This window comes from Leptospira gomenensis, from assembly GCF_004770155.1.
GTDB classification, from domain to species: Bacteria; Spirochaetota; Leptospiria; order Leptospirales; family Leptospiraceae; genus Leptospira; species Leptospira gomenensis.
In genome coordinates this window covers 1-57,671 of the sequence record NZ_RQFA01000007.1, presented here as the reverse complement: position 1 = coordinate 57,671, position 57,671 = coordinate 1, and the positions used below count along the sequence as shown (strand labels likewise).

General features: G+C 46.2%; 48 protein-coding genes and 1 pseudogene (1 of these 49 running past the window's edge). 17 read left to right on the top strand and 32 right to left on the bottom strand.

Going from position 1 to position 57,671, the window contains the following annotated elements:
• Window positions 1-326 carry the 5' end (the start) of a M14 family zinc carboxypeptidase gene (locus EHQ17_RS00675; RefSeq protein ID WP_135591104.1) on the bottom strand. Its footprint begins 1,204 nt before the window's first position, so the window shows 326 of its 1,530 coding nt (coding positions 1-326); the start codon lies at window positions 324-326; its stop codon lies beyond the left edge, outside the window.
• Window positions 327-543: 217 nt separating this feature from the next.
• Here EHQ17_RS00675 and EHQ17_RS00670 point away from each other — a divergent pair, with 217 nt between their 5' ends.
• The 3 genes from EHQ17_RS00670 (at window position 544) to EHQ17_RS00660 (ending at window position 4,324) form a co-directional block, all read left to right on the top strand.
• On the top strand, window positions 544-1,425 hold the full coding sequence (locus tag EHQ17_RS00670) for a formylglycine-generating enzyme family protein (protein ID WP_135591106.1): 882 nt from the start codon (window positions 544-546) through the stop codon (window positions 1,423-1,425).
• A gap of 1 nt (window position 1,426) precedes the next feature.
• A complete protein-coding gene (locus tag EHQ17_RS00665; protein WP_135591108.1) occupies window positions 1,427-2,530 on the top strand; it encodes an LIC_10091 family lipoprotein in 1,104 nt (367 codons plus the stop codon).
• 108 nt (window positions 2,531-2,638) lie between these two features.
• On the top strand, window positions 2,639-4,324 hold the full coding sequence (locus EHQ17_RS00660) for a hypothetical protein (protein ID WP_135591110.1): 1,686 nt from the start codon (window positions 2,639-2,641) through the stop codon (window positions 4,322-4,324).
• 135 nt (window positions 4,325-4,459) lie between these two features.
• Here EHQ17_RS00660 and EHQ17_RS00655 read toward each other — a convergent pair whose 3' ends face one another.
• Both EHQ17_RS00655 and EHQ17_RS00650 read right to left on the bottom strand, forming a co-directional pair.
• Window positions 4,460-5,836 carry a hypothetical protein gene (locus EHQ17_RS00655; RefSeq protein WP_135591112.1) on the bottom strand — a complete coding sequence of 459 codons (1,377 nt, stop codon included), beginning with the start codon at window positions 5,834-5,836 and terminating at the stop codon, window positions 4,460-4,462.
• A gap of 417 nt (window positions 5,837-6,253) precedes the next feature.
• Window positions 6,254-7,609 carry a hypothetical protein gene (locus EHQ17_RS00650; protein WP_135591114.1) on the bottom strand — a complete coding sequence of 452 codons (1,356 nt, stop codon included), beginning with the start codon at window positions 7,607-7,609 and terminating at the stop codon, window positions 6,254-6,256.
• A gap of 676 nt (window positions 7,610-8,285) precedes the next feature.
• Between EHQ17_RS00650 and EHQ17_RS00645 the strand changes: the two genes are divergently transcribed.
• The 9 genes from EHQ17_RS00645 to EHQ17_RS00605 all read left to right on the top strand — a co-directional run bounded on the left by EHQ17_RS00645 (window position 8,286) and on the right by EHQ17_RS00605 (window position 24,608).
• Window positions 8,286-9,209 (top strand): hypothetical protein, encoded by a 924-nt coding sequence (locus EHQ17_RS00645; protein ID WP_135591116.1) that lies wholly within the window; start codon window positions 8,286-8,288, stop codon window positions 9,207-9,209.
• A gap of 63 nt (window positions 9,210-9,272) precedes the next feature.
• Entirely contained in the window at window positions 9,273-11,342 is a 2,070-nt protein-coding gene (locus tag EHQ17_RS00640; protein ID WP_135591118.1) for an NAD(P)-binding protein, read from the top strand.
• Window positions 11,343-11,408: 66 nt separating this feature from the next.
• Window positions 11,409-16,619, top strand: a complete 5,211-nt coding sequence (locus EHQ17_RS00635; RefSeq protein ID WP_135591120.1) for a trifunctional serine/threonine-protein kinase/ATP-binding protein/SpoIIE family protein phosphatase — start codon at window positions 11,409-11,411, stop codon at window positions 16,617-16,619.
• A gap of 207 nt (window positions 16,620-16,826) precedes the next feature.
• Entirely contained in the window at window positions 16,827-16,916 is a 90-nt protein-coding gene (locus EHQ17_RS00630) for a potassium-transporting ATPase subunit F (RefSeq protein WP_135591122.1), read from the top strand.
• Window positions 16,917-16,924: 8 nt separating this feature from the next.
• Window positions 16,925-18,598 carry a potassium-transporting ATPase subunit KdpA gene (gene kdpA, locus EHQ17_RS00625; protein ID WP_135591124.1) on the top strand — a complete coding sequence of 558 codons (1,674 nt, stop codon included), beginning with the start codon at window positions 16,925-16,927 and terminating at the stop codon, window positions 18,596-18,598.
• A 15-nt stretch (window positions 18,599-18,613) separates the two neighbouring features.
• Window positions 18,614-20,698 carry a potassium-transporting ATPase subunit KdpB gene (gene kdpB, locus EHQ17_RS00620; RefSeq protein ID WP_135591126.1) on the top strand — a complete coding sequence of 695 codons (2,085 nt, stop codon included), beginning with the start codon at window positions 18,614-18,616 and terminating at the stop codon, window positions 20,696-20,698.
• Window positions 20,699-20,708: 10 nt separating this feature from the next.
• The gene (gene kdpC / locus EHQ17_RS00615) at window positions 20,709-21,293 is read left to right on the top strand and encodes a potassium-transporting ATPase subunit KdpC (protein ID WP_135591129.1); all 585 of its coding nucleotides are present in this window, start codon (window positions 20,709-20,711) and stop codon (window positions 21,291-21,293) included.
• Window positions 21,290-23,917, top strand: a complete 2,628-nt coding sequence (locus EHQ17_RS00610; RefSeq protein ID WP_135591131.1) for a sensor histidine kinase — start codon at window positions 21,290-21,292, stop codon at window positions 23,915-23,917. Before kdpC ends, EHQ17_RS00610 begins: the two co-directional genes overlap by 4 nt.
• Window positions 23,910-24,608, top strand: a complete 699-nt coding sequence (locus EHQ17_RS00605) for a response regulator (protein WP_135591133.1) — start codon at window positions 23,910-23,912, stop codon at window positions 24,606-24,608. Before EHQ17_RS00610 ends, EHQ17_RS00605 begins: the two co-directional genes overlap by 8 nt.
• Window positions 24,609-24,666: 58 nt before the next feature.
• On the opposite strand, the gene EHQ17_RS00600 is transcribed toward EHQ17_RS00605, so the two are convergent.
• Window positions 24,667-25,452 carry a hypothetical protein gene (locus tag EHQ17_RS00600; RefSeq protein ID WP_135736116.1) on the bottom strand — a complete coding sequence of 262 codons (786 nt, stop codon included), beginning with the start codon at window positions 25,450-25,452 and terminating at the stop codon, window positions 24,667-24,669.
• A gap of 135 nt (window positions 25,453-25,587) precedes the next feature.
• On the opposite strand from EHQ17_RS00600, the gene EHQ17_RS00595 reads away from it, so the two are divergent.
• Complete coding sequence (locus tag EHQ17_RS00595; RefSeq protein ID WP_135591137.1) at window positions 25,588-26,490, top strand: EAL domain-containing protein; 903 nt, start codon at window positions 25,588-25,590, stop codon at window positions 26,488-26,490.
• A gap of 39 nt (window positions 26,491-26,529) precedes the next feature.
• Here the strand turns inward: EHQ17_RS00595 and EHQ17_RS00590 are convergent, their stop codons facing one another.
• The 7 genes from EHQ17_RS00590 to EHQ17_RS00560 form a co-directional block, all read right to left on the bottom strand.
• Window positions 26,530-28,743: an adenylate/guanylate cyclase domain-containing protein gene (locus EHQ17_RS00590; RefSeq protein ID WP_135736115.1), complete on the bottom strand. Its 2,214-nt coding sequence runs from the start codon at window positions 28,741-28,743 to the stop codon at window positions 26,530-26,532.
• Window position 28,744: 1 nt separating this feature from the next.
• On the bottom strand, window positions 28,745-29,740 hold the full coding sequence (locus EHQ17_RS00585; RefSeq protein WP_135591139.1) for a hypothetical protein: 996 nt from the start codon (window positions 29,738-29,740) through the stop codon (window positions 28,745-28,747).
• 281 nt (window positions 29,741-30,021) lie between these two features.
• The gene (locus EHQ17_RS00580; protein ID WP_135591141.1) at window positions 30,022-30,642 is read right to left on the bottom strand and encodes an Lcl C-terminal domain-containing protein; all 621 of its coding nucleotides are present in this window, start codon (window positions 30,640-30,642) and stop codon (window positions 30,022-30,024) included.
• 13 nt (window positions 30,643-30,655) lie between these two features.
• Entirely contained in the window at window positions 30,656-32,908 is a 2,253-nt protein-coding gene (locus EHQ17_RS00575; protein WP_135591143.1) for a DUF1566 domain-containing protein, read from the bottom strand.
• Window positions 32,909-33,045: 137 nt separating this feature from the next.
• Window positions 33,046-34,170: a helix-turn-helix domain-containing protein gene (locus EHQ17_RS00570; RefSeq protein WP_135591145.1), complete on the bottom strand. Its 1,125-nt coding sequence runs from the start codon at window positions 34,168-34,170 to the stop codon at window positions 33,046-33,048.
• A 96-nt stretch (window positions 34,171-34,266) separates the two neighbouring features.
• Entirely contained in the window at window positions 34,267-35,397 is a 1,131-nt protein-coding gene (locus tag EHQ17_RS00565) for an AraC family transcriptional regulator (protein ID WP_135591147.1), read from the bottom strand.
• Window positions 35,398-35,617: 220 nt separating this feature from the next.
• Window positions 35,618-36,616 carry a class I SAM-dependent methyltransferase gene (locus EHQ17_RS00560; RefSeq protein WP_135591149.1) on the bottom strand — a complete coding sequence of 333 codons (999 nt, stop codon included), beginning with the start codon at window positions 36,614-36,616 and terminating at the stop codon, window positions 35,618-35,620.
• A gap of 136 nt (window positions 36,617-36,752) precedes the next feature.
• Between EHQ17_RS00560 and EHQ17_RS00555 the strand changes: the two genes are divergently transcribed.
• A complete protein-coding gene (locus EHQ17_RS00555; RefSeq protein ID WP_135591151.1) occupies window positions 36,753-37,640 on the top strand; it encodes an alpha/beta fold hydrolase in 888 nt (295 codons plus the stop codon).
• A gap of 54 nt (window positions 37,641-37,694) precedes the next feature.
• On the opposite strand, the gene EHQ17_RS00550 is transcribed toward EHQ17_RS00555, so the two are convergent.
• From EHQ17_RS00550 to EHQ17_RS00530, 5 genes are all read right to left on the bottom strand, one after another.
• The gene (locus EHQ17_RS00550) at window positions 37,695-38,204 is read right to left on the bottom strand and encodes a C40 family peptidase (protein ID WP_135591153.1); all 510 of its coding nucleotides are present in this window, start codon (window positions 38,202-38,204) and stop codon (window positions 37,695-37,697) included.
• A 15-nt stretch (window positions 38,205-38,219) separates the two neighbouring features.
• On the bottom strand, window positions 38,220-39,239 hold the full coding sequence (locus tag EHQ17_RS00545; RefSeq protein WP_135591155.1) for a hypothetical protein: 1,020 nt from the start codon (window positions 39,237-39,239) through the stop codon (window positions 38,220-38,222).
• 162 nt (window positions 39,240-39,401) lie between these two features.
• Window positions 39,402-40,316, bottom strand: a complete 915-nt coding sequence (locus EHQ17_RS00540; protein ID WP_135591157.1) for an alpha/beta fold hydrolase — start codon at window positions 40,314-40,316, stop codon at window positions 39,402-39,404.
• A complete protein-coding gene (locus tag EHQ17_RS00535; protein ID WP_135591159.1) occupies window positions 40,313-41,140 on the bottom strand; it encodes an SDR family NAD(P)-dependent oxidoreductase in 828 nt (275 codons plus the stop codon). The genes EHQ17_RS00540 and EHQ17_RS00535 overlap by 4 nt, the downstream gene beginning before the upstream one ends.
• Before the next feature lie 88 nt (window positions 41,141-41,228).
• Complete coding sequence (locus tag EHQ17_RS00530; protein WP_135591161.1) at window positions 41,229-42,326, bottom strand: AraC family transcriptional regulator; 1,098 nt, start codon at window positions 42,324-42,326, stop codon at window positions 41,229-41,231.
• Window positions 42,327-42,442: 116 nt separating this feature from the next.
• Here EHQ17_RS00530 and EHQ17_RS00525 point away from each other — a divergent pair, with 116 nt between their 5' ends.
• Both EHQ17_RS00525 and EHQ17_RS00520 read left to right on the top strand, forming a co-directional pair.
• Entirely contained in the window at window positions 42,443-43,723 is a 1,281-nt protein-coding gene (locus tag EHQ17_RS00525; protein WP_135591163.1) for a citrate/2-methylcitrate synthase, read from the top strand.
• 811 nt (window positions 43,724-44,534) lie between these two features.
• Entirely contained in the window at window positions 44,535-44,939 is a 405-nt protein-coding gene (locus EHQ17_RS00520) for a DUF3703 domain-containing protein (RefSeq protein WP_135591165.1), read from the top strand.
• 285 nt (window positions 44,940-45,224) lie between these two features.
• On the opposite strand, the gene EHQ17_RS00515 is transcribed toward EHQ17_RS00520, so the two are convergent.
• The 6 genes and pseudogenes from EHQ17_RS00515 to EHQ17_RS20030 form a co-directional block, all read right to left on the bottom strand.
• The gene (locus EHQ17_RS00515; protein WP_135591167.1) at window positions 45,225-46,214 is read right to left on the bottom strand and encodes a cytochrome-c peroxidase; all 990 of its coding nucleotides are present in this window, start codon (window positions 46,212-46,214) and stop codon (window positions 45,225-45,227) included.
• 80 nt (window positions 46,215-46,294) lie between these two features.
• Window positions 46,295-47,260, bottom strand: coding sequence for an MBL fold metallo-hydrolase (locus EHQ17_RS00510; RefSeq protein ID WP_135591168.1), 966 nt, complete (start codon window positions 47,258-47,260; stop codon window positions 46,295-46,297).
• A gap of 473 nt (window positions 47,261-47,733) precedes the next feature.
• The gene (locus tag EHQ17_RS00505; protein WP_135591170.1) at window positions 47,734-48,627 is read right to left on the bottom strand and encodes an LIC10906 family membrane protein; all 894 of its coding nucleotides are present in this window, start codon (window positions 48,625-48,627) and stop codon (window positions 47,734-47,736) included.
• Window positions 48,628-48,657: 30 nt separating this feature from the next.
• Window positions 48,658-49,263, bottom strand: coding sequence for an LBL_2463 family protein (locus EHQ17_RS00500; RefSeq protein WP_135591172.1), 606 nt, complete (start codon window positions 49,261-49,263; stop codon window positions 48,658-48,660).
• A 79-nt stretch (window positions 49,264-49,342) separates the two neighbouring features.
• The gene (locus tag EHQ17_RS20035) at window positions 49,343-49,519 is read right to left on the bottom strand and encodes a hypothetical protein (RefSeq protein WP_246057295.1); all 177 of its coding nucleotides are present in this window, start codon (window positions 49,517-49,519) and stop codon (window positions 49,343-49,345) included.
• A 33-nt stretch (window positions 49,520-49,552) separates the two neighbouring features.
• Window positions 49,553-49,741, bottom strand: a pseudogene (locus EHQ17_RS20030) (helix-turn-helix domain-containing protein); the annotation flags it as partial.
• Window positions 49,742-50,090: 349 nt separating this feature from the next.
• Here EHQ17_RS20030 and EHQ17_RS00490 point away from each other — a divergent pair.
• Window positions 50,091-50,306 (top strand): hypothetical protein, encoded by a 216-nt coding sequence (locus EHQ17_RS00490; RefSeq protein WP_135591176.1) that lies wholly within the window; start codon window positions 50,091-50,093, stop codon window positions 50,304-50,306.
• A 551-nt stretch (window positions 50,307-50,857) separates the two neighbouring features.
• Here the strand turns inward: EHQ17_RS00490 and EHQ17_RS00480 are convergent.
• From EHQ17_RS00480 to EHQ17_RS00435, 10 genes are all read right to left on the bottom strand, one after another.
• Complete coding sequence (locus EHQ17_RS00480; protein ID WP_135591180.1) at window positions 50,858-51,766, bottom strand: LIC10906 family membrane protein; 909 nt, start codon at window positions 51,764-51,766, stop codon at window positions 50,858-50,860.
• A gap of 5 nt (window positions 51,767-51,771) precedes the next feature.
• Window positions 51,772-52,401: an LBL_2463 family protein gene (locus EHQ17_RS00475; protein ID WP_135591182.1), complete on the bottom strand. Its 630-nt coding sequence runs from the start codon at window positions 52,399-52,401 to the stop codon at window positions 51,772-51,774.
• 81 nt (window positions 52,402-52,482) lie between these two features.
• Entirely contained in the window at window positions 52,483-52,881 is a 399-nt protein-coding gene (locus EHQ17_RS00470) for a helix-turn-helix domain-containing protein (protein ID WP_135591184.1), read from the bottom strand.
• 237 nt (window positions 52,882-53,118) lie between these two features.
• Entirely contained in the window at window positions 53,119-53,721 is a 603-nt protein-coding gene (locus EHQ17_RS00465) for a hypothetical protein (protein ID WP_135591186.1), read from the bottom strand.
• Entirely contained in the window at window positions 53,718-54,011 is a 294-nt protein-coding gene (locus EHQ17_RS00460; protein ID WP_135591188.1) for a hypothetical protein, read from the bottom strand. The genes EHQ17_RS00465 and EHQ17_RS00460 overlap by 4 nt, the downstream gene beginning before the upstream one ends.
• 1 nt (window position 54,012) lies before the next feature.
• Window positions 54,013-54,417: a hypothetical protein gene (locus tag EHQ17_RS00455; RefSeq protein ID WP_135591190.1), complete on the bottom strand. Its 405-nt coding sequence runs from the start codon at window positions 54,415-54,417 to the stop codon at window positions 54,013-54,015.
• 32 nt (window positions 54,418-54,449) lie between these two features.
• Window positions 54,450-54,803, bottom strand: coding sequence for a hypothetical protein (locus EHQ17_RS00450; RefSeq protein WP_135591192.1), 354 nt, complete (start codon window positions 54,801-54,803; stop codon window positions 54,450-54,452).
• Window positions 54,804-54,815: 12 nt separating this feature from the next.
• Window positions 54,816-56,453: a hypothetical protein gene (locus tag EHQ17_RS20025; RefSeq protein WP_246057294.1), complete on the bottom strand. Its 1,638-nt coding sequence runs from the start codon at window positions 56,451-56,453 to the stop codon at window positions 54,816-54,818.
• Window positions 56,450-56,743 carry a hypothetical protein gene (locus tag EHQ17_RS00440; protein ID WP_135590797.1) on the bottom strand — a complete coding sequence of 98 codons (294 nt, stop codon included), beginning with the start codon at window positions 56,741-56,743 and terminating at the stop codon, window positions 56,450-56,452. The genes EHQ17_RS20025 and EHQ17_RS00440 overlap by 4 nt, the downstream gene beginning before the upstream one ends.
• Before the next feature lies 1 nt (window position 56,744).
• Window positions 56,745-57,671, bottom strand: a 927-nt coding sequence (locus tag EHQ17_RS00435) for a hypothetical protein (protein ID WP_210414530.1), incomplete at its 5' end; no start/stop codon positions are given.

The following is a 57,671-nucleotide window of genomic DNA, read 5'->3' as shown; positions in this document are numbered from 1 at the left end:
TTGCCCGAATAGTATTTAAAAGGAAACGATTGTTTGACGAGAGCGATTCCCGTCGAAGACGAGGCGAGCGCCTCCGCTTCTTCTTTCGGAAGCACGGCATAAAACGCGTCTGCTTCCTGATAACTGACGGAATAACGTCCCTCCGTCTTTTCGCGGAATTCCCCCAGACGACCCGGTTCGATTTTTACGAGGATCATTCTCCTGACGTCGTTCAACGGGGAATTGGGAATTCTTTTACGGAAAAAACCCGCGCAGGAAATCGTCGAAAACGATATGAAACCGAGGATCAGAACGGTTCGTGTAAGAAGGAAGATGCGGGTTTTCATTCTTTCCGGAGGGATAGAACAAATCTTAGCGAATCGCTTTGGGAATCCATATTTTTTTCGGAAAATGCGGAATCGAACGTGGAAGTTTCGTCTCCGTTTTGGATTCCGGAAGGTCGGCGGCTATCCCGGAATTTTCTCTTGCTTTGTCCGTTTCGTTTTCCAGTCTATCCTCATTCCAAAAAACCGAAACGGTGTTTTTAGAACGGGAACCTTTTCCATGCAATCGAAACCTCGCTCCATTCTTCTTTTGTTATCGTCTTTGTTCGTCCTGACGTTTTTCGTCCGTTGTAAACTGGTCGCCGATTCGGCCTGCGGCGGAAGGGAAATCTCCGGGATGAAATGTATTCCCGCGGGTGAATTTATCCGCGGAAGCGACACGCACGACGCAGACGAAAGACCGCAGGAGAAAGTTTATGTAAGCGATTTTTACATGGACGTATACGAAGTAACGAACGAGGAATTCGACAAATGTAAGAGCGCCGGTAAATGCCAGGAATGTCTGAAAACCGGAAAATGCAATTACATCGGCCCGCGTTATGGGAAACCGTATTTAGGATCCAAACAACCCGCGGCGGGAATCAGTTGGTACACCGCAAAGGAATACTGCGAATGGGCCGGCAAACGATTGCCCACCGAAGCCGAATGGGAAAAAGCGGCCCGCGGTCCCAACGGGAATTTATATCCCTGGGGAAACGAACCCGCAACCTGCGAACGTGCGATCATAGAAGTGGGCGACGTCAAGGGTTGTGTCGCGAAAAAAACGGAAAAACCGCATCTGATGCCGACCGCGAACGTGGGCACTCGCGCTCCGGGAGTTTACGGACTGTACGACATGGCCGGTAATTCCTGGGAATGGACTCAGGATTGGTATTCCACTTCCTTTAAGGCCTGCGGCGACGCGTGCAGAGGAAAGGATCCGAAAGGACCCTGCGGAGGAAAGGAAAACTGCCCGGGTCATACGAAAAAGGTTTTAAAAAGCGGATCTTGGTGGTGGCCCGCGGCCTATGCGAGAGGTTCCAAACGCAGGGCTCATATCCCCGAAAATTTTCCGGAATACCATCACTTCGGATTCCGTTGTGCAAAGGACGCAAACGATTAATATGTGCAAAAATTCTAAATTAAGAATTCATTGGATACTTCCGTTTTTGTTTCTCGGAAGTTCTTTCTGTTCCGGATCGGAGAAGATCAAGGAAAACCGTTCCCTCACCGAACAGGACGTCGTTTCCAAAGTAGCCGCGTTACGCGACACGCCTCAGGAAACCCTGATTCCCACCAAATGGGACGTAGGCGATACGACCGTATCCAACGAGGATCGTCTTGACCTTTTGATTCCCCAAGTGCAGAACGTAGGCAACGCGTATGTCGGAGTCGGATCCGAACAGAACCTGACGATCGCCGCGTGGGCCAAGTCGGACTTCGTCTATCTCATGGACTTCACCCAGATCGTCGTCCACGCAAACGAGATTACGATCCTATTTCTCAAAAAAGGGGAAAAAAAGGAGGACTTCATCCGTTTTTGGGGAAAGGAAGGGGAAAAGGAAGCTCTCGAATTGATCGGAACTTCCCTGACGGATCCGGACAAATACAAGAAGATTTATAAACAGGCTTCTCCCTTCATCCGAAAACGTCACAGAACCAATCTGATGCTTTCCAAAAAATACGGATACAAAATGTTCCAGACCGACGACGAACAATATTCGTATATTAGAAAATTGGCATTAGAAGACAGGATCTTTCCTGTGCGGGGAAATCTACTCGGAACCGTAACGTTAACCGGAATCGGAAACACCCTCAAAAAAGCCGGGCACAAACTGGGAATCATCTACTTCAGCAACGCGGAGGAATATTTCGCCTATCCCCAGGAATTCAAAAACTCGATCCTAAACCTACCCGTGGAGGAAAATTCCCTCGTAGTAAGAACGATATCCGTTCGTAGGGATTTATTTCCCTGGTCCCCGGGATCGGAGATTTCCACGGACAGAGGATTCCACTATTGCGTTCAAAAGATCGGTAATTTTCAGAAGTGGCTCGCAAGCGGCAAACCTGGATTACGGTCCTTACAAATCATGGCGGAAGGCGGAACCGTGGATAAGAAAAACGGGATCACCGTCGTAGACAAGGAACCGGTCGTAGCTCCTACCTCTTCGCCTTCCTCATCCGAAACCCCTGCAAAACCGTCGGCTTCGAATTCGACGACTCGATAAAGTCATCTTCGATCGAAGGAAAAGATTCCTTTTCTTTCGATCGATTCCTCTCTCGAAACGGTAAAACACTTTACAAACGATTCCGATACGATCCACTCCTTCCGCAGAATGAAACGGCAAGCGGAAGAATGGATCGTATTCGCCGTTTCAGTATTCTTCTTTTTACTTTCCTTAGACGGCGGATCGGTGCTGCGGAGCCTCGCATTCAACGCGGACGTTTTGTATCCCGCCGTCGTATATCAGGATTTGATCATAGACGGAAATTCTCTCCAAGGATGGAGTCTCACCCCTTCCCCGTTTTTTTTTCCGGATTTGTTCGTATATTTCTGTCTTCGTCCTTGGATCGCCGACGGTGTCGTTAGCGTATATGTTTCCTACCTATTCCAGGTATTATGGTTGGGATTCTCCGTCTTTTATTTTTTGGGATCGGAAAACGGAACAACGGGAAAGAGGCGTTTCGAAAAATCATCGGCTACTTTAGTATATTCTTTTTTTCTAATTCTCCCTTCGTTTTTCTCCGGAACTTTTTCCGCGATCGGATTTGCGTCGCACGGAGGCGCGTTTTCCTTTTCATTCGTTTCGGCGGGGATGTGGATTCGAATGAACGCGCGAAAAAACGCTCCAAAACGCGTGAACGACAAACCCGAAGACCGATCTTCGTTGGGAACGGAAATCGAAAAGAAAACCGTCGTCCATATCGTACGATACGTCCTTTTTGCGGTTCTTCAAATCCTCCTACTCGTTTCCGATCCGTTGTATTTTTTTTACTTCAGTCTTCCCTGCGGAGTTTTGAACGTTTGGGAATTTTTCGTTTCGGAAAAAGAAAAACGGGATGTACGATCCTTGTTGTTTTTCGGCGTCGTCGTGTCGGCAGGTTTGTATTGTTACCGAACGTTGACTCGCTCCGATTTCGTCTTCCTACCGACCGGATATTATACGGGAACCCCTTCTTGGAATTTTTGGAAACCGATCGAAGACACGATCCGACATCAAATCCGATCCGACGCAACCGCCTTACTTTTACTCGTATTCGCGTATCTTTCCCTGGTTCCGATTTTCGTCTTTTTAAAAAAAGACAAGGGACAAAGTCCCGGCCGGACGCTCCCGCAAACGCGTTCGTATTCTCTTCGATACAGATACTTGCTGCTTTCGGTCGTTCTTTCTTCTCTGGGAATTTTAGGAACCGGAACGTTGTCGGGAGTTTTTCGGAGCGACGGAATAACGCTCCGCTACCTGATTCCTTTGTTGTTCTGTTGGGTCCCGTTGCATATCCTCGTATGGTCGGAACACCGAAATTTTTTTAAAGCGAAATTAAAATTTTTGTATATTCTAATTTTATTAATGATCGGATTTTCGTTCTCCTCCGGAAGAACGCGGTTTTCCGCATACGAGGACGCGCTCGTCTTCTGTTTGGACGAAAAAAGGAAAGAATACGGTTTCCATAAGGGAATGTCCGATTTTTGGACTTCGAGGAGGATCCGCGTCTTTTCCGGAACCGGCCTTCGCGCCGACAATTTTTTCCCGGATCTTCATCCCGAATACTGGCAGAATACTTGGAACTGGTACACCGATCCTTCCGACGGGGAATACGACTTCGCCGTAACGCCCGGATTGGATCGAAACGAACTGATAAATTCCTTCGGCCCGCCCAAATTCGAAATCACATGCGATAAACAAAATATTCTAATATGGGACGAGACATCGGCGGAACGATTCGCCCGCTTTCGGGAGGAGAAAAACCGCGAGATCGATCTTTGGCACAAACTCACCGGAAGAAAAAGGACGTATCGATAAAAAAACGGATATCCTGTCGAAAAACGGAGACCGAATGGGAATCGACCCGATTCCGACCGGATATCCTCAAATCACTTCCTTCTTTTTAAAAACGACCGTATCCGGAATACGAGTCCGGAAACGGCGTCTCAAATATCAATCCAAATCCTTGGATACTACTACTACGCGAGGATCGTTACCGGAACCGTTCCCGCAACCGGAGAACGCGAAAAAAAGCGCGTTCGTCGCGCGATCATGCGTTATGCTGCTATCGGGAGGAGGTCCGAGCGGGACACAAGCGTTGTAACCGGTCTCGTCGAGAACGTTACCCGCGTTTGACCACGAACCCAAAACCGGAAGATACGTTTTAACCACCGGCTTCAAGTTGTAAAATTCGATACAACCCACATACAAACGATCGTTGAACGTGTTGAAGGTCATATCCGTACAAACGTGATCCATCGACGGAGAATTTCCGAGAAACTCGTTTCCGAGAGGAACCCATTGTCCCCCGTTGAGCGTCCTCACGGTGGATTGAAATTTACCACCTTCGGCGGCGGTCGTTTTTCTCGAAGTGAGTAAAAACGGAACACCGGCTCCGTTGATCTCCAAATCGGGATGAACGTAATATTTGGAATTCGGATCCGAAGAAGAAAGAGTCGTCAACGCGTGTTGAGCGGGAATCGTATTCCCCTCTTTGACCCAAAAAGAAAACGCTGGTTGTCCGGGAATCACAATCGGCTGTAAACGAAAGACCTCGTACGAAGACAAAAGTCCGTTTTCCATACCTACGACGATCCGCAGTGGATGTCCGTTCCGGAAAGCGAGTCTAACGTGCGCCACCGTACCAGGAGCGGAGAAGCCCGGTTGTCCGACGACTTCCCAAACCCCTTGGGTAAGAGTGGTGTAATGTTTGCGTTTGACGACGGTAACCTTCCCTCCTTGCGTCTGATCGGGATACGCGAAATATTCGTTCGCATAATCCGAAATCAGATCCGTGGAACTTTTGGACGCCGGATAATGGGAAGTCGGAGCGATCTGCGGAATGACTAAGTTAGAATCTCCCACCGGCACATAGTCGGAATCCGAACACGGAAAAGAACTGTAACAACCTAGAATAGGAGACGTTAAACTCGTTCCTCCGATCTTGTATTCGTAATCGTAATAGTCGAACGCGTATCCGCTGAACGAAAAACCGCGATTCGTCAATCCGGGACTTCCCATAGAAACCCAAGAATCCCCGAAGAACGGAAAAAAACCGTCGCCGTTATAACCCTCCAAACGTTTGATACGAATCCGTTTCTGAACGATCGGAAAATTCGTATCCGCCTCCGTGTACGCCAGAGCGACCTTATGTAGAATCGCGTTACCCGATAGAACGGTAATGATCCGCAGATTCGTGCCCAACTCCAATCCTCCGATAGAAGTACTCGGAAGAAGAAAACTTCCCGAATATCTCCAATTTCCCTCCGCGGAAACCGCGACGGAGAAAAACAAAATTAAAATCGCGAACATGCGATTTATCTGTCTCATCAAACACCTCTTAGTTTATTATTCGCGGCCTTAGAAAACGGAAACGTACGTTAGACGAAACGTCAAAAAACCGCGACTACGATGAAACAAACCTCCCGGAATTAATTTACTTAAAAATAGATTCACAATTGATCCCATTATAATGAAACATAAATAGAAAAAACATATAAAAAAAGTATATGAGAACTATTATATATTCTATTATAAAATAATATTTATAAACGAGATCGAATCCGTTTTTCAAGGTGGATTGGTACGGAAATAAATCCAAATGGAGCGCGGTCTGATTTTCGACGGAGTTTCTTTTTGACCGTCTGGAACGCCGCCCGATAAAAAAGTTCATTATACATCCTCTTGTTTCTTGTTGGCGGTTGGAATCCGGTCCTCTCCCGTTTGCGAAAAGGACCGGACCGAATCTTAGTCCAAATCCTTTGCGACCACGACCACGCTAGCATCGGAATTTCCGCACGAAGAAAACGCGAAGAACAACGCGTTAGTCGCACGGTCGTGCGTAATACTCGTGTCGGCGGGAGGAAACAACGGGACACAAGCGGAAAAGCCGGTCTCGGCGGGAATATCGCCCAAACCAGTCCATTGATTCCCGTTAAAAACGCGGACCATCGGACGAATATTAAAGAAATTGATACAACCCACATGCAGACGATCGTTGAACGTGTTGAAGGTCATATCCGTACAGACGTTGCTTTCGCTCGTCGAATTCCCCAAAAATGCGTTCCCTACCGTTTGCCATTCTCCCGCGTTGAGTTTTTTCACGGTGGACTGAATCATGCCGCCTTCGGCGGCGGTCGTTTTTCTAGTATGCAGTAGGAACGGAATTCCGGCGTTGTTGATCTCCAAATCCGGATGTGCGTAGTATTTGGCGTTCGAATCGGGGGCAATCGTCAATAACACGTGTGAGGTGAAAATCGTATTCCCTTCCTGAAACCACATCGCAAACGGAGGTTGTCCGGAAATCACAACCGGAGAAAGTCGAAACACCTGGATCGAGGAAAGCAAACCGTTCTCCACCGCGACGACGAGCCGCAACGGAAATCCTTCCCTCCGCGTTAAACGGACATGAGCGACCGTTCCGACGGCGGAAATCCCCGGTTGACCCAAAACTTCCCAAGCTCCGGCCGACTGAGGACCGCTGTTGTGTTGTCTTCGTACTACGGTAACCTTACCTCCCTGCGTCTGATCCGGATACGCGAAATAATCGTAAACGGAATCTGAAACCATATCCGTGTGACTCTTTGCGTTCGGAGAAGCGTAGGAAACGTCGATTTGCGGAGTAACCGTTCCAGTGACGCCTAACGTGGTAAAACTCGCGCAGGGAGCGTCGAAACAACCCAAAATCGGATCCAACAGATTCGTTCCTCCGATCTCGTAATTGTATTCTTCCAGGCCCGCATAACCGGTGAATGAAAAACCCCTGCTCGTGGATCCGGCGCTTCCTACGTTCGCCCAAACATCCGCCAGAGAAGAAGACGATCCTCCCCCGTTGTAATCGGTCATACGTTTGACCCGGATCGGACGCGGGCTGGTGGTCGCAGTTGTGCTTGCTTCCGCATATGCGAGCGCTACGTTACCCAACATCGGCGAATAATGGTTGGTATTATTGATGGTTATGATTCGTATATTCGTACCCAACTCCGTATTTCCGATCGGAACGTTAGGCAAAACGAAACGGCCCGACAGCCTCCAATTCTCTCCGAATACGGCCTGGGCAAGCAATAGAATCAAAATCGCGAACGAGCGATTTACAATTTTCATGGAACACCTCTTTGTTTATTTAGAATCGTGCCGATCGGTAAATCGAAACCTCACCTTCGGCCGACGCGAAACAAACAAATAGAAACCCGGTTTTTCCGAAAAAATCGGAGCGAATTTTAATCCAATTATAAGTAAAACGAAATATCCGGAAAAGTCCCTTCGTTCCAAAAGGAATACGCAAGGAATTCAATATATTCTAATATAATATAACAAAAAAAGATCTTACCGATTTTCCGACCGGATCCGTTAGACGTCACTCGCACTCCGCCGACCTCCGCAAAGAAAAACAGTGGAAACGAAAAAAACTCGCCGATCCGCACCGAAACAAGCGGAGAAACGGAGCAATACTCGAGAAAAACCGAACGAACCGGTCCGCCTCCCGAGCACCGACTAACGTGCGCTTCCGACCCGTCTCCGAAATCCGAGTATAACCTAACGTTCGTTTTTCGAAGCGTATCGGATGAATCCGTAATCGCGACTTCACCCCGCAGAATTCGGTTTTCCGCGACGAAATGGATTTTCAAAATAGAAAACTTTCGTTCCGTTTTTTTTCCCTTTCGCTCGGAAAACCGCTTCCTGGACCTTAGCAAAACGAAAGTTTATGGTAATTTTATTATTTACAATATTCTAACAATCTCAGACACCTTGAAGCCCGATTTAAAGAGGAAAACGATACATGGCAAACTACGTTGTGCGCGGCGGAGAACAGGAACTCCCTCCGCCGTATCAGATGAAACAGGTGGAATTTTATTCCTTTTGTATAGAAGGAAATCAGGCTTCGATACAATCGATCGTGGATAGGGATCTCAACGGGCCCGCTAACGGAAGCGCGCACTACTCCGCGTTTACGGACAAACTTTTTCTCGTATTCGCAAAACAACAATATCTCGTACCGGGAAACGACTGCGGTTGGGTCGAAGAAACGGACGTAGGTTTTTGGATTCCTCTGTTTGCGAAGGATCCGCTTCGAATCCGATTTTATCAGCCTTATCTTTTCGTGGATATTCCCACCGCGATGGCGACCGGAAGGGAGATCTACGGATTTCACAAGATTCAGGGAAACTTCCAAATGCCGTCGCTACAGGTCCCGCCCGAATATTTTTCCGCGGACGCGGTCACTCCGAGAGGAAAAGATCGTCAGGCGATTTGGCAAAGAATGTTTACGTTGACCTGTCCGCCCGGAGGTTCTCAAAAGAAAGAATCCTTCGACGACTTTTCTAAAATAGGAAATAAATTCGCGGAGGTGCTCTTCGGAGATCCTTCCAAAATCACGATCCCGGGAATGGGACTTGTGATCAACCTATTCGATTTCCTATTTTCTCCCGAGCTCGGAATGGTTTTCCTAAAACAATTCCGCGACGCCGCCGATCCGACCAAAGCCTGCTACCAGGCGATCGTCGAAGCGAGCAGCAACGTCACCCACTTCAGAAAAGGCGGTCTGCTCGAAGGGAACTACGTTTTGGATCTTTTGGACAACCCGTATTTTCCGTTCGTGTCCGACTTCGGATTAAAAGGCGCTTCGGTTCCGGTTCAATTCGGAATCTGGTGCGACTTCGATTTCGATTTTTCCCCCGGAAAAATCATCCATCAAAATACATAAGAATATTCTAATATTCTTTTAAATAAATAGAAACGGAAATCAAAGGACTAATTGGGAAGAACTATGGGCGGCAAAAAGGAAAAGGTGGTCATTTTAGGCGGGGGATTGAGTTCCCTCGTAACGGCGTATGAAATCACTTCCAAACCGGATTGGAAGGAAAAATACGAACTTACGCTCTATCACATGGGATGGAGGTTGGGCGGCAAAGGAGCCAGCGGAAGAAACCAGAACGTTTACAATCGTATCGAAGAACACGGGCTTCATATCTGGTTCGGGTTTTACGATCACGCCTTTCAGTTGATCCGTAAATGTTACGAAGAGTTGGACAAACCTCTCACAAAACCTTTAGCGACTTGGGAAGAGGCGTTTAAACCGGCGAATTATTTCGTACTCGAGGAAAACGTCAACGGAAGTTATGAACCCTGGCCCATCCAATTTCCGATGAACGACCAAGTCCCCGGGGAAACCCTGGAACTGCCGAGCCCCAGCTCTTATCCTTCGATGATACTCAACTACGTCTCCGAATATTATCAAGCCAATCGCGACTCCATCTTTCCGGACGATGAAAACGGGGAAAACGATCACAGCGTCTGGAACCAGATCCTGGAATGGATCGAGGACACGGTCGAAGACATAGGATTGGATTTGGTGGGAAAGACAATCCTCGTATTAAAGAATCTGCTCGATAAACTCAGCGCCGATTTTCCGCACGATCGTTTTCTCCGCATAACGGATCTGTTTGTCCGATCGCTTTGGGAAAGGATAGAAAAGAAGATAGAATCCAATACGGAAGCGAGACGTTTTTGGATCATGATCGATTTCAGCCTCACCAACATACGCGGCATGATCGAGGATCGTGTATTCGAAAAAGGATTCGAAAGTATAGACGATTACGATTATCGGGAATGGCTCCGCAAACACGGTGCTAGCGAAATCACGATCAACTCCGCGATCGTCCAGGCGATCTACGGATTGGTTTTCGGCGGAGTCAATCAATACACGTTCGCCGCGGGAACGGCACTCAAAGGCGCGCTGAGAATGGTGTTCACGTACAAAGGCGCGGTCGCCTACAGGATGCAAGCCGGTATGGGCGACACCATCATGACTCCGTTATACGAAATTCTCAAAAAACGGGGAGTCGATATCCGATTCTTCCATAGGGTTCGGGAACTCGTTCCCGGAAAAATCGACGGAAAGGAAGGGATCCAAAGTGTACGAATCGGGAGACAAGTAACTCTCAAAACGGACGAATATTCCCCCCTAATCGATGTTAAAGGATTGGGTTGTTGGCCGAGCGAACCCCTTTACGATCAGATCGTCGAAGGACAAATATTAAAAGATACTCATGTGGATTTGGAAAATTATTGGTCCGATTGGAAGGATCGAGAGGAATTCGTCCTCGAACAAGGAAAGGATTTCGATCGAATCGTGTTCGGAATTTCCATCGGTGCCATTCCGTTTTTGTGTCCTGAAATTCTGAAATCCAACGCAAAATGGCGGCAGATGACCGAAACGATCCAAACCTGTCTGACGGACGCCTTCCAACTTTGGATGTATCCGGACACGGCCGGACTCGGCTGGAAATACTGGAAAAACGAACCGCCCATCCTTGGCTCCTATGTGGAACCGTTCGATACTTGGTGTGATATGAGTCACTTGATCATTCGGGAATCCTGGCCGGATGCGATGACGCCGAATCATATCGCGTATTTCTGCGGACCTTCTCCGGCGGGAACCGGACCGGCCAATCCGCTCGCCGACCCCGATCTCCCGGAAGAGATGAGGAAATTACGCGAACGAGTCGCTCGATTTTTAAACAAAGACGCGTACAACCTCTGGCCGGCGGCGGTGGAACCAGGAGCGAAATCCGAATTCAACTGGGACCTTCTGCTTCACACGGATCAAAGCCGCGCTCCTGGATTGGATTCCGCCTTCTATCGATTGAATATCCAGCCGACGGAGAGATACGTTTTGTCGCCTAAGGGTTCGACGAAATACAGACTTCCCGCGGGAGACAACGGATATTACAATTTGGTGATCACGGGTGACTGGATTCAAAACCCGATCCTGAACGCGGGTTGTGTCGAAAGTACGGTGGTCAGCGGGATCGAAGCCGCTCGATGTTTCCTCTGAATTTCAAGAACCGGACTTTTTTCTTTTTGATTTTAATCCTAGGGAGAATATCACAGTTCTTCCAGGATGGAACTTCCAGGTTTTGAAACGTTTGAATCCTTTTCCGTTGATCATCAGTTTCTGATATACAGATCCTTGGATCAAAGGACGGGGAAACACGTTCTCCTTAAGGTCCTTCGACAGAAAAATCCGAGTCGCAAGGAAATTCAGAAGCTCCATCACGACTTTAGAATTTCTAGTTTTGCTAAAGGACCCGGAATTCAAAATTCACTCGAACTGATCCGTCACGAAAACGTGCCAGTCCTCGTGATCGAGGATTGTGGTTCGGTTCCTCTCGCGAGAATGTACCCGAACGGAATTCATTCCGTGGAAAAATTCTTCGAAACGGCGATAAACATCGCGCTCGCTCTGCGGGAAGTCCACGAAAAAAGGATACTACACCAATCCCTTCGTCCCGGAAACATCTGGATCCAACCGGAAACGGGCGCGGCAAAAATCACCGACTTCTCCTCCGCCACGTTTTCCGGAAAAGACACTTCCCCATCGATCACACCCGATCTTTCCGCCGAGGTGCTTTCGTATATTTCTCCCGAACTGACGGGAAGACTTTCGAGGGTTTTGGATCTACGCACGGATTTTTATTCCCTGGGAATCATATTCTACGAGATGATCACCGGAACGCTTCCCTTCGTCTCCAAGGATCGCAACGAAATCATACACGCACATCTTGCGAGGCGTCCTCCTTTGGCGCATACGGTCCGCGGAGAACTTCCTCTTTCCATATCGTTGGTGATAGCGAAACTTTTGGAGAAGGATCCGGAACAACGTTATGCGTCCATTAACGGGTTGATATACGACATCGAACTCTGTAGACGCGAATTCGGAAACCAAAGTCCGCAGAATCTGTTCGCACCGGGAACCAGGGACGTTCCGGAACTTACCTTCGATCCGTCCGCGCTCTACGGAAGGGATAAGGAAAAGGCGGTATTGGAAGCCTCCTTGGACAAGGTATTCCGCGGAGAAACGGGCCTGGTCCTCATTACGGGCGAATCCGGTTCGGGAAAATCGGCTTTAGCCCGTTCCTTTTTGAAAAGTATTTCCGAACGGGGCGGAATCGTGGTTCAGAGTAAATTCGACCAGTACGAAACGTCCGTTCCTTTCGGAGGTTTGATTCATTCGCTGAGGGATTTGGTTTCGATCTTTCTTTCCAAACCGGAAAAGGAAATCCGCGATTTCAAGCGACTCATCCTTCAATACACGGGCGCGAACGGAAAAATACTTTTAAATCAGATTCCCGAACTAGAGTTCATCATCGGACCGCAACCAGATTTGGCTGAACTTCCTCCGGACGAAAATAGGAACCGTTTTTATTTCACCTTGAGAAATTTCATCCGCGCCATTTCGGAAACGAGTCGTCCCTTGGTGCTTTATATGGACGACTTGCAATGGGCCGATCCGGCCAGCTTAAAGCTGATCGAAACCTTTTTAATATATGCGAAAATTAAGAACTTCTTATGTATTCTTGCTTTTAGACCGGAGGCACTGGAAAAAACGAACGAATTCTCCAGAATCGTGGATTCGCTCGAGGACAACAAAGTTCAAAGCAGCAGAATCACCGTCGATCCTCTGGACGAGGACAGCATATTTCGTCTTCTCCAAGATCTCGCTCCCGGACCGGAGGAACAGATCTCTTCGGTATCGGCGACCTTGCACAAAAAGACGTTAGGAAATCCGTTCGCCGTGGTTCAACTACTCAGAGCCTCGGAAAAGGCCAATTCCCTAGCATACGACTTCGAAGCGAAACACTGGAAATGGGATACGGGGAAAATTTCAGACCTTCCGGTGGCGGATAACGTAGTCGATCTGCTTTGTCAAAGAATACGCGAACTTTCGCCCGGAGTACAGGAGTTGCTCGGCGTATGTTCCTGTCTGGGAGAAAGGTTCACGTCCGGATTCATTAGTAAATTACGTTTTTTTGATACTTCTAAACTCAATCAGATACTCTGGGAGGCCGTTCGGGAAGGTCTGTTGACTCCGGTGCATAGTCAGGATCATTCTCTTTTCGAGGAGAACGTATCCTCGGAACAGGGTTTCGGATTTTCGCACGATAGGGTCCAACAGGCGGCCTATAGTCTCCTCGAGGAATCCAAACGCAGGGAATTCCATAAGAAGGTCGGAGTTGCACTGTTGAACACTCACGGACCGGAACCCAAAAACAGGGTTTTGTTCCAGATCGCCAACCACCTCAATCAGGCTTCGGATGAGATCAAAGAGGAATCCCTCCGCAAACATCTAACGTTACTCAACTACAAAGCGGGTTTGCAGGCGAAAAGTTCCGGTTCTTACGAAAGTTCCCTGCGTTATCTGAACTCAGCGTTGAATTCGTTGGACAAGGATTCCATGACCAACGATTTAGAGATGTATTCGAACGTGATTTTGGAAACCGCGGAGACGGAATATCTACTCAATCATTACGAAAGGACGATGCAACTTTTAGAGTCCCTGGAAAACCTAAACCTTCCGGATCTGCAGTATATCCGCGCAGACGCGATCCAAGTCAGACTTTATTCCAAAATGAACAAGGTCGAAAACGCGGTCCTCGCGGGTATACGGGCGATGAAACGGTTCCGCATCAACATTCCTTCTTCTCCGTTGCGCGTAACGTTGGTCCTATTCAAGGAGTTATTTCTTTCGCTCATCCTCTCCAAAGGGAAGTCGGATCAGGAACTCGTCTACGTAAAGGAGAATTCGGAACCGGAATACCAGGCGTTGATCGATCTTTTCGCGGACCTCGGTCCTTCCGCGTTCACCTACAACCAGAACCTATTCGCTCTAATCGTATTAAAAATGTTTAATACTTCTCTGACAAAAGGAGTGTCCAGGAGCAGCCCGATCGCCTACAGCGGTTACGGCATGATCGTCAACCAGGCGCTCAAGGATCTGGACCAAGCGATACGTTATTCGCACCTTGCGTTGAAACTCAACGATAAGATTCCGTTCGACCTCGTGAAGTGGAAGGTTCAGTACGTTTATTCCGCCTATCTTTGTCATTGGAAAAGGCATATCACTCTCGACATAGGATTATTGGACGACGTCCACAACGGAGCGTTGCAAAACGGGGATATCTTTTACGCGGGTTTCAGCATGCAAGCCAAAACGCAGAAGAAGATATTCGCCGCGTCCCCCATCGAGGAATTGCTTTCGGATATTGAAAACGCGGATCAGTATTTTACGGCTTCACGCGACAACTTCGCGTTCACCATCGTAAAAAGTTCGCATCAGCTAATCCGCGCGTTGGCCGGAAAAACGGCTTCCCCTGACTCGTTGAACGATTCCGGATTCGACAGCGTCGCGTTCGAAAAACGGATTTTGGAGGATAAGAACTACACCGCGCTTTCCTACTATTATCACGACCTTACCAAACTTCACTACTTCTCTGGAAACTTCGAAAGAGCCCTGATTTCCGGAACGGAAGGCGAAAAACTCATCCAAAACGCCTTCGGTTTGATTCCGTTCGCGGAGTTCTGGTTTTATTACGGACTTACTATATTCGCAAATTATGATACTCTTTCATTCTCCCGGAAGATTCAACTCTCCAGAAAGACGAAAACAATCCTAGCCTACTTCGAAAAATGGAGCCGCGACTGTCCCGAGAACTTTATGGGACATCTCGAACTTCTCAAAGCGGAAAAAAGCAGGATCAAAGGCGATATAGGAGCGACGATAGCGGGTTATGAGAAGGCGATGAAACTTTTTCAGGAATCGGGTTTTCAGTCGTTTCAGGCGCTGGCGTGCGAAATCGCGGCGAAGTATCACTACAAATTGGGAAATTTTTCCTTGGGAAATTATTACGTCGAAAACTCGATCGATCTTTACTCCAGATGGGGAGCGTCCGTAAAGGTCGCCGAATTGGAAGATCGTTTTGCGGATCGATTGGATCGATCGGGCCTCGCGGAGACTAACGGAAGAAAAACGAATCACCAAACTCCGGCTGTGGACCAGGAAATCATATTAAAGACGTATAATCTTCTTTCGGGTGAAATACTTCTGGACAACCTACTGAAAAAACTCATTCAGATCGCCATGGAGACGGCCGGAGCGACGCGGGCGATCTACTTCCATCTACATAATAAAAATCTAATGGTCTATCTGGCCGGGCAAAGCGGAGAAAGCGGCATCGTCGTGGAGAATCTGCCGGAATTGGACGAAACACAATACCCCGTCTCCTATCTAAATTACGTCTTTAGAACCGGGAAAATGGTTTCCACCAACGGACTCGATACCTCTTCGATCAAGGACTTTACGGATCAGTATATAAAGGAAAAAAAACCGCAATCGGTGATATGTTTTCCCCTGATCCACGCGGGAAGCCTCAAAGGTGTGCTTTATCTCGAAAACCAGCTCGTCAAAGGCGTATTCACCGAAAACAGGATTCAAACTTTGGAACTGATAGCCGGACAAGCTGCGATTTCTATCGAGAACGCAAACCTCTACGCGGAACTGGAAGAAAAGGTGGTGGAACGTACCGGTGAATTGAACAACACGATCAAGTTGATTCAAAAGGATCTTCTCTACGCGCAAAAAATCCAGGATCGAATCCTTCCTCCTCCGGAAGCCACGTTAGGCGGAATATGCATTTTGACGAAATACATACCGATGACCGAAGTGGGCGGAGACATATACGATTATGCGGAAATATCACCCGGAAAGGTTCGTATCTTTTTGGCCGACGCGACCGGTCACGGAGTCCAAGCCGCGTTAGTCACCATGTTGATCAAATCCGAATACGAAAGTATAAAATACCTCGACCTTCCTCCGGGGGAAGTGATCACCGCGTTAAACAAGGAGATCATCGCCAAATACAGCGCGATCAAATCCTTCTTTAGTTGTTTGATCGCGGACGTGGATACGGAAGAAGGAACGCTTTCGTATTCGGCGGCGGGACACCCAGATCAGTTTTATCTTTCCGGAACTACGATTACACGTTTGTCCAAAAGCGGACCGATCATAGGAATCTCCGAGAAAGTCAGATATCAATCCCAATTTTTGGAGATCGCCCAAGGGGATAAACTGTTCTTCTTTTCCGACGGAATCGTCGAGGAATTCAACTCTTTCGAGGAGGAATTCGGCGAAGACCGACTTTTGGAATCCATACTCAAGGAATCCTCGAAACCGATCGCCGACCTCGTAAACTCGGTGTTTGGCGATCTCAAATCCTTTCTTTCCGGACAACGTGCCCAAGACGACATCACTTTCCTTTCCGCGGAAATTCTATAATCGGCCGCCCCCCGCATCCTCACCGGACGGAAAGGCTCCTAACAACATCTTAACTCCGTTTTTCCAGGCTTAATCCGCCTCGGGTTGACCGATCGGAAATCCCGTGTTTTACTTAAGGGTATTCGTTTCGGCCGTAACGCAGTCGATATTCCGGAAAAATCCGGACAAGACGCTTTATATACGAAAACATAAGAGAAATTAAATATAATGAATTTTGAAACTACTCTGGCGGTGACGATGGGCGCGTTTTGTCTCGTTTATCTCGTTTATTCGATCTTTAAACCGGAAAAATTCTGAGGGAAATTATGGCAACGGAATGGATTCAAGTATCGATCGTATTTTTTACGATTACGTTATCTTCCCCCGTTTTGGGAATGTATTTATATAGGGTATTCGGATCGAAAGAAGTGTTTCGATTCGAGGAAACTATCTATAAATTCTGCGGAATCGATCCCGAAAAGGGAATGGACTGGAAGGAATACGCGGCTTCGCTTTTATCGTTCCACGTCCTAGGAATCTTTGTGTTGTTCCTGATCCTCATATTCCAACACGTATTGCCGTTAAATCCGCAAAACTTTCCCGGATTGGATCCTTATCTCGCGTTGAACACTGCGATCAGTTTTGGCACGAATACGAATTGGCAGTCCTACAGCGGAGAATCGACGTTGAGTTATTTTTCCCAAATGACGGGACTGACGACTCAAAACTTCGTAAGTGCGGCGACCGGCTTTTGCGTTTTGGTCGCACTCGCGCGAGGACTCAAAGCGGATTCGTCCGCTGACTTGGGAAACTTTTGGAAGGACCTCGTTCGAGGAACGTTATACGTCCTTTTACCAATTTCGTTCGTATTAGCGCTCGTATTAACCGCCAACGGAACGGTACAGACGTTCGACGCCTACGTGCAAGCGGTGACGCTCGAGAAAATTCCGCAGACGATTCCTTTAGGGCCGGCGGCTTCTCAGATAGCGATCAAACAGTTGGGAACCAACGGCGGAGGTTTTTTCGGAGTAAACGGAGCGCATCCGTTCGAAAATCCGACGCCTATGTCAAATTTCCTGCAAATAATTTCGATTCTATTGCTCCCCGGCGCCTGCGTTTTTTTATACGGGCGTATCCTCGGAAACGTTAGGCACGCTTGGGTGATTTTCGGAGTTATGTTCACGATACTATTCGCTGGTTTTTTGACGATATGGATTTCTGAAACTTCGTACAACTCTTTATCGGGATCGTTCGGATTTTGGGAAGGAAAAGAAACCAGATTCGGAATTTCGAGCAGCGCGCTTTGGGCGGCTTCGACCACTGCGGCTTCGAACGGATCGGTCAACTCGATGCACGACAGTTTTTCCCCGCTCGCAGGTCTAGTAGAAATATTGAATATTCAATTAGGCGAAATCGTTTTCGGAGGTGTGGGCTCCGGAACATACGGAATGATACTGTTCGTCTTTCTTACGGTTTTTTTAAGCGGAATTATGGTCGGAAGAAGCCCGGAATACGCCGGAAAAAAAGTGGAAAAAAAAGAGATCCAAATGTCGATCCTGGGAATCCTTCTACCTTCAACGACGATTCTATTGTTCACCGCGATCACGGTAAGTTTTCCGGAAGCCCTCGTTTCGATCGGCAATCGCGGACCTCACGGATTTTCCGAAGTGTTGTATGCGTTCTCCTCCGCGGCGGGAAACAACGGAAGCGCCTTCGCGGGATTAAACGCGAATACGCCCTACTACAACGTAACGCTCGCGGTTTCGATGTTGATCGGCCGGTTCGGAGTGATCCTACCCGTGCTCGCGATCGCCGGAAATTTAGCGGTAAAAAAAAGATCGGAACAATCATCCGATGGATCCTTTTCTATGGAAGGCGGAATTTTTTACCTTCTCTTACTATCGGTAATCGTAATCGTAGGGGCTCTCACTTTTTTTCCGGCCTTGACCATCGGACCGATACTTGAGCATTTTCTAATGTTACAAGAAAAAACGTTTTAGGAAAAGGAGAATTCGATGAGCCGCAGATCACAAGTATTTTTCGAATCCGGGGTTTTTCGCGAATCCATAACGAACTCCCTCAAGAAATTGGGGATAAGCTCTCAAACCAAAAACCCTGTGATGTTCGTCGTGTATCTGGGAGCCCTGCTGGTCTCCTGGATTTTTTTTAGGGATCTTTATAACGGAAATTTTTCTTTGTTCCATCTGCAAATCGCCCTTTGGCTTTGGTTTACCGTGTTGTTCGCAAACTTTGCCGAAGCGATAGCGGAAGGAAGAGGAAAAGCGAGAACCGACAGCCTCAAAAAAACCAGAACCAATATCGTCGCCAAGAAGATCGATAACGGAATCATAACCGACGTATCCGGAAGTACATTAAGAATCGGTGATATAGTAGTATGCGAAGCGGGAGATATGATACCGGGAGACGGAGAAATCACGGAAGGAATCGCAAGCGTGGACGAATCGGCGATCACCGGCGAATCCGCTCCCGTCGTGCGCGAAAGCGGCGGAGACAGAAGCGCGGTCACGGGAGGAACGAGAGTATTGAGCGATAGGATCTTCATCCGTATTACCGCCGAACAGGGAAATACGTTTTTGGACAAGATGATCGCCTTAGTGGAAGGAGCAAAACGCCAAAAGACTCCCAACGAGATCGCGTTGACCATGCTTCTCTCCGGATTGTCTTTTATATTTTTGATCGCTGTGATGAGTCTTCCTTTTTTCGCGACGTTCGTGGCAAAGGAAGGCGGCGTGAATGCGGATCTATCGATTCCGATTCTGATATCATTGTTGGTATGTCTGATACCTACAACGATCGCAGGCCTGCTTTCCGCGATCGGAATTTCCGGAATGGAACGTCTGATTCGTTTTAACGTGATCTCCAAAAGCGGAAAAGCCATCGAAGCGGCGGGGGATATCGACATTCTTCTTTTGGACAAAACCGGAACCATCACGTTAGGCGACCGCGAAGCAAGGGCATTCTTTCCGGCGAGCGGAGTGGAGGAAAAATATCTCGCTGACGTAGCGCAGCTCTCCTCTTTAGCGGACGAAACTCCGGAAGGAAGATCGATCGTCGTATTGGCGAAAGAAAAATTCGGCTTTCGGGAACGGAATCTGGCCGAAATGGAAGGAGAGTTCATCCCTTTCAGCGCTTCCACGAAAATGAGCGGAGTGGATTTAAAGAAGGAAGGCACCGTGATACGAAGGATCCGCAAAGGAGCCGGTGACGCGGTCAGGAACTATCTCTACAACTATAATCGAAAAATCTCCGAGGATATGGAGGAACGGATTCGAGAGATATCGAAACGCGGAAGCACGCCGATTCTAGTCGCCGAAGATGACCGTCTAATCGGTGTTATAGAATTAAAGGATATAGTCAAAGGAGGGTTGAAGGAGCGTTTCGCCAGCCTTAGAACCATGGGTATCCGTACGGTGATGATCACCGGAGACAATCAATTGACCGCCGCCGCAATCGCCGCCGAAGCCGGCGTGGACGATTTTCTCGCGGAAGCGACCCCGGAAACCAAACTCGAAAAAATACGCGAACAACAGTCGAAAGGTTATCTCGTCGCGATGATCGGGGACGGCACCAACGACGCCCCGGCCTTGGCTCAATCGGACGTAGGCGTCGCGATGAACACCGGTACACAGACCGCACGCGAGGCCGGCAATATGATCGATCTCGACAGCAATCCGAGTAAACTGATAGAGATCGTCGAAATAGGCAAACAACTTCTGATGACGAGAGGAGCCTTGACCACCTTCAGCATCGCCAACGATGTAGCGAAATACTTCGCGATCCTTCCCGCATTATTCGGCGCTTACTACGCCTCAGCCGGATCGAACGCGGGGCCGCTCTCCGCGTTGAACTTGATGAGTTTACATTCGCCTCAAAGCGCAGTATTAAGCGCAGTCATCTTTAACGCGCTCGTTATTCCGGCGCTGATACCACTCGCACTCAAAGGTGTCGCCTACAAACCGTTAGGACCGGATAAAATTCTCGGACGCAATCTGCTGATATTCGGTTTAGGGGGAATCCTAACTCCGTTTATAGGAATAAAACTCATCGACGTTTTTTTAATCATATTAGGAATCGCTTAAGGAGAAATCCATGTTGAAGTTCGTATCGACTTCGTTCAGGACGTTTATATTTTTAACGTTCGTCACCGGAATTTTATATCCCCTGACCGTAACGGGATTCGCAGAGCGGTTTTTTCCGTTTCAATCCGGAGGAAGCCTAGTTCGTTCCGGCGAATTGATCCTCGGTTCGGAATTGTTGGCCCAGAAATTCACGAAAAACGAATACTTTTGGCCGAGGCCTTCCGCTTCCGATTATTCGGCGGTAGCATCGGGAGCCTCCAACGCCTCTCCGACGAATTCTTCGTTTAAGGAAAAAGTTTTGGAAAGAAAAAATTTCCTTTTGAATAGCCATCCCGGTAAAACGGAAATTCCCGCGGAACTTCTTTTTACGAGCGGATCCGGATTGGACCCGCACGTCTCGCCCGCATCGGTTTTCTTTCAATGGGAGCGGGTCGCAAAAGCTCGCAAACTCGATACGGAGCGGATAAAAAAACTAAGGGGAATGATCGAGGCCTCCGTCGAAAAATCCGACTTCGGTTTTATCGGCGAGAATAGAATCAACGTTCTGCGATTGAACTTGCAATTGGATTCGGAATTCGGAAAAATCGAACGATGACGGATCGCGGCGAAAACGACCGGGAAAACCCGGATGAATTGCTCAGAAAAATCCAAGCCGAAGAGAAAAAATCCGCATTAGGAAAATTGAAAGTGTTTTTCGGCATGGCGGCGGGAGCCGGAAAAACCTATGCGATGTTGAATGCCGCCATAACTCTGAAACGGGAAGGTATAGACGTCGTCGTGGGTTATGTCGAAACCCACGGAAGAAAGGAAACCGAGTCCCTTTTGGAAGGTTTGGAGATTCTTCCCAGAAAAAAGCTGAAACATAGGGATTTGGATTTCGAAGAGATGGATCTGGATTTCGTATTAAAAAGAAATCCGGAAGTGGTGCTCGTGGATGAATTCGCGCATACGAATATTCCCGGAAGCAGGCACAACAAACGATATCAGGATGTGTTGGAGATACTAAAACACAACATAGACGTATTCACCACGTTGAACGTACAACACCTTGAAAGTCAGGTCGAGGCCGTGGAAAAAACGACTTCGATAAAAATTCGGGAAACGATTCCCGATTCCGTATTGGACTTGGCGGACGAGATCGTGCTCATCGATCTTTCTCCTGACGATCTAAGAAAACGTCTTCAGGACGGGAAAATTTACGTTCCCGAAAAAGCGGATCAGGCGGGGGATCATTTTTTTAAGAAGGAGAATTTGACCTTTCTGCGGGAAACCGCGCTCAATTACACCGCAAGACACGTAAACGCTTCTACCGGTTCCTCGAAATTCAAGGAAAAAATACTCGCGGCGATCGGCCCGAGTCCCGGTTCGTATTCTTTGTTACGTTATGCGAAACGTCTCACTTACGAACGCAACGGAGAACTCTACGCCATATACAATCAAACGCGGGAAAATTTATCCAAGAATAGTCTAAGTCAATTGGAAAAAAACCTGGCTTTTGCGAGGGAGTTGGGCGCGGAAATTCTTTATTACGCGGAGGAGGATCCGGCGGACGCCATCCTCAAAGTCGCCGAACAAAAGAATATAACCAGAGTCGTATTAGGAAAATCGAATATTCCTTGGTGGAAGTGGTGGAATTCCCCCGCGTTAAAATTGGCCCGTTCCTCGGCGAATTTCGAGTTAAACCTCGTTCCTCACGACGCGGTTTCGGCTTCCGATCAGGAAAATCCGTTGGCCCGGTTTTTAAGGATTTCATCTGGCGGTAAACGATACTTCGCCTCGACCGCATTGATACTTTTCGCGACTTGTATCGGACTTTTTTTGGAGCCGATCGTCGGATATTGGAGTATTTCCTTTTTATATCTTTTTTTCGTTTCGGGAATCGGATCTTTTTTTTCGAAAGGACCCACCGTTCTCGCGGGATTGTTGTCGGGTATTTTCTGGGACTTCCTATTTATACCTCCCAAATACACCTTCTTCATAGAAAAACTGGAAGACGCATTGATGTTCGGTTCCTTTCTTTTTATTTCCATCGTCATCGGAAACGTGACTTCGAGGTTAAGACAAAAGGAGAAAATTCTCGTCAATCGCGAACTTCGTTTAACCACGTTATTCGAGCTTTCCAAAGAATTGGGACACGCAAGAGAAATACGCGGAATCTCCGAGATAGGAGCGAAATATCTGAAAAAAGTATTTCAAACCGAAGCTACGGTCATTTTAGAGAATCAAGGAAACATCGATTCCAACTCTTCCAGAGCGGGAAATTTTTTTCCGGACGCGAAAGAAACCGCGGTCGCAAACTGGGCCTACAAAAACAGAACCGCCGCCGGTAAGTTTACGGATACGTTATCCTTATCCTTAGGAACGTATTTTCCTTTGGTCGCTCCGGGCAAAGTCATCGGCGCCATCGGAATTCTTCTTTCCTCAAAACTGAATCTGGATCAGGAAAATCTTTTGCTCACCATGGGAAATCAGATCGCCCTCGCTCTCGAACGGGAATTTCTATCGGAGGAAACGAGAACGAGATATCTTGCGAATCAATCGGAGCGTCTTTATACGATCATTTTCAACTCCTTATCGCACGAGCTCAAAACCCCCCTTTCTTCGATACGCGGAGCCGTCACCGCGTTGTTGGAACCGGAAATGGAGTATTCTCCCGAAGCCAGACGGGAATTGTTAAGCGAAATCAACGAGAGCAGCATGATTCTCAATCTTCTGTTGGGAAATCTTTTGGATATGAGTCGCTACGAATCCGGATTTTTGAAACTACGCGAAGATTGGCACGATCCTTCCGACCTGATCCATGTCGTCGTCCGCCGATTAAGACAAACGGTAAAAGGAAGTCGTTGTATCATTCGAATTCCCGAAAAAGTCGTTCCCGTCTGGATGGATTTCACGCTTATGGAACAGGCTCTCTTTAACGTGGTATTCAACGCGGTGCAGATTTCTCCGCAAGGTTCTCCCGTTGTGATCGAGTTGATTTCGGAAGAGGAAGGGATCCGTTATGCCATCGAGGACGAAGGCCCGGGGATTCCCGTCGAAGATTTGGAAAAAATTTTCGACAAGTTCTATAGAGGGAATAATCGGAGTCATATAGGAAGCGGATTAGGACTTTCGATCAGTAGATCCATCGTTGAAACCCACGGCGGAAAGTTGGTCGCAGAAAACAGAAAACAAGGCGGGGCGAGGTTCCTCATAGAAATACCGATCAAACATGGCTGATACGAACCGACCTAGAATATTGATAGCGGACGACGACGATCGGATCCGCAAAATGATACGGATCAGTTTGACCGCGGCGCATTACGATACGTTGGAAGCAGACACGGTGCGTGCGACGATTCTCGAAACAGCAAACCGTTCCCCGGACGTGATTTTGTTGGACCTTCAATTCCCCGACGGACACGGAATAGAAGCGTTACGCGAAATCAGATCCTGGAGCGAAACCCCCGTCATCGTCTTATCGGTGTTAGGCTCCGATCCGGAAAAAATTTCCCTCCTGGACGCGGGCGCGGACGACTATATTACGAAACCGTTTAGTATGGGCGAGTTATTGGCGAGAATCAGAGTGGCCTTACGGAATAAGGCCCAAGAACCGGGTTCCCCTTTTTTCCGTTCCGGAAATCTTTACGTGGATCTTGCCGCAAGAAAAGTTATCTCTTCCGGATCGGAGATACACCTGACTCCGATAGAATACTCGTTTTTGACCTTATTAATACGACACGCCGGCAAGGTTCTCACTCAGGAACAGATCATCCGTCACATCTGGGGACCTATGGCCAAAAACGAATCCGGTCCGTTGCGGGTTCACGTGGCCGGTCTACGGAAAAAAATAGAATCCGATCCCTCCAACCCGGAATTGATCCTGACCGAACCGGGCGTGGGATATCGTTTAGCGGTTCACATGGAATAGGGATTCTTCCGAATAAAAATCGATCAATAAAATTAAAATATTAAAATAATCTATACTACTAAATCGAAATTCCAGCCGAAAGAAACAACTGAACTCCTATACCTCGGGCGCGATCGCGCTCCTGCTCCTTTCCGTCCTTCCAGAGCCTTTCCGAAACGACTGGATCCGGTCTCTGACCGTAAAAGGCGAAATTTTCCCGATGAACTCGCCCGGAGTCGTTCAAAAAGAAAAGAACCGAAAATCCTCCGTTCAGATATAAACCGGAAGAGAACACATAACGTAAACCCGCGCCGGGAGCGAGAAAAAATCTACGATTGTCTATCGAATACGTCCAGGCTCTTCCGTCCGCGGAACCGTCCGAATAAACGGAGAACTCGTTCTTCGTATCCCTTTGAAAATAGGATTCCTGTCCCAAACCGACGCTCAAAAAATACGGATTGGAAAACGGGAACCATTCCAGTGCGATCGTATATTGATTGAGAGTAAAATCAAGATTCCGAAGGGAGAAGGAAGTCCCTCCCGGCGGAAACCCGGTTCGATCCAAATCGAAATGATTGGCCTTATGTCTTTGATGAAACGAAAACGAAAGGGAAAAACGCGGACTTAGATTGTACCCTACTTGAAACCAGGAAAGTTCCCGAATTCCGAATCCGCCCAAGTAGATTCTCTTTCGTTCCCTCAACTCCGGTTGTATCTCGTCGGAAGGAGACGAATGATCCGCAAATAAGGCCTGCGACGTTAAAACGACGACGACTGCGACGCGAGCCAATCTTCTAAACGTTGCGGATATTTCGAAATTCATGGAGATATAGAAAACGATTTTTCTTTCGAGGTGAGGTGGCAATCAAAAACGAACTCCTTTAGGAGGCCGCCGTTTGGCGATTTGAGGAATTCTATTTCATTAATGATATTGAGTTTCATTCTCATAAATCTTGACCGATTGGAACCGATTTTTATTCTGGAGAAAAAGAGGTCATCCATGAATCGAATGTTGCGTATCCCACCTAACAACGATTTGTCTACCATGCGTATTCCGTCCTACTTGGACGCGGAGATCGTTCGAAAATTATTCTCCATCCGTTCCCCTCCTCTTGGTTTAGAAAAACTCATCGAAGAAACCGCCTCTGCGGAATCTGAATCTTTTTCCGAATCTTCTCCGAGAGAGGAGTTGGATCCGAATTTCCCGTTTTTCGAAAAAGTAAAACGCGTGTTAGACGAGAAAAGTTTTCACACCGAATATCAACCGATTCTTTCGTTGGAAACCGGTGAAGTATATGCTTACGAAGCGCTCGCACGATTCCGTTTTGACGGAACCTCCGTTCCTCCCGACCTGGTTTTCGCGGAACTTCACGAAGATCCGGATCTTTTCTTTCGTTTAGAACGGGAGCTCAAACTTTTTCAAATCGCCAATCGCCCTCAATACCGCAAATTATTCCTCAACTTGGATCCTCACGTTTGTAGAAACGAGGAACAAGCCTCGTTTTGGCGTTCTATTTTTCATCAGGGTTCGGACACGGTGTGCGAAGTGATAGAGAACACCGATTCGACCCGGATCGAAGAGACCCGTTTCTGCCTAAGCGCGCTCAAGAAATCGGGAGCTCGTCTTGCTCTGGACGACGTGGGTGGACCGAATCATCTTTTCTGTTTCGATTTTTTGGAATATTCAAATTATATAAAGTTCGATAAACACTGGCTCCGCCTATTCAAAACCAAGGAAAGTTATAAAAATCTTGTTTGGGGTTTTTTGGATTTCGCACGCGAATCCGGAATTCTTTGTATTTTAGAGGGGATAGAAACGAGCGAGGATCTCGATATCGCCGCCGAAATGAGATTTCCTTTGGTTCAGGGTTTTTTATTCCGTTCCAGAAATCGGACCGTGTGACCAAAAAGTCCGCGGCCCGAACATACTTTCTTTATTTATCTACGTCAGTCTGGATATCGAATCCCAATTCTCGCGAACCCCGTATTGAATCGCCTGCTCGCATCGCAGGGCGAACAGTTTCGCGGCAGTATCCTTCGGATTGACCCGCAGAACCTCTTGAAATCGGACCAAACTTTCCCGAAACTCCTGCGATCTATAGTGTCCGATTCCCTTTTCGAAAACGGCTTTCGTATCCAACTTCAAACGCAGATCCTCCTCGGATAATCCGTCGAATATTTCGAAAACGGAAACCGGATCCTTTTTGCCCTTTACGCTCACTGTATCGAGCATCCTATAATGGAATTTGTCGGGATCGTCCATACCGAATAACGCGCGTTCGCTGACGATTATATCGCTTCCGTACAATTTCGTGAGACTTTCGATTCTGGATGCGAGGTTGACCGCGTCGGATATGACGGTGCCCTCCATCCGTTCCTCGCCTCCGATCGTACCCAACATTAATTTTCCATAATGTAATCCTATTCCGATTCGAATCGGAATATAATTGCGTTTATTCCTGTATTCGTTGTATGTGATCATGTATTTCTGCATTTCTATGGCCGCCGTAAGCGCGTCGTCCACCTTCTGCTGAAATAGGGCCATGATTCCGTCCCCCAAAAACTTATCGATATAACCGTTGTTCAACTGAATGATCGGACTCATTCGTTTGAGATAGGAGTTGATGAAGTTGAAATTCTCTTCCGGCGTCATTTTTTCGGAAAGTTCCGTAAAGGATCGAATGTCGGAGAAAAGGATCGTCATTTCTTTTTCTATCTGATCCCCCAACTTTACGTCCAAAATGGATTCCTTACCCAGGTTGAGCAGAAATTCTTTGGGAACAAAACGCGCGTAGGAAACGTAAAGAGTGATCAGCTCCTTGTTTTTCACGTTCAACTCCCGGTTGAGCCGATCCGATTCGTTGTGTAATTTCGAGAATTTGAACGCCATCGCGACGGCCATACTCGTGACAAAAAGTAGAAACCCGATTTCGAAATACGTTTCGTTTGCGATTATCCCCACATAGGAAAGAATTCCATGGATCAAAAACCCTCCGAACGCCAAAAATCCCGCGAGAATGGTCCGTCCTCCGAGCGCCCCCTTTCGGATCGCAGAAACGGTGATGTACAACGCGTACGGCATCGCGAGAGCGTTGTTCAAAAGAGCGAGAGCCAGGACGTATCTCCAGAAAATTCCGTAATAAAGATACGGATCCTCGAAACCTCCGATCATTATCGGTAAATAAGATAAATTGAATATTCCAAAAACGACGATTGCGGTCGCCTGGGAAATCCGTATGAATAGATTTCTTCGGTATTCGAAAAAACTTTCGAAAAAGAGAAAGGATAAATACGGAAAAAGTATGATTCCGGTCGCGTTCAGATAAAGGTTGAACCAAGTGTTGTCCCAAACCCAGAACCCCAAGGTTTTGATCCCCATCGTCTGCATTCCCGCGACAATGGAGAGACAACCGAAATAAAAATACTGCTTCTCAGCCTTTCTTCCCAGAAAGAGAAACCAGTGATACATTCCCCCGAAAAAGAAAATGCCCGCGATCGATCCGAACCACAAAAGAAACGCGTAGAACTTCTCCCGAACCCTTCCGTCTTCTCCGAAATAAAAGTCGGAGAACACGAACCCCCCGAGACCGCCGGCGCTTCGGATCCGAAAGGCGATCGTATTTTCCTCCCCGATTTTGATAAACGAATTGGGAATCGGAAAATAATCGTTCCTAGTATTGGATCGAATCAACTTACCGTCGGTCGAAATTTCACCGCGTGATCCGATCATCTCTCCGTTGAGATAAACCTCGTAGGCGTGATCCACCAAAGGAATCATGATGCCGAACGTTTTTCCCTCGAACTCCGAAGTCGGCAAAAAACGCATACGAAACCAAGCGACTCCGTCGTAATTGTATCCTTCGAAATGCCAATTCTTTGCGACCGGAAAATATTTCCAAGACGAGTCGTCGTAATACTCCTCCTTAAATTCGGGTTTATCTTCGGTCAGAAATTTCCATTCTCCGGTAAGCGAATAAAGACGCGATACGTCCGAAAGTTCCAGATATCCTTGCTTCACCTCTGCCTGTAACGAGGTCGCCTGAGAAAGAAACGCTCCTATGAATAACGCGACCGAAAAAACGGAGGAACGTATTCCTCCAAGACTGCGGTTTAAGAAACGGAATCGGAAAAAACGAGGAGGAAAAAAAACTCTCATCTCATTCTCCGCATTCCAACTTGAGGGACAAAAGGGATTTTCTGAATTCGCCTTCGATCTCCGGCCAAGTGTCAACCGCGGTTCCGTCCTTCGTGTTCAACTTACTGCCGTTATAGTATACGATGGCCCAGAAAGGGTTTTTACCGCAGGGAAAATAACGGGTCAAAACCTCGCCCTTTAACGTGAACGAATACCAAGGATCGACCTGTTTATATACTTCCTCGTCCGGCAAACCGACGTAGGCGCGTATGGAACTGAGATAATGCATGTCCGTCTTTTTGGTGTCGGTTAACGCGGCCAAGGTTTTGAAATTTCCGGAAAGACGAAGCCATTCCCTTTTTTGAAGATCGCGGAAGTCGGAGGACTCAAGTTCTCCGATCCGTTGAAAAACGAATTCGTTTTCGAAATCCTTCCAAGTATAATCCTTTTGTCCTTCGTGACTGGACCAAGTGATCAATTTCTGATCCAACATCGGTACGGTTTGGATCGACTCCCGATTCAGATTGTTCAGGTCGGATTTGGAGCCGGAAGGGTTTTGAAGCATAAACGCCGCCCCTTTCCCGGCGGAGTCGTCGTAGATCAGATAAACGCCCCACCACGAATTTACCAATCTACATTTCGGGTCCAACATATGAGAATATTTTAATGTTTTTTTACATCCCGGAACCGGCGAATACCCTCCCACCGTGTAGGAATTGACGGCGTCCACGTCCACTTTTCCGTCGCTCATCTCAGAAAGATATTCGCTGAACGGAATGATGAACGGTTTGGTATACATTCCTTTAGGAATATTTTTATATTCTAAAACGGTTCCTTTTTCCTTTTTAAGGTCGATGTTTTTTTCCATCCGAAGAAGTTTCGGAACAAGAACGGTGCAATAACCGATCAAAAACATGGCCGTCAGAGCCGAAACGGGAACGATTCCTCGTCGGATACGAGCACCGAGTCCTTTTTTTACCGCATTCGAATTTCTTTTTATTAGTCTTTTTGAATCCATTCCTCTTCCCTTACTTGTTCGTTTCGAATTTTTGTTTTGCCGTTCTAACTGGAAAGTTTGTCCAAGTCAAATTAGAATTGGCTCTTGGGAAGATACGCTCCTTGCGACTTATAAATCGAAATTATTGTGAACTTTTGAATTGTCCGTTGCGAATTGAAAACGGGATTCCTTTCGTTCGGACGGGAGCTTGAAAAAAATGAACGTTACGCGAAAGCGCCAAGGAGAAGGACTCTGAATCGGATTTCGGAATCCTTCTCCGAAAGGAAAAGTATAGGGTTGTGTTACGGTCCGCTCACACAACGAACATAAGCCGAAGAGGCTTTCGGAAACTCGATCACTCCCCCCATTCTAAAATCCACGATATACGCCATCGATCGATATTTCGTGTTGATCGGAATCGTATACGCGATGTCGTTGTTGTCCGTTCCCGTATATTCCCTCGGGTCGTAAAGGTGACCTACATTCGGACTGGTTCCCGTGGAAATTCCGGAAGTGGAAGTCCAGTAGTACGCGTAAGCCGTATCCGGAAAATAAACGCCGTTGATGATCGGATTGATCACGGTGACGGTCGGGTTGTATTTCCCGCCGGTCTTTCCGTAATCGACGATGCTGGTCAGCTCTTTTACGCTGGGAAGTCTCCAAGTTCTTCCGTTTAAGCCCAAGGAACCGCAATACGAAAGCGCCGTGTTCCAGTTACTCGTAGAAGCCGCCGGCGTACTACAAACCGTCGTGCCTTGACCTCGGGAACATTTCTGCCAGATCAATCCGCTTCCGACGTCTTCGATCATTCCGTTTCCCAAATCCGTGAACGGGCCCGACAAAGCGTGGACCGGCAAAACAAACTTTAGTAGAATTAGAATTCCAAATATTAGGAATCTTCTTTTGTAGGGTTTCGATTTCATTTCGTTTCTCCCGTTATTCCGCGACACACATCGAGGTAAAATTGTAATTAGAGCCGCCTCCGCCCGTCCAGGAAACGTCCTTGAGTTTATTGTTCGGTTGTGTCACACCTCCGAACACGGAGATAGACCAAGCTCCCCAGGACTGCAGGGAGGAAATCCCCGAATAGTTGATGGGGCCGTTCGAAAGAGCGTCGATCGAAGGAGTCCGTGTATAACGATTGGAACTGCTGATCGTGATAGCGTTGGTGCTCGTCCAATAACGTTGATAGTTATTCCGCAACAAACCCGGAAAAAAAGTTTCCGGAATCGTCTCGTTACCGACCGTTCCTCCGAATTCCAGAATCGTATAATATTCTGCTAATGTAGGAACCCTCCACGTTTTTTTTCCGGCGTAACCGTTTCCGGAATTCCTATTATTCAACCCGGAACAATCCTCCACGGATCGATTGAACGTTTTATACGGATTTCCCGCGTCCGCGACACACGCGGTTCCGTTCCAGAATTGATCCATTGGACAGATCTTGACGCAGGTTCCGGCGCTCCATTCGTAATCGGATAGACAGGTCTTCCAATAACGTAGGTTTCTCGTATCCAAGGTCACCACGTCGGAAGGATAACCCGGCAAAGTTCCGGGAGCGATCAATCCGAAAGGAAGCGCGGATATCTCCGCATCTTGTCCGGTGCCTGCGCAGGAAATCGTAGTTCCGGTCGAATCGGAACAGGTCGTCTGCCTCGTACCGGAGGGAAGCAACACGGAAGTATCGTTGGCCGTACCGTAATCCAGACGGAACGCACCGGAAGTCACCGCAACCGTCGGACTAGTAACCATCACGTTACCCGCAACATCCGTAAACGAAGCGCTCGTATATTTCAAATAAAACTTATGCCACTCCGGAAGTTTACTTTTCAGATCGAGTGTATACGTTCTTTTATCGCTGCTCCAGGTTCCGCTTCCGCCGATCCAATTGATTTCGGGTTCGGGACTTGTGGTTTGATCGATATGTTTCGGATTGGGAGATGAAGTCGTATCCATATCCTCGTTAAATGTGATGCTGAACGTTCTCTGACCGGTACTCAACGCGTATGCGGTCGTGTTCGGGGAAAGAGCGGGAGACACCGCGATAATCTGGGGACCCGCGTCGTCTCGGGTGATCGACGCGGAATTGTTTCCCACGTTGGAACCCGCCGTCGTAACGCAGATACGGACATCGTTGGAACCTGAACTCAAGTCGGAACCCAGAACGGTATAATCCGTATCCGTATTCGCGGCGACGGATCCGGTCGTAAGAGAAGTTCCCGAACTACAATCGGTTCCTCCCAATCGAATGGAATAATTCCCCGCGATATCCGACTTCCACTTAAGAACGGAACTCGCGGAACCTTTGATAACGCTTTTGCTCAAGGACACGATCGTAATCGTAGGATTGCCAACGGAAACCACGTAAGTCGCGCTTACCGCAGAACCAACGTTACCCGCCTTGTCCACCGCGATCGCGCTCAAGTCGGTTGTCGTATTATTGGTCAAAGAAATCGCGGAAGAATAGATCGTATTTCCGGAAGCCGCGGTTCCGTCGTTTGCGATCGATGCAGCGGTTCCCCCGGAACGAAACGCGGTTTTGTGACAACCCGAGTTTCCGGTGTCCGAACAGGAGATCGTTACGCTGGGAACGGAAGATCCGTAGGAACCGGCCGCGGGAGTGAACGAAACCGAAGGAGCGGTATCGTCGCGAACCGCACGCACCGTATGCGAATCCCAAAGGGAGGATCCGTCCGGACTTTTCAGACAAATACGAACGTCGTTGTCTCCCAAATTTAATGCGACAACGCCTGCGACCGCGTGGATTCTCGAAGTGACGGAAGTGGAAGCGGAAATCGCACCGCTCGTCTCGATCGTCCCGTTTGTACAATCCGTGGATCCCGATCTCAATTCGTAAAACGCGTTTTTAGAGGAGCTCCAAAGAACGTCCGCGAATTCTACGGCGCCCGACTGACCGCTCAGATAAATCGTACTCGCGGAAGAATACGCGATGGAGCCGACGGAAGGAGGAGGCGTCGGAGCGAGTACCGACGGAGGATTATTCGAACCTCCCGATTGTTCCACGACTGTGAAACCGGAAGGAAGAAAAAAAAGTCCTCCCTCTTTTTTTCCGTTTCCTTGAAGGCAATTCGAAAGAAGCAGAGGAAAAAGAAGGAAGCAGGTGATTACGATTTTCGCTTTTTGAGTGGAATGAGAACGACCAAACGTCGTCCGAAACTTCGGATCCATAAAAAACCTCCAACAACAACTTACGGAGGAAAAGATAGCACCGAATTTTCGTAATCTCTGCGCATTCTATAGAACGCCCGGGCCAAAAACAATATGCAAATTTTTGAAAGTCCGTTTCGGCGAAACGCCGCCTCCTTTCAAGAATCGGACTTTTGTTTTCCGAACTTCTTTTTGTATTGTGAAGGCGTCATTCCGAACTCCCGCTTAAAACTCGTGTTGAAGACGGAAAGGGAATTAAAGCCGGATTCGAACGCGGTTTTGATCACCGAAGTTTCCTCCGCTTCCAGCAGACGCAACCTGGCCTCTTCGATTCTCAGCTTATTGACGTAGTGAAAAAAACTTTTACGAAGGTGGTTGTTGAGAAATTCCGAAAGTTGATGCGGCTTCACCTGTAGTTTGGAAGCGAGTTTGGCTAAGGTCAGATTCTCCTCCAAAAAAACCTTTTCGGAGTTCATGAGAATTTCCAGTTTCGACTTAAGATCCTCCGGATCGATCCTCGACAAAGTGCTGTTCTGATAACGCACTTTCTGAAACGTCTCCGAAATGATATTGAAGGTGATCGGATAAATCTGACTGATAAAAAACGCATAGATCACCGTCGAAGACAAGGCGCATAACGCGGGAACGTAGAGTTCCACGAAAGCGTTCTCCAGGGAAAACAGGAATCGTAAATCGATGGCGAGATGCAGATTCACCCCGAATAGCCCCAACGCCATAAGCAGAATGAGATGAATCGTCCACGGATATCTGGAAAAGTTTCCCTGAAACAGACGTATGAACTTTACTATGACGACGATCATATATCCGACGGTGATAAAAGTGGAAAGTATGTAAATCGAGTCGTATTTGGAATGAAAGGCGGGCCCTAAATCGTCCAGAGAATCCCCGGAATACATTAAATAAACGGAATGTATGAGATAAAAAACGAGAAATAAAATCGAAGGGATGTAATGGAACGAAAGGGTTTTTTTCCCGACGCGTTCGCCCCATAGGAGCAGATTAAAATAGATGTATAAGGAGGGACCTATGACGAAGATGAAAAATATTTCGATCGAAAAGAAGTGGGAAAAACGCGTCCCCATCTGATTGATCAGGACGAGGCCTTTGACGAGAAAAACCCCCATGGAAAGAAAAATCAGAAACAAGACGACGTTTTTGAACGTCCTGCCTTTGATGATATGAATGAGCGCCAACAATACGGATAAGATTCCTCCGAATCCCACATACTGATTCGCCAATTGGATCAGAATTCGGTCCATCATACTTTTGACGAAGGATTACGACGAATAACGATCGTTTCGCGAAAATCGAAACGAGACCGATCCATAATTTATTTCCTTCGATTCTCCGATTCGAAATCACCTCCTCGAAAAATCAAGCTCTTGCGGAAGGTCCCTGGTCGCGCCGTTTTTCAGGTTTTCCCTGAACTTTTTAGGACTGGATTTGGTGATCGATAAAAAAGCCCTTTGAAAGGTGGATAACGAATTAAACCCCACCGCCATCCCTACGGAAATGATGGAACGATCCGGTTCGTCCTTTAAAATCTGGATCGCTTCCTTTACCCGAAATAGATTGACCAGGTTGTTGAAATTCGTCCCCAGGTGTTGATTGATGAACGCGGAAAGCTGATGTGTGGAAAGACCCAATTCCTCCGCGACGGATCCGAGACGTATGTCCTCGTCCAAAAAAACTTTTTCCTTTGTGAAAAGTTCGTACATCCTAGTTTCAATTTCCTTAATATCCATGTTGGAAAGATAATACGACGTCGAGGAAAGTTTTTCGTTCTGTTTCAGTTTAAAACGTTCCTGATACGTCGAATCCAGATTCTCCTTAAAGGACTTGGAATCGAGGAAAAGGCTTCCGAACGTATAAATCGGAAAAACCGCCAACACCAGACCGCCCAGCATCGACGCGGAATGATGAAATTCGGATGAAAGAAGATTCTGCGCCAACTCTCCCGCCAACACCAAAGCCCAAAAACCGAGAAGAATCGTTACCCGCTTTTTATCCCGAAAATTAGAGAAGAAATAAAGATAAATCGAATATACGATCAGAACCACGATCGAAACCGAAGCCACTACGATCATCATAGGCGGAACGATCCGCGCCAACTCGGAGTTCCAACAGATCAGAAAAACGGAACCGATCCCCCAAGCCTTTGCCCCTCCGTGGATCAATTTTTGTTGGATCCAGAATTTACCCTGCGTTTCGGAAAGGGCCGAAAGCCTATCTTCCGCGATTTCGTCGTCGAACGTGGAGCAAATCAATATCGTTCCCATAAACGTAAAAAACGAATACAGAAAATCCACGAGTCGGTTGAACAACTTAAGTTCCAAACCTCCTTTGATCGAAAAAAGGAACAGATTACATCCGAGACAGATAAAAAGAACGGATTGGATTCTTTGAAACTTTTTCTTCCATTTAAAAAAAGACAGAACACCCAACAAAACGTATTGTAGGGAGGTTGCGTAAAAAATTTCTGAAGGCATAGATCGACGGCGACCTCGAAGTTTGGAATAACCCGATTATACGGAAAACGAGGGCGCGGCACTATTGACTTTATAAAATCGAAAACCAATTTATAGAAAAAAATGACATTCTATAAGGAAAACGGAATGGGTTCTATTTCGAACGAAAGAGATATGAAACGATTCCGTTTTGAAAAACGTATATGAGCATTTGCTTACATTTAAAAACGGAAAGAGCGACTCAGGAGGATTTCTCCATTCTCCAGCAGAAATGAATTCTCTCGTTTCTGAAATCTTCCGGAAGCGTTTCCTTGGTAAGGTTTTTGATCGAATCCCAAAGAAGCGAAGTTTCGGACAATTTGAATTTTCTAAAGTTCGTGGAGAAATAAAGTACGGCGCCCGGCAAAGCGAAATCGCGATAGAGTAGATTCAAAACTTCCGCATGATCGCGTTGAACGTCGAATACGTCGTTCATCTTTTTGCTGTTCGAAAACGTGGGCGGATCCACCACGATCAGATCGAAGCGCTCCCGATCCTGATTTTTTCGTTCCGAACGAAGCCACTCCACCGCATCGGCGCGCAGAAGACGGTGTTGCGTTTCTGAGAATCCGTTCAACCTAAGATTCTCAGACGACCAAGATAAATACGTGTTCGAAAGATCCACGCTTAGACTTCTCCTCGCTCCGCCTGACGCCGCGTAGACGGTAAACGAACCAGTATAAGAAAAAAGGTTCAGAAATTTTTTTCCCTTCGCTTCCTTACGCACCATCTCCCTCGTGATTCGATGATCCAAAAAAAGACCAGTGTCCAAATAATCCGACAGGTTTACGAAAAAACGAAGACCGCCTTCTCCCACTTCCAAAAGTTCCGCGTCGGTTCCCCGTTTTTCGTACTGATCCTTTCCTTTTTTCTGTTCCCGTTTTTTCCAATAGATTCGATCGGAGGGAAGTCCCAAAACCTCACCCACGATATTTCCGATTTCGACGTTCTCTTTTTCCCGTTCTTCCTCGGAGATTTCGTAACGATTTTTATAGGCGGATATCTGACAATACGGTCCGTATAAATCGACGCTAACCGGAACCTGCGGTATGTCGCGATCGTAGATTCGAAAACATTCTATGTTTCTTTTACGCGCCCACTTCTTCCAGTGTTTCGCCATACGGGAAAGACGATTGCGAAACATAGTCGGCGGATCTCCGGAGGAAGAGACAGGGGAAGTTTCCGTATTCGATTCGGACATAGGACCAGGATGAACGATCCGCGCAAAAATCCAATCAGAACAACGGTTTCGAATCCGTAAAAGACTGGAAAATTTGCGGGAATCGGAGAAGGTAGTCGGACGTTTTTTAACGATTCGAATTCCTCGGCGGCAACTTTTGAAACATACCTATATCGAAAACCGGAACGTCAAGTTGTTCCTTACCTATTCGGAAACCGAATCGAAGGACGTATTATTATTCGTTCACGGTTATCCCGATTCGCATAAAACCTGGGACTCTCAAATCCAATCTCTCCAAGAGAACTATAAATTAGGCGCGGTGGACTTACGCGGATTCGGAAGATCCTCAAAACCGTCCGAACAATCCGAATACAACTATTCCGTCATACTTCCCGATCTCGTGGAAGCCGTCCGTTTTCTATCGAAGGACAAAAAGGTTCACTGGATCGGACACGATTGGGGCGCGGCACTGGGTTGGTTGTTTATTAGTGATCCTGCATATTCCGGATACGTACGTTCTTTTACTGCGATCGCAGGACCACATCCTTGGCTTGCAGGCAAACGCATGTTAGACGATATTCTCAGCCTAAAAACGGAAAATCTGAAAAACGTAGTCGATCAGGGATTTCGTTCCTGGTTTATATGGTTTTACCAACTACCTATGATCCCCGAGTTCCTATGGAGGAATTTCGGGGAAACGTTGTACAAATTGATCCTGGATCTGGGAGGAGTTCCCGAAAACGATCCGTTACGCGCCATCGGTAGAAACGACGTCTACTCCGTTACGATGGCGCCCATCAATCTTTATCGGGAGTTACTTTTCGGTAAAACCGTGATCGCCGAACCGGCCGACATCAAAACTCCCGTACAGTTGATCGTTCCGGAACGGGATTTTATAGTATCTTCGGAGGTTTATGCGAACGTCTACGACTACGTCAAAACCTTGGAAGTGCACAAGTTGGACTGTAATCATTGGGCGCATCGCGAACAACCGGAAACGGTCACCGGATTGATCCGGGCCTTCGTGGAAAAACACTCGGCCTGAAAACGTTCCGTTTTTCTAAAACATTAGAATTTTAAAATAATCTAAAATATTTCCTCAACGCCTTCCCGCCGACGTGAAATGTTTTACGTAATACGTATCGTCCAGAGAGCCGATGGTTACTCCGCGTTTCGATGAGGCGTGAACGAATTTCCTGTCCTTGAGATATATCCCAACGTGGCTCACCCGGTTCCCGTAGATCGTGAAAAATACGAGATCCCCTTCCTTCAGTTTTTCCTGAGGAATCGGCTTTGTCCGCGAGGCCATCGCGTAACTCGGACCGCTGAAATCCGAACCGTATATTTTGGAGAGGATTTTTGAGGTTAAACCGGAACAATCGATCCCCGATTCGTCCGTTCCGAAATCCTTGTGAGGAACCCCCAACCATCGATGAACTTCCCGATACAACTCGATCGTATCTTCGGAAGTTATCTCTAGTTTATGATTTCGTAAAAAATATTCCCGAAGTTCGCGGTCGTTTAATCCGATCTTTTGACCGTTTAACGAAACGTATAACGACGCAAAGACGAGAAAGATCGCGCAACCGATCGCACCGAAACGGAACATCGTAAATCGGACCGTTTAGAAATTGACTCCGCCGTAGACGATCAATTCCAAAAATCCGAAACTCTGACTCGCGTGATCCTTGGAACGTCCCGTCGTCAATATGTCCGGAAGATCGATATAACCCGCTTTTGCCCCCGTTTCGAAAAAGAAGGATTTGTACAGATCCATTCTTCCGGCCAAATATCCTGTCACTCCGTAACCGGACGTATGAAAGTGGTTGTTTTTTCCTTCGCCGAAAAGACGCACATCGCTCCTACAGATGATCGGCCCGCCTCCGACCGAAGAGACGAAACTAAACGCATGTTCGCCGTTAGTCGAAACCCAGATCGGTTGAACCATTCCTACGTCCAAAAAAATTAGATTGAGACCGTCCGTATGTTCGAACTTGAGAAAGTCGGGAGTTACGTTGATCGTTTCGCCGTTGTGATATCCTTCGAGACGTTTGTACGCGTCCGGAAACAGATAAAGATACACCGCGGAATCGGAAGTGGTACCGAGATGCGCCCTTTGTATCGCGAGCGGATCCACATAACCGTAGATGTTCGACGCTTGTCCTCGGCTCATCACATATTTCATATGATCCTGTCCGAACGCGACGAAGAAACGATCCGAAAAGTAATATGTAAAACGGAAATTGTATTGGGGAATTTCCCAAAGGCTGGGACTCAGATAAACCGAAGGATCGAACTTTTCCGGTTTGTCCTTGGCCACGATGTCCTTAAGAGTGAAATTATAACCGGGACCTTTGAACGTGATATCGCTCTGCGTATAATAATCGCGATTGTATCCCCATTGAAAACTCCAGGTTCCTTTTCTTTGATCCACTCTACGAGCTGCTTCTTCCTTGTTTTTCGGATCGATCGAAGTGACAGGAGTGGTCGCTTTAAGATCGGATTCAGCTTGGGCGAAAGGAATGACTTCCTGAAGTTCGGGAATTTTTTTCTTTTCCCCGGAGAACAGGGAAGGAGCAAAACATAATATCGCGAAAACGATAAACGGAAACGATAAACGGAAGAAGGTTCGATTGGAATTCATGCAGAAGTTACAGACATCCGTAGTATGACAAAATACTAAGGTTTTCCGAAACGATTTGCTGACTATGATTTTTCCCCGAATGATTTCGAAAAGGATTCGAGCGGGACAGGATCGATCCGGATCCAAACTTTCGAAACACGAAACGATTCGAACCGAAACACGTTACTCTCGTTTAGAATTCGTTAAAACGAAATCGCGGATTTTATCCGCGACGAATTCCGGCATTTCCTTTTGGATCCAATGATTGGAATCCGCTGCGAAAAATTCGACGCGGTCGCAGACCTCCGAAAGCGAATCGTAGGATTCAGGACGGATCGCCATATCTCTCATCGGAACGAGAACCCTCGTAGGAACGGTGATCCGCTTCGGAATCGGAAAATTCCCGCGGAGCAGTTCCCGATACAGGTTCACCGGATAAATCGCGTTGGAAAGAATTTTCTCCCGGGTCATAAAACGTATCGGGTCGTTTTCCGGTATTTCCGCCGCCCACATCAGATACTTCCAGATCGGTTTTGTGAAACATCGGATCGACAATTCCGGTAAAAACGGAATCTGGAAAAATAGGATATACCAGGATAGAAACGACTGACGGACCGCGACCAGGATCTTGGCCGGACGAAAACTGAAAAGATAACCGATCATCGACCGCAACGAAAGGAGAGGATGCGGACCTCCCATGGCCGTATATGACTTAAGTAGTTTAGAATATTTTGAAATACCGATAAATCCCCAAGAAAGGATCGCGCCCCAATCGTGTGCGACTAGATGAATCCGTTCGCTTCCTCCCAAAAAACGGATCACCGCTTCGAAATCTTCGAACAACCGATAGGCGTTGTAATCCTTTTGACGGATCGGCTTGTCCGAGTTTCCCGTTCCCCGGAGATCGAAGGCGCCTACGTTGAACTCGCGCGACAAAAGTTCCATCTGTAGGTCCCAAGTGGAATGTTCGTCCGGATAACCGTGGATCAAAAGAATCGTCTCCCGATCCGGTTTCTCCGACGCGGTGGAATTGTATTTTAAGAACAGACTCAAATTCCCGTTTTTGACGAATGTCGTCTTAAAAACGGTTCCTTTCATCGAAAACGATCGCTCAAACCCGCCAATCTGTGTACGAGATTCGGCGCCATTCGGTTGAAAAAACTGATCGTCTTCGATTTGATCCCGGGGAAAACGTGCAACTTTCTCTTTTCCATACCTCGAACGATCGCCTTTACGACGTCCACCGGACTGTCCACGATGGACATGGGTATTTCCTGTTGTTTGCCGAACTGTTGCGATTTTAGGATTCCAGTGTCCGCAAAAAACGGATACACGTTCGTCACCGCGACCCCCTTTTTTCTCAGGTCCGCGTCCATCGCCTCGCCTAACGCGCGTATACCGAACTTGGAGACGGAGTAGTAGATCAACTCGCCGGGTGCGACCTGACCCGCCACGGAAGAAAGATTTACGATATGTCCCTGTTTTCTTTCCAACATCGCCGGCACGAACAGACGGCTAAGGTGGATCGGCGCGTATAAATTCACGTCCAGTATGAGATTCCAATTCCGGTCGGGAACCTCCAACAATCCGCCTTTAAACGCAAGCCCGGCGTTGTTGATCAGAACGTCCACTCCCTTGGGGGATAACATTAGAGTATTCTGATATACTTGTTTACATCCTTCCTGCGTCCTGAGATCGCCGGAAAAAGTTCCCAATATCCTACCCGGGGATTTGGACGGAGAAACGTTTCGTATCTTTTCGTTCCACCTACGAAGCAGATAGAAATCGGCGTTCGCGTCCGGCGTATTAAGATCCGTAAGGATCAGATCGGCCCCTTTTTCCAGGAGTTGTTTGGTAAGTTCCCTTCCGAACCCTCCCGCGGCTCCGGTGATCAAAATCGTTTTTCCTGTCAAATGGCTCATATCGTTTCTCTCGATTTCGGTCGAACTTCGACATCGTAACACGGGACGCGAAAACCATCGTCCGATCTTATGATTTACGACCGATTTTTTAGATTTTTTTTCTCCACTCCGCGGGCGTCATCCCGGTGATTTTGAGGAACTGCGCGTTGAACGTGGACTTCGTATTGAATCCGACTTCGAATCCGATCGAAAGAACGGTCTTCGTCGGCTCCTCCAGGAGGATTTTTTTGGCTTCTTCCACTCGATATCCGTTGACGAATTCGTTGAAATTCTTTCCATAAGATTCGTTTAATATTCTAGAAATCTGATGCGGAGTGATGAGAAGTTTTTCCGCTAGATCCTGCATTCTCAAATCCTCGTTCCGATACGATCGTTCCTCCTCCATCAACTCCTTCAGTCGAAACCGGATCGCGTCCAGGTTGATTCCCCCGAGTTGTGTTTTTTCGTAACGTTTTTGTTGGATTTCGGATTTCAGGGATACGAAAAAATTCGGATAACGCGCCGAGAACACGAACACCAATCCGTTGCCCAAGGTCATCAGAATCGAGGCGCAAGCGAACAACCAATCCGCATGAAAGTAAAATCCGATTCCGGAAAGTTGGATCGAAGACATCGTAACGAGTAAAATCCAGAAAGTGGAACGGGAAAGACGCACGTCGATCTCGCGGAAGGACTTCCGAAACAACCGAACCGAATAGAAACAATAAAACGTTAGATGAACATACCCGATCCCGATCAAAAGGGCAACGGGACTACGGCTACGACGCAGAAAGGCGTCCTCGATCAGTTCCGCTTTGGATTCGAGAGGAGCCAGAAAAAAAAAGAGTTCGAGCAGAATCGCCGCATACGCGGGAAAAAAATGTCTTCGGAGCGGGATCGTTTTTTCCAGGGTGAATCGCAACATTCTCCCCGAAACGAGCAACAACGTCGGTCCCAGCGCGAGCAACGAGGAGAAAAAGAAAATCCAAAGATACGGAATCTTTTCGGTCCCAGGAATCAAAACGAAACCCAAACGAAGTTCCGCGGAAGCCATCACCGAAGAGAGAAGAAACATTCCCGTAAATTCTTCCCCGCGTTTTCGTTTTGCAAGTTCGGTAAAAAACAGAAGGATACAATATCCAGGACCGAGTTGAATCAAAAATTGGATTACGTGTCGGAGCCAATCCGGTGCGATTTGTAGGTTCATCGGAAATGGGAAAAAGAAAGCCCAAGCGGAAGTTTTGTCGAGAAGAAACGGGAAAAATCGATTCCGCCGAAATTAGAAGAATTGACGCGTACCATTCTCCGGGGTTCCTTATCGGTATGAGTGAATTTATCGAAATCAAAGTGGGCGACAAATCCTACCAACTCCCGTTGATCGCCGGGACGGACGGTAAAAAAGGAATCGATATCCGCGAACTTCATCAAAAAACAGGACTCATTTCCTACGATCCCGGCTTTTTTAATACCGCCTACGCGGTAAGCAGAATTTCAAGAAGGGACCCGGATTCGGGAGAACTTCATTACCGCGGATACGACGTCGAAGACTTGGTGCGACATTCCACGTTCGTAGAAACGAGTTACCTTTTGATTTACGGTAAACTTCCCACCGAACAGCAGTTAAAGGATTTTTCCCTGAAACTTTCCAAACATTCCCTGATCCACGAGGATATGATCAATCTATTCGACGGGTTTCCGGGGAAGGGACATCCGCTCGCCGTTCTTTCCGTGATGGTCACCTCTCTGTCCAGTTATTATCCCGAGGAATACGAGGAATCCTTGGACAAAGGAATCGATCATTCCGCGAGACTTTTGGCGAAGATCAGAACGATCGCGGCGTTCAGCTACAAAAAGATCGTGGGTCAACCGTTCGTTTATCCTTTGGACAAACATCCGTATTGTACTAATTTTCTTTATATGCTTTTTTCGATTCCTTCCAAGGATTACGTCCCGTCAGAAGACATCGACCGGATTCTCAACCAACTCTGGATTTTATACGCCGATCACGAACAGAACGTCTCGAACACTACGGTTCAAGTGATCGGCTCCACCCAAGCCAATCTGTTCGCCTCCATTTCCTCGGCGATCAACGCGCTCTGGGGTTCCCGAGAAGGAGGAAGACAAGTGGCGGCGGTGGGTCTGATCGAGGACATCATCAAATCCAGGAAAACCGTTCCCGAATACTTCGAAAAATTCAAAGGGGATTCGGAACGTCTTTTTTCCAACGGATTCGGACACAAGGCATACGACGCGAAAAGCAGACGCGCCATCATCGCCGGAAAACTGTTCCACGACTTCTACAAAAAACATCCGGTCAATCCCATCGCCGAGATCGCGCTCAAAATAGACGATTACATGCAAAATGATGAATATTACATAAATCAAAACTTGTATCCCAACCTTGAATTCTACAGCGCCGTCATCTTCAATTCCTTGGGAATTCCCAAAGAGTTGTTTACCGCGATGCAGGTCATCGGAAAACTTCCCGGCTGGCTGGCGCATTGGAGAGAACAACGCGTTTCCGGAAACTACAGTAAGGCGCGGCCGAAACAGATTTACACCGGAGAAATGGGAAGAAAATACGTCCCTCTTTCGGAACGATAATCTCGTCACGAATTCCAAAGTACATTCCTCGGAGGAAGATCGACTTCCTCCGAGTGCGCCTCGGTTCGAACGGCCTCTTTTTTGCGCTTGGGATATTTTGTTCTCCGGGTGCGCTTTCGGTTCCCTGTTCCCCGCTGTTGGATGAACTCGTCGGTTGAACCCCTTCTCCGGGGGTCCGTTGTTTGCATCCGTCACGGTTCGCAAAAAATTCCACACAGAAGTTACGAAACCGTTTTTTCTTTTTCGCAAGAAGGACCGGTTTTGCAGAGGGTCGCTCCCGGATCTCCGGATCCCGGTGAATTTCCGGTTGAACGCGGATCAGTTTTGATCGGAATCATTTTTCAAGCGGGCGGCCATTGCGTCGGGGGAATGCCGGAATGCCGGAGCCGCCGAGAAGGAGAGAGATACTTTTCCGTCATCGATGCGTTTTTAGTTCGCGGGGAGTTCCCGCAATTCGGACAAACCATGCAGGTCTCGCATGGGGATGAGGAAGAATTTGTGTGAGAGTTCCCGCGTTTCGAGCGGGCAACGGAGCGGAGGGAATGGATGCGGAACCGCCCGAGCCCGACGGCATCCCTTCTGCGGTTTCGCACGGCGCGTTACGATCCGAATCGAACACAAAGAATTCGTTAGCCCCTTCGTTCAAGATACAATCGATTTGCTCTGATACAATCGATTTTGTCAAAACCGCTGTGGGGACAGAGTTTTGCGGTGGAGTTCCCGCAATTCGTAACGAACGACCTGTTCGCAAAGGAACGGGGAAGAATTCGTGTGAGTTCCCACGATAGTTGGTTTTACAAAGGAGTTTTTGATGAATCTCAAAATGCCCGCCCGATTCAAAGAAGCGTATTATCAGGAATTAAGGGCCTACAAACAGCAAATGGCCATCGGTGATCAAAAAGCGGCTTGGCGCTTTTTGGAGCGCGCTCATTTGATCGGTCAGTATCATCCGATTCCTCATACCGGAATCCATTTTCGAATGCTCGTCTTTGCGATCCGGACGGCCGATCCCCGCGAATGTCTTGGACAGCTTCTCCGATTATCCGTGGGTTGGTTCGGTTCTTTATGGAATCGAATTCCGGTCGGAAATACGGGTGGCGCAAACGTGCCAATTTTAGCTTCCTTGCCGATCCCGCCGGATTTGCGGGAACTCCTCGCGGACGCGGATACTTCCGCAAACGGCTTGTCGGGACTCACCCGGAAAAACGAGCGATGAGAAGTGTAGGAACTCCTCGTGTTTTAGAAATCCACGCTCTGGACCTCTGGCCGCACACACGGATGTTCTCGGGCAAGCCCCGTTGGACCGGCGTTGCGGGAACTCTCACACCGCTTCCCCACCTACCGAGGTCTGGACCAATGCCCGTTATTTCCCGCGAGGGAGTTCCCGCACTTTCACGCTAAACCGACCGATTTTCGTCCACAGGATTCCCTGTACAAAAAAATACCGGCCAATCGCGCAAAGCAACCGCCGGCTGAATAGGTTTCAATTCTGTAAGTCCAGTTAATTAGACCGGTTCTTATCGGTCAACGCCTTCAGGAAAGTTACGATCGACTTTATGTCGGACTCGGGTAATTCCTTTCCCAGCTGCAAATACGCCATTTTTTTGACGGCTTCTTCCAAGGTAGCCACCTTCCCGTCGTGAAAATACGGCCCGGTAATTGCGACATTCCGCAGAGAAGGAACCTTAAAAACAAAAGCTTCGGCAGGATTTTTGGTCAAAGTCAAACGCCCCTTATCCCCGGTATTCTCGTACGGATTGACTTGGCCGAGCTTACGGAAGGAGTTCCCACCCAAAAGTGGACCGATATGACAAGCGGTACAGCCGGTGGCCATGAATTTTTCCAAACCTTCCTGTTCGGCATCCGAAAGCGCCTTATGATCTCCTTTTTGGAAATCGTCAAAACGATCTTGGGTTTTCAAAGTTCTCTCAAAAGCGGCGATCGCGCCTGCAATGTGATCATACGTGATTTTTTGAGCTTCCTTAGGATAAGCCTTGGCAAAAAGATCCTGGTATTCCGCAATTCCAGCAATTTTCTTTTCCACTTCGGCAGCAGAAGGCATAGCCATCTCCACCGGATTGAGAATCGGCCCCTTTGCCTGTTCTTTCAAATCCTTGGCCCTTCCATCCCAAAATTGTGCCAAATGATAACCTGCATTCAAAACGGTAGGAGAATTTCGATCTCCGTTTTTCCCAAAAGCACCGGGCGACGTGGGAAGATTGTCCACCCCACCGGCCTTCCCCACCACATTGTGACAGGAATTACAAGACTGCGTGTCGTTTGCGGAAAGCCTCTTCTCAAAATATAATTTCTCACCCAATTTTACGAGATCGGGAGAATCCGCTTCTCCGCCCGGCATTTTCTCCGGAAGAACCCCGAATACCTTACCGGAATCATCGATCAATTTTTTCGTCTTTTCGGACGGCCCGCAGAACAGCAAAACCGCACTCAAAAATGAGACGGTGAACAATCCCCATGCAGATGGTTTCATACCAGTTCCTCTTTTTATTAGATTTAGAATGATTCTAAATTTGAACTCTATTTAGAATCATTCTAAAAAACAATTCTTTTTCAGACTTTCTTTCGTTTTTTCCTCTCGATTTGAAAGACAAGCCCTTGGGCGTTGATTTTAGAATCGAACCCTACGAGCAAATCCTCCTTTTTTCCGAGAGAAATTCCTTGTGTCGAAATTTCCTTCTCTAAATAAGCACGAATCCTCCCGGTACAAAATTCTAAAAGCGGCCCTCCTTCCAAACCGGAGCGTTCGCCGGAGGAAAGAATATTCTGCATCGTATGCAGTCCCTGTTTCATCTGACGCGCACCGGCTTCCAAATCCCTCCAAACTCCGAAATGGGTCAGATACGCCTTGTCCGCACCCGTGGAAAGGATCGTATCCACCGTGATCAAAGCCTCTTCATAATCGAAATCGGTGGGAGTCGTGGACGGATATAATACCGGATTTTTACCAACGGAAAATTCACGGTAACCGAGGCCGAACGAATCGCCGGTGAAAATTCCGTTACTCAGGGAATCGTATATGCAAAAATGATGATTCGCGTGACCTTTTGTATGATAAAATCTGAATGTTCTTTTTCCCCAAACGATTTCCTCCCGGTCTTCCGGAGTTTTCACTCGTTCGGAGGGAACCGGAAGAATGTCTCCGTAGAGTTTTCGGAAATTCTCCTCTCCGTAAACCTGGATCGAACTTTGAATCAGACGTTCGGGTTGTATGAGATGTTTCGCCGCCTTGGGATGAGCGAGAACGACCGCGTTCGGACAAAGTTTCGCAAGGGCACCGGTTCCACCCGCATGATCCAGATGAACGTGGGTAATGATGATGTATTTGACGTCTTCGGGTGCGAGTCCGTTTCGTTTTAATTCCCCCAAAAGAATCGGAACGGAACGATTCGTGTTGTTTTCTACGAAGGCCGCTTCCTTGCCTTCCACGACGAGATATGCGCAGGCGATTCCCGGAGAAATATAATCGCAATCGATTACGAACAGACCCGGAAACGGTTCCTTTTCATACGGCGGCATAGGAGGCTCCTAAGTTTAAGGTCGGAAATTCCGCATTCAGGAATCGATCGCTTCCTCGGCGGGTTTCGATTCCGTAGGGATACGGAGTTCCGACCTTATATGCAAACAAACCAGACAACGTTTCTAAAAAACGGATCGGGACGAAGACACGTTCTTACGTACGATGCAGACGACGTGTCTGCGCCTAACATGAGGAAAAAACTATACGATCGTCGAATGTAAGGTCAATCACAATATCCTAAAAAGGTTTCTTTTGGGGATGCGGAATTCGGATGCCGCCGTCGTAGGCTCGGTTCTCCCTGTACAATTCGGACGAAGGCTCGGAAAGGATTCGATTTTTCTTTTTAAAAGAAAAACTCTTACGAATCGGATTTCGATCAAAAGCGAATATAAGATTTCGGTAAATCCGCACAATGCCGACCCTGGGACTTTTTACCGAATCACATTAGAAATTTCTAAAGAATCTTTGATCCCTATCTGATTCGGTTTCGGAAGATATCGGCTACGATTTCGGCGCGTTCGAATTTTTCCAAATCGGTTTTCATCGCCAATTCGTGATTTTTAGATGCGACGTTTAAAACCAAGTTTGCCTTGCTGATGAGAAGCCTCATGCGGTATTCATTCGGATCCAAGATTCTAAATAAAGCCAAGAAAAAAGAGGAGGACAATCGAGTTAACAAGGGAATCGAATTCCCTTCCAAAATACTTTCGCGAATACGGAAAGCGTCGTAATGCAAAATTGCGATCACCCATAAAACCGAGGAAACGATGATACCGAAAGCGGATTTAGAGGCGAAAAAATAACCGAGCAACGGCAAAATATAGACGAATAGTAACGAAACCGAAAGGGAGATCATAATACCGGAAAACAGCAAAAAAGCCTTCACTCGTTCATCCGCGTGGTTTTTAAAAATCGAAATGAATGTTTTAAAACAAGAGATTAGAACGTAAAAACTACAATAACCGATGATTAGATGATAGTTCCAGGTAGGCGAATAGGAAAATTTCTCCGGGTCCCGAATCTCCACGGCACGGCAGCCTAAGATGACGATGGAGAAATAAAAGAGAAGCATGATATTAATATAATATTCATATTTTCTAAATAATCCGTCTCGTTGAATGTGTAACAATGAGGAAACGACTTCGTGCAACAGATACGGGGCGAAAATGATCGGAATTAAAGTCCAATGAACGAGTAGAGTTCTATATTCATTCCCGAAGAAATCCCTTTGACCGAGAAAAAGCATCCACAGTGAAAGGGAAATCGTCAGATAGAAAAAGTAATTCCGAACCGGCTCTTTCGGAGCAAAGATTCGAACATACAATCCCAACGAAAAAACGAATACACCGATAGAAGTGCTAACCAAATCGACAAATTCTCCCCAAAATTATGTTAGTTATAGTAATTTTGAGGCAATTTTCTGTAAACACTCTTTTCCGATTTCTACCACTTGCAACCAGGACAGTTCACCGTTGAGATAAAAACCGGGAAAATACATAGGACCGGGATATCTCACCGACTCCAGAGCTCCTTCTCGAAAATAAATTCTTTCGATACCGGTCAACTTTGGATTGTACATTCCGTAGACCATATCGTAACCTTTTAGAACACAATGTTTTGCCGTTTCGATGAACGTTACCTTCGCGGCTTTCCCCCCGTTCGCACTTCTCGTAAATGCGACCGAATTCCAATCCGCGACGTTTTCTTCAATGACCGCGTAACGTTTGGGGGGAAATTCGCTTCCTTGAATGAGAGCGGCTTCCAGAGGAATGAAATTCCACGGAAATTTTTCAGTGATTCTCATTGCTGCGAGAATCCCCTCCTCGCCTTCCACATAAAACCAGGTAGACCAGGGATCATAATTTACGTTTTTCCAAGGAGAATCCGTGTAACCCGCATCCGTATAGATTTTAGAAACGAAGTCTTTGATTTTTTGAAGGAGATGGGGGGATTCCAAACCGCTGATTTTTTGAACGGCAAGTTTTTCGATTATTTGTGACATAATTAATATTATGTCACATTAACAAAAAAAACTCAAATAGATTATTTCTGTTTCTTTTTCGTAAGCAGAAGCGCCTTCCCTATTTCGAATGTAATTTTTCGGCCAATGCTTGGATCGCGGACAAATTCCGATCGGAAAGTTTTAAGAGGATTTCGATTAAATCGCTTAAACCCTTCTTTTTACGAATCCTTCTCAGCAATTTCAGATCCTCTTCCAATTCGATTGAAGAATCGGTATTCCCTTTTGGAAGCAACATTTCGCCACGTCCGGTCAAAACCCAATCGTCCGAAATGTCAAAGATGGATTGTAACTGTTTCAGGAACCGAAGGGTAACCGTATTTTGCCCGTTTTGCAACCGAGTGATCGTGCTCTCGGATACCCCGAATTCCGAAGAAAGCTGCTTTTGATTTAACCCCTTCGTCGTCTTTAAGTATGTAAAAACAGCGACAATACGTTTTAATACTTGGGGATCTGTCATAGTATTACTGCATAATACAATTTTTTTGAATTGACTGATTGTATCATACAATTAATCATTTGACTCATTCTAAAATCGATTACAGCTAATGTGGAGTGGAAATGACCCTGTCGAAAGAGCAAGAATTTTGCAAAATTTCAAAACTGTCGCTTTCCGATCCGACCTCCTTTCGTTTCGAGAAGGAATTTAGGGATGTAAGTCTTGTTTTGTCCGGGCGAAAGAGTTCCCCGAATCCAAGTTCGCGTTGTCCTCGGAGCGCGCAACTCACCGCAAGTATACTGTTAAAAGAGAAACCTAAACATTACGCGCTCAACGGCAAACGTCGTCGGGTAAACCGGAGAACTCAGGGATGATCACTCGATACAAATTAGAATATCTAAAACAAAGTATGCGCCTTTTGGATCTGAAAAATGCGGACGGCGAAGTTAGAAGCGAATCGGAAATCCGCGACCTCTTACTCACAAGATGCGCTCTACAGGAGTATTATCTGGAAAAGAGAAATTTGTTACCCTCCTATCACGTTTGGTTGGAAGATCAGGGTCTCGGAGAATGGGCCTCTCACTAAACGTTTTCCTAATATACGCCTACGAAATCGAATCGCATCTTCGGAACGTGGAACATCCGGTTTCGGAGGACAAAAAACGTAAATTGTTTGCCTTGGAACGATCGGATACGTGCATACGACAATTTCTTTTTCCCAAAAAACTTTTTTCATTTCAAGATGTCATCCAAACTTTGGAAACGTCCGTTCCGGAATACAATTCGCGACCGAGCGGAGTTTTATTTGGCTATTCTCCAAAAGAAGTCTTAGAAGGAGCACTTTGCGGCTCTTGTTGAGAGTTTTTGGAAAGTCCGGATATCCGGACTTCGCTTTTTAGCTTTCACTGAGAAGATGCAGGGCATCTCCATTATTCTTTGCATAAACGCGAACAAAATACGGGAAGAAAAGTCAGACTACATATCGAACGAATTCCTTATAAACTCCAGTTGTGTTAATCATCGTCGGTTCGATTGAAAATGCTTCGAACTGATCGACTCCGTTCGCGATCGCTTTCGCATCTATTCGTTTACCGATTTCCAGGGTTCCCCGAATCGATTCATTCATTGCTAATCTAGCTATTTTATTCTGTTCTGAAATATACCGGCTACGATTTCAGCACGTTCGAATTTTTCCAAATCGGTTTTCATTGCCAACTCATGATTTTTAGATGTAACGTTTAAAACCACATTGGCCTTACTGATAAGAAGTTTCATGTAATATTCGCTAGGATCCAAAATTCTAAATAAACCTAAAACTATAAGCGATGAAATTCGATTTAGAAATAATAGTTCTTTTCCATCAAGAATACGCTCTCGAATGTCAAAAGCATCGTAATGTAAAATTGCTACAGACCAGCATAAAACCCAGCTGAACACGCCGAAAGCCGCAAGATATCCCTTGTAGATACCGATTAGAGGTAATATATAAACGAACAAAATCGCAATAAATAAAGCAATAGCTACTCCAAGCATAAGAACAAATGATTGTATCTTTAACATTCCATTTGTATTCATCGTTCGCATGATTAGCAAATAAATTGTTCTTCCGACATAAAGGATAGAGTAAGATATCAGAATGTGATATGCGGGAAGCGGTGTATAGACGGAAATCGAAGACTCACTAACGGCAATTAAATTTGAACTTATCCCCGAATGAAAAAGAAAACTTAGAACGATGAACTCAATGATTCGGCGAGTTATTGATGGTTTATATTTGTCCTTTGTTAAAAAACAAACTAATTCATGAAGGCTTATCGGTACTAAAATTGTAGAAAGTAGAATCCAGTTAGGAGCAACTCTCAAAAGTTCTGAAGGAAATAAATTTCTTAAACCTGAACCTAAAACCCAAATAGAAAGACATAAAGTAAGAATCAAAAAATATAACCGGACTCTTCGTTGTTCAAAATCAGCTTTCTGAAAAACGTATACTCCAAGAAATAATGTTGAAATAGAACAAAATATACTTACAAAAGGACTATATAGCATAGAAATTACAATATTTTTGACATAGTTTTTTGTAAATTTGTTTTCGTGATTTCGATAATGCTTAATTGGACAGGCGTTCCATTTAAAGTTGATCCCGGAAAATAAACTGGCTTATTATATTTTTCCGATAATGAAACTCCAACAGATTCATAAATTCTTACGATCGAAGGCATCTTCAAATCATAGAAACCATAGACCATATTGTATTTTTGTTCTAGGCAGAATTGCGCTACCATTGCAAAATTAAGCACGGCAGCTCTCCAACCTGTTCTAGATTTTACGAAAGCAACATTGTTCCAATCTGCAACATGATCTTCTAATACTGAATATCTTTTTGGGGGATGAGATCCTTTGATAATTGCCATTTCAATTGGAATAAAATTATTTGGCTTCTTTTCCACGACTCGCATGGCAGAAAGAATCATACCAGTTTCCGTAGTTACATAAAACCACGTTGACCATGGATCCAGATCGAAAGAGGTATATGCAGATTTAATATACCCTCCTCCTGAAAATATCGTATTGATAAATTTTTTGACTTCGAATAATTCTTCTGGAGCTTCCAAACCATTGATTTGGTGTTTAATTAGAGTTGTATGAATTTTTTTGTTTGAAATCGTTAAAGTATATGACATAATATTAATTATGTCATATCAACTTAGAAAATTCAAATAGATTATTTTTATTACCGTATGCGAAATTAGAGCACCTATTTGCTATTCAGGTCGTAATTTTTCTGCCAACGCCTTAACCGCAGACAAATTACGACCTGAAAGTTTTAATAGGACTTCAATTAAATCACTTAAGCCTGCTTTTTTTCGAATTCTTCTCAGTAATTTAAGATCCTCCTCTAATTCGATTACCGAACCTAAATCCTGTTTATTCAGCAACATTTCACCTTGTCCGGTCAAAATCCAATCGTCCGAGATTTCAAAAATTGATTTCAATTGTTTCAAAAATCGAGGAGTAACTACATTTTGTCCATTTTGTAACCGAGTAATCGTGCTTTCTGAAACCCCAAATTCTAAGGAAAGCTGCTTTTGATTTAATCCCTTCACTGCCTTTAGGTATTTAAAAACAATAATAATACGTTTAAGTATTTCAGGATCTGTCATACTATTATTGCATGGGGCAAAATTTTTAAATTGACTAATTGCATTATACAATTTATCATTTGTATCGTTTTACGACCTAAAGTAGCTAATGTGGAGTTGACTATGACCCCGTCAAAAGAGCAAGAATTTTGCAAAATTTCAAAACTATCCCTTCGCGATTACGCCATTTTAAAAAAGAACTTATAAATGTGAGTAACCTTTTCCTAAGGATAATATGTAATATCAAATCTAACACAACTATTTCCATCTTCCTTCTTCTGGACGAAGTTTAGAAATATGTATGAGAATCCACCTACCAGGCTTTCTATTAAAAGTAAAATCGACATTATATTCAAAGTTATCTTTCTCCAAACCGAATTCGACGAAACTTCCATCATTAAGAATCCCTTTCCTACCTAATCGGACTATATTTAAAAACTCCAAATACGAGATTACGCTTTTTAATTCAACGTAATTTGCGTTTAATGTATTCTGTCTCAGTTCAACAGGTCCAACGCTTGCGCTCCAACCGTGAGTCTTCTGATCTCCCTCTCCTCCCCACGTATACATCGCATTCAATTGATTGTTACCGATTCCAAATCCGTAGTGATAGCCGCCTTTTTCACTCCAGCTCACTCGGCCTACAAGCCCCCCTTGCGCTACGCCTGCATTCGCAGAATATCCATCAGCATACGTGTAGCCTACGTTCAAAGAGGTGCAGTTCGGCCGCGTCCTGCGGACCGCGCTCGCAGCTCCGGTCAAGTTATTGTATTCTGCTTTTAAAACATTAAATTTCTCTAATGCCAATAACTTGACCACGCCTTGATCGCTCGCGGGGGTGGAGGAGGAATGTTCTTTCATGTTTCTTTCAACTCAGGCAGCAAGCTGGCAATTTTCTTTAAAGTTTCTTCTTGAGTAAAAGATCCGAAGATACTACAGCCAAGGTCTTCATGAAATACAAGTGTTAGCTTCTCTTCTTCATAATTGAAATCGCTTATTTTCATATATCCTGCATCAATCGGCTCCGTGAAACTGCAATTTAGCAATTTATAAATTAAATCCAAAGCTTCATCAAAGCTATCGTAAGAATCGTATTCTGAAAGACATAAATATATGCCTTTTTCATTTCTATACCATGAATATTTTTGCATTTTAAAATCCTAAACCTGAATTAACTGAAGTCCTAGATCTTTGAGAACTTTCAATGATCGCTTTCCACAATGCATCGCCCTCAAACCCTTTTGCCTGATATTTACTTACTACTTTTTCCCAAGTTGGATTAGGATCGGTTAAATTTAACTGAGCGGCTTTATTCTTATCTTGCATTAGTTCCCTTGTTAATGTCCTAAATGCATTCCTTAATTCAAATGCTTGCTTCGCTTGATCCTGTAAAGGAAGAGTTTTATTAAGTAAATCAGGGATCGTCGCTTCATTTGCTAAATACCAAGCCCTTGCTTCACGGTCACTTAATGTGCCAGGTTTCGCTAATTTGTTCCAATGATTTTCTAACTTCCAGGCTTCATCACCCGCAGCGATCGACTTGATACCTTTGATCACTCGCGGAGGCGGGACAGGAATAATTAGTCATTTCAATGGTTACTTTCATCTATATTCCAATCATGAATGATTTCAGAAGCCCTCGCAACAATCGAGTCCCAATTTGGGTCCATTAATATATCTGTATCACTTTTATCGTCTCCGTTATAAGAATTTAACATTTCTCTTAAGTTCTGTAATTTAAGACTCAAATCAGTATTTTTCCTCGTCTCGTGAAATTCATCAATAAAGGAATCGAAATCATTATCATCGAAAAGCCGACACATTAATTCAATATATGAAGAGATATGATCAGCTTCCTTACCTAACCAAAGACTTTTTTGACGATCTTTATTTGATAACTCAAGTAAATCGTTGTAGATATTTTTTACGTTTGTTTGGTCCATTCATCCTCCAAATTAAAACTTGGGCATTTTAGTTATATCGAATTTATTAAATGGAATATGAGCAGCAGGGTCGTCAGAGTTACTCAGAACATTTCCATTCAAATCATAAGCCTGTCCATCTTTCTTAAAAATAATATATGGATTCTGCTGTGCAAGATTTGGGCTATTAGGATTGCCCGGCATACTTCTGATACTATTATGAGGATTATTTGGATCCTTAAATAATACACCATTACCTTTTTTACTAGGAGCTGAAACCCAATGCTCAGGTATAACTTTAGAAAGATCATTTGAGCCAGTCCAAGTCTTAATTCCATTTTTAACTATTTGCACCGCATCCATCACCTTCCCTGACTTCAATGCTTCCGTTATCGCACTCAACATGCCAGGAATTCTTGCCGGAGCCATTGCGATCATATCCATTCCGCCAGGGTTATCCATCAAGCTACCAATATCGCTCAAGGTCTTAAAGATCGTTACTGGATTACTCTCTGCTTCTATCAACCGACGTGCTATCTCAAGTTCTAACGCTGATAACTTTTCCTTACCCCCAGGAACATTTTCTAACACCTTGTCTAACGCTTCCGGTGAATAACCAGTCCCACCGGCATCCGTCGCCCTGTTTTTAAGAAAATCAAGATCCCAAGCAACCGTCATCAATGGCTCGCGACTCTTTTGACCTGCTTCTAATGCGTATCTTAAAGACGCTGCGTAGGCTGTTTCCGGCTTACCCCCAAACAACTTCCCGTAAGTCTCACTCACAAAGTTACCCACACTCGAACCAAAACTGGATAGGCTTCCGATTGGATCAGAAACGAAATTCTGGATTCCGTTCCACGCATTCTGCATACCATTCCAAATACCCTTGCTACCAAACGTCTCGTTGTAAAAAGGAGATTCCTCTGCAAAGTTGCCCTTCTCATCTTGTCTGCGAGTCACGGCGTATCCCATTCCTTCTAAGATACGCAACATCATACCGTTGTTCGTGTTGTTCATCGCATTCGCACGGTCACGAGCTCCCTGCTCCATCTGAGAAATCAATTGCGGGTTATTCGTAAACGTAAAACCTACGCTGTTGCTAAAACCGCCCCTTTGGTCGTAGCTAAGGGTCGTTCCAGCTCCGATACCGATTCCACCTCCAGTATATACGCTACTCATCGTATACGAAGCTCCGTAACCTTTGATCGCGTCGTGTCTCAGTTCAACAGGTCCAACGCTTGCGCTCCAACCGTGAGTCTTCTGATCTCCCTCTCCTCCCCACGTATACATCGCATTCAATTGATTGTTACCGATTCCAAATCCGTAGTGATAACCTCCAGCTTCACTCCAGCTCACTCGGCCTACAACCCCCCCTTGCGCGACGCCTGCATTCGCAGAATATCCATCAGCATACGTGTAGCCTACGTTCACGCTCACTCCAACACCGCTACCGATCGCATTCAGAGCAGCGCTTCCTGCCATCAACGCTACTTCGGCCGCGTCCTGCGGTGACGATCCGCAGAGAGGCGTCGCATCGAGCCTGCGCCGGACCGCGCTCGCAGCTCCGGTCAAGTTATTGTGTTCTGCTTTTGAAACATTACATTTCTCTAATGCCAATAACTTGACCACGCCTTGATCGCTCGCGGGGTCGTGGGAAGAGAGGGATTTCATGTTTCTTTTAACTCAGGCAGCAAGCTGGCAATTTTCTTTAAAGTTTCTTCTTGAGTAAAAGATCCGACAATATAACAGCCAAGATCTTCATGAAATACAAGTGTTAGCTTTTCATTTTCAAATTCAAATTCACTGCTTCTATTGTAAGGTCCATTTTTGGGGATACTAAAAGTAGTATTTAAAGTATTAAAAACTACATCCAGAGCCTTATCAAAGCTGTCCCAAGTAGTATATTTATTGAAATATAAATAAATTAAATTTTCGCTTTTATACCATGAGTAATCTTTCATATTAAAATCCTAAACCTGAATTTATAGAGGACCTAGATCTTTGAGAACTTTCAATGATTGCTCTCCATAATGCGTCTCCGTGTAAATTCATACTTTCGTATTTCTCGACGACTTGTCCCCAAGTCATATTTTTCTGCTCTGCTGCTAATTTTGCTGCCTCTACTCTATCGGACATTAAATCACGCGAAGCGCTTCTAAATGCATTCCTTAATTCAAATGCTTGCTTCGCTTGATCCTGTAAAGGAAGAGTTTTATTAATTAAATCAGGGATCGTCGCTTCATTTGCTAAATACCAAGCCCTTGCTTCACGGTCACTTAATGTGCCAGGTTTCGCTAATTTGTTCCAATGATTTTCTAACTTCCAGGCTTCATCACCCGCAGCGATCGACTTGATACCTTTGATCACCACTTCAACCGCATCCATCACCTTCCCTGACTTCAATGCTTCCGTTATCGCACTCAACATGCCAGGAATTCTTGCCGGAGCCATTGCGATCATATCCATTCCGCCAGGGTTATCCATCAAGCTACCAATATCGCTCAAGGTCTTAAAGATCGTTACTGGATTACTCTCTGCTTCTATCAACCGACGTGCTATCTCAAGTTCTAACGCTGATAACTTTTCCTTACCCCCAGGAACATTTTCTAACACCTTGTCTAACGCTTCCGGTGAATAACCAATCCCACCGGCATCCGTCGCCCTGTTTTTAAGAAAATCAAGATCCCAAGCAACCGTCATCAATGGCTCGCGACTCTTTTGACCTGCTTCTAATGCGTATCTTAAAGACGCTGCGTAGGCTGTTTCCGGCTTACCCCCAAACAACTTCCCGTAACTCTCACTCACAAAGTTACTCACGCTGTTCCAAGCGCTCTGCATACCATTCCAAATACCCTTGCTACCAAACGTCTCGTTGTAAAAAGGAGATTC

Coding starts and splice junctions, on each gene's coding strand:
- kdpC (WP_135591129.1), top strand. CDS start 20,709: ATGTTGAAGTTCGTATCGACTTCGTTCAGGACGTTTATATTTTTAACG.
- EHQ17_RS00655 (WP_135591112.1), bottom strand. CDS start 5,836: ATGAGACAGATAAATCGCATGTTCGCGATTTTAATTTTGTTTTTCTCC.
- EHQ17_RS00570 (WP_135591145.1), bottom strand. CDS start 34,170: ATGATGGACCGAATTCTGATCCAATTGGCGAATCAGTATGTGGGATTC.
- EHQ17_RS00545 (WP_135591155.1), bottom strand. CDS start 39,239: ATGAATTCCAATCGAACCTTCTTCCGTTTATCGTTTCCGTTTATCGTT.
- kdpA (WP_135591124.1), top strand. CDS start 16,925: ATGGCAACGGAATGGATTCAAGTATCGATCGTATTTTTTACGATTACG.
- EHQ17_RS00500 (WP_135591172.1), bottom strand. CDS start 49,263: ATGTCACAAATAATCGAAAAACTTGCCGTTCAAAAAATCAGCGGTTTG.
- EHQ17_RS20025 (WP_246057294.1), bottom strand. CDS start 56,453: ATGAAATCCCTCTCTTCCCACGACCCCGCGAGCGATCAAGGCGTGGTC.
- EHQ17_RS00595 (WP_135591137.1), top strand. CDS start 25,588: ATGAATCGAATGTTGCGTATCCCACCTAACAACGATTTGTCTACCATG.
- EHQ17_RS00510 (WP_135591168.1), bottom strand. CDS start 47,260: ATGCCGCCGTATGAAAAGGAACCGTTTCCGGGTCTGTTCGTAATCGAT.
- EHQ17_RS00460 (WP_135591188.1), bottom strand. CDS start 54,011: ATGCAAAAATATTCATGGTATAGAAATGAAAAAGGCATATATTTATGT.
- EHQ17_RS00640 (WP_135591118.1), top strand. CDS start 9,273: ATGGGCGGCAAAAAGGAAAAGGTGGTCATTTTAGGCGGGGGATTGAGT.
- EHQ17_RS00525 (WP_135591163.1), top strand. CDS start 42,443: ATGAGTGAATTTATCGAAATCAAAGTGGGCGACAAATCCTACCAACTC.
- EHQ17_RS00670 (WP_135591106.1), top strand. CDS start 544: ATGCAATCGAAACCTCGCTCCATTCTTCTTTTGTTATCGTCTTTGTTC.
- EHQ17_RS00465 (WP_135591186.1), bottom strand. CDS start 53,721: ATGAAAGAACATTCCTCCTCCACCCCCGCGAGCGATCAAGGCGTGGTC.
- EHQ17_RS00480 (WP_135591180.1), bottom strand. CDS start 51,766: ATGCTATATAGTCCTTTTGTAAGTATATTTTGTTCTATTTCAACATTA.
- EHQ17_RS00635 (WP_135591120.1), top strand. CDS start 11,409: ATGGAACTTCCAGGTTTTGAAACGTTTGAATCCTTTTCCGTTGATCAT.
- EHQ17_RS00535 (WP_135591159.1), bottom strand. CDS start 41,140: ATGAGCCATTTGACAGGAAAAACGATTTTGATCACCGGAGCCGCGGGA.
- EHQ17_RS00645 (WP_135591116.1), top strand. CDS start 8,286: ATGGCAAACTACGTTGTGCGCGGCGGAGAACAGGAACTCCCTCCGCCG.
- EHQ17_RS00550 (WP_135591153.1), bottom strand. CDS start 38,204: ATGTTCCGTTTCGGTGCGATCGGTTGCGCGATCTTTCTCGTCTTTGCG.
- EHQ17_RS00450 (WP_135591192.1), bottom strand. CDS start 54,803: ATGGACCAAACAAACGTAAAAAATATCTACAACGATTTACTTGAGTTA.
- EHQ17_RS00575 (WP_135591143.1), bottom strand. CDS start 32,908: ATGGATCCGAAGTTTCGGACGACGTTTGGTCGTTCTCATTCCACTCAA.
- EHQ17_RS00560 (WP_135591149.1), bottom strand. CDS start 36,616: ATGTCCGAATCGAATACGGAAACTTCCCCTGTCTCTTCCTCCGGAGAT.
- EHQ17_RS00515 (WP_135591167.1), bottom strand. CDS start 46,214: ATGAAACCATCTGCATGGGGATTGTTCACCGTCTCATTTTTGAGTGCG.
- EHQ17_RS00530 (WP_135591161.1), bottom strand. CDS start 42,326: ATGAACCTACAAATCGCACCGGATTGGCTCCGACACGTAATCCAATTT.
- EHQ17_RS00475 (WP_135591182.1), bottom strand. CDS start 52,401: ATGTCATATACTTTAACGATTTCAAACAAAAAAATTCATACAACTCTA.
- kdpB (WP_135591126.1), top strand. CDS start 18,614: ATGAGCCGCAGATCACAAGTATTTTTCGAATCCGGGGTTTTTCGCGAA.
- EHQ17_RS00490 (WP_135591176.1), top strand. CDS start 50,091: ATGATCACTCGATACAAATTAGAATATCTAAAACAAAGTATGCGCCTT.
- EHQ17_RS00565 (WP_135591147.1), bottom strand. CDS start 35,397: ATGCCTTCAGAAATTTTTTACGCAACCTCCCTACAATACGTTTTGTTG.
- EHQ17_RS00660 (WP_135591110.1), top strand. CDS start 2,639: ATGAAACGGCAAGCGGAAGAATGGATCGTATTCGCCGTTTCAGTATTC.
- EHQ17_RS00610 (WP_135591131.1), top strand. CDS start 21,290: ATGACGGATCGCGGCGAAAACGACCGGGAAAACCCGGATGAATTGCTC.
- EHQ17_RS00590 (WP_135736115.1), bottom strand. CDS start 28,743: ATGAGAGTTTTTTTTCCTCCTCGTTTTTTCCGATTCCGTTTCTTAAAC.
- EHQ17_RS00540 (WP_135591157.1), bottom strand. CDS start 40,316: ATGAAAGGAACCGTTTTTAAGACGACATTCGTCAAAAACGGGAATTTG.
- EHQ17_RS00470 (WP_135591184.1), bottom strand. CDS start 52,881: ATGACAGATCCTGAAATACTTAAACGTATTATTATTGTTTTTAAATAC.
- EHQ17_RS00580 (WP_135591141.1), bottom strand. CDS start 30,642: ATGAAATCGAAACCCTACAAAAGAAGATTCCTAATATTTGGAATTCTA.
- EHQ17_RS00650 (WP_135591114.1), bottom strand. CDS start 7,609: ATGAAAATTGTAAATCGCTCGTTCGCGATTTTGATTCTATTGCTTGCC.
- EHQ17_RS00585 (WP_135591139.1), bottom strand. CDS start 29,740: ATGGATTCAAAAAGACTAATAAAAAGAAATTCGAATGCGGTAAAAAAA.
- EHQ17_RS00440 (WP_135590797.1), bottom strand. CDS start 56,743: ATGAAAGATTACTCATGGTATAAAAGCGAAAATTTAATTTATTTATAT.
- EHQ17_RS00665 (WP_135591108.1), top strand. CDS start 1,427: ATGTGCAAAAATTCTAAATTAAGAATTCATTGGATACTTCCGTTTTTG.
- EHQ17_RS00605 (WP_135591133.1), top strand. CDS start 23,910: ATGGCTGATACGAACCGACCTAGAATATTGATAGCGGACGACGACGAT.
- EHQ17_RS00630 (WP_135591122.1), top strand. CDS start 16,827: ATGAATTTTGAAACTACTCTGGCGGTGACGATGGGCGCGTTTTGTCTC.
- EHQ17_RS00520 (WP_135591165.1), top strand. CDS start 44,535: ATGAATCTCAAAATGCCCGCCCGATTCAAAGAAGCGTATTATCAGGAA.
- EHQ17_RS20035 (WP_246057295.1), bottom strand. CDS start 49,519: ATGTTGCTTCCAAAAGGGAATACCGATTCTTCAATCGAATTGGAAGAG.